The organism is Tardiphaga sp., assembly GCF_044340795.1.
Lineage (GTDB): Bacteria > Pseudomonadota > Alphaproteobacteria > Rhizobiales > Xanthobacteraceae > Tardiphaga.
Window position 1 is genome coordinate 1 of the sequence record NZ_JBIISY010000016.1, and the last position, 48259, is coordinate 48259.

The following is a 48259-nucleotide window of genomic DNA, read 5'->3' on the forward strand; positions in this document are numbered from 1 at the left end:
GCGACGAATATGCCAAGGTGGTCGCCGCGGCCGCCCGCAAGGCCGGTCTCCGCGTGGAGATCGACCTGCGCAACGAGAAGATCAACTACAAGGTCCGCGAGCACTCGCTGGCCAAGATCCCGGCATTGCTCGTGGTCGGCAAGAAGGAAGCCGAGAGCCATTCAGTCTCGGTCCGCCGCCTTGGCAGCGAAGGGCAGAAGGTGATGTCCACCGAGGAAGCGATCGCGGCGTTGGTGGACGAGGCGACCCCGCCCGACGTTAAACGCGCCAAAGCGAGCTGAGCCATGAGCGACGACGAAATCGAGATCGAGGCCTATCCGCTGCGGTCCTACCAGCTGATTCCGGACCCCAACCGTCCGGATGTTGTGGCGCTGGCGCTCGAGACAGAACTCGGCCACAGCCTCTATCTGGCCTCGCGTGCGGTGCTGGAAGATCTTGGCCGCGATCTGCTCGATCGCGCCGCCAAGATGCCGGAGCACAAGACCGCCAGCTGATACCCGGATGGCGATCACAATCCGTCTAAAAGACAAAGGCCCGCCTCAACGCGGGCCTTTGTGCGTGGTAAGCGATCCATCAACCGCCTCTCCAATTGCGAGACATTGCCCGTGACCGACACGATCGAATTTCTGAAGTCCCGCCGTTCCGTCAAGCCCCGCGAAATGTCGGGCAAGGGCCCCTCCTCCGCCGAACTTGAAACCATCCTGACCATCGGCGCACGAGTGCCGGATCATGGCAAGCTGGCGCCGTGGCGTTTCATCGTGTTCGAGGGCGACGGCCGCAAGCGCGCCGGCAATGTGATCGCCACTGTGTTCGCGCGCAAGAATCCCGATGCCCCGCATGAGACCATCGAGGCGGAGAAACAGCGCCTCACCGAAGCACCGCTGGTGATCGCCGTCGTGTCCTCGCTCAAGCAGCATCCGAAGGTGCCGGCCTGGGAGCAGGAACTGTCGGCAGGGGCGAGCTGCATGAATATCGTGGCTGCAGCCACGGCGCTCGGCTATGGCGCCAACTGGCTGACCGGCTGGTACGCCTTCGATCGCGACGTGCTGACGGGGCTCGGTCTCACCGCCGAGGAAAAGCTCGCCGGCTTCATCCATGTCGGCGGCAAGCCGGACCGCGTGATCGAGGATCGGCCGCGGCCGGAGCTGAAGGACCTGGTGACGCGATTCTAGGCCGCCCTCTTACGCGGCCTGCGTCGCGCAGCAGCCGAATTTCTGCAGCAGCGCGTCGAGCTCGCCCACCGGCTTCGCTGCGCTGAACAGATAGCCCTGCACCTCGTTGCAGCCTTCGGCGCGCAATCGCTCCAGCTGCTCCATCGTCTCGACGCCTTCGGCCGTGGTCGTGATATTCAGGCTGCGACCAAGACCCGAGATCGCCCGCACGATCGCCATGCAGTCCGGCCGCTCGACCAGATCCTTCACGAAGGACCGGTCGATCTTGATCTTGTCGAACGGGAAGCTGCGCAGATAGCTCAGCGAGGAATAGCCGGTGCCGAAATCGTCCATCGAGATGCGGACACCGAGCGCGCGCAGCTGATGCAGCGTGGCGATATTGGCTTCGGTCTCGGCGAGGAAGACGCTTTCGGTGATTTCGAGTTCGAGCCGATGCGGCGACAGGCCGGAATAGGCCAGCGCAGCGACCACGACCTGCACGAGATTGCGGCTACGGAACTGGACCGGTGACAGATTGACGGCGACCTTCACGTCATCCGGCCATTTCGCCGCTTCGGCGCAGGCGGTGCGCAGCACCCATTCGCCGAGTGCCACGATCAGTCCAATATCCTCGGCGACCGGGATGAAATCGCCCGGCGAGATCATCCCCTTCTCGGGATGCTTCCAGCGGAGCAATGCCTCGAAGCCGACGATGCGATCCGCGGCGATGTCGACCAGCGGCTGATAATGCAATTCGAACTCGCCGTCCGTATAGGCGCTGCGTAGATCGAGCTCCATGTCGCGGCGCTTCTGCGCCTGGCGGTCCATCTCGCGTTCGAAGAAATGATGCACGCCGCCGCCTTCGGCCTTGGCGCGATACAGCGCCATATCGGCATTGCGCATCAGCTCTTCGCTGGTGGTGCCGTCTCCCGGTGACAACGCAATGCCGACGCTGGCGCCGATGACGACTTCAAGATCATCGCCCATGTCATAGGGCGCGCTGACCACCTCGATCAGGCGCGCGGCAAATTCGTTGACGTCGTTCAGCGTGACGTCCGAGGTCAGCACGACGGCAAATTCGTCGCCACCCAGACGGGCCACAAGATTATTGCCACGGACCTCGCCGCGCATCCGTTCGGCGACCTGCTTGAGCAGACGATCGCCTGTGGGATGCCCGAATGAGTCATTGACGTTCTTGAACAGGTCGAGGTCGATACACAGCACCGCAACATGTCGGTCGGGATCGTTGTGATCGAGCGCCTGCGCGAGACGTTCCTGGTAGAAGACGCGGTTCGGCAGATCGGTGAGCGCGTCGTGATGCGCCATATGGGCGACGCGTGCTTCGGCCTTGCGGCGTTCCGTGATGTCGACGATGGCGACGAGAAAGCCGTCACAGCCATCGAAAGCCACGCGGCGGCCGTAGGTCAGGACCTGGATTTCGGTGCCGTCCGCCTTGATGTGGCGCCAGTTGCGATCGGATTGATAGCTGTCGCCGAGCTGGGTCAGCGCGCGCGTATGCGCCTCCCATTCATCACGCGGCCAGATGTTCCGGAGCTCCATGCGCTCGAAGGCCTCGCGCTCGTAGCCGTAATGCGCCACTGCAGCGTCGTTGACGCTGAGAAAGCGCATCGTCTCGGCCTCGAATACCCACATGGGCATCGGATTGCCGTCGAACAGCAGGCGGAACGAAGCATCGCGCCGCTTGATCTCGGTGATGTCGGAAACGGTCAGCGAGACGAGATCACCGAAAGCCGTTGCAGTCAGACGCAGATTGCGGTCATCGCTGTCGATCTCGAGGCGGCCGCTCGCCTGTGACCCGCTCGCCTTGTCGGCGATCATCGACATCAGCCAGCGTGTGACATCCGGCTGGCACAGCGCGTGTCCGCCTTCGCTCAGACGTCGCCATTGCAGATCGGGGACCGCGACTTTCAGAAGTCGGGCTGCGCCCTGATTGTGATGCACGATCTGGAAGTCGAAGGCACGGTTCGCCGCATCGCGGATCGCGGCAAGCGAGACGATCCCTTCATCGGTGGACGAGAAGATGGCGTCCACGAGATTGTAGCGTGGCCCCTGCTCGTTGATATAGGCGCCCACCAGCTTGACGCCCCAGCGCGATGCCGTCGGCAGTGCCAGGATGTCGTAGGTCTGCACCAGACCGTCGCGCACGCAATGCGCAGCGGCCAGATGCGGTCGTCCGGTCTGCAGCGCGCAATTGGCAGCCTCGGTCAGCGCCCTTGCGCAATCCGGCGGCACCACGTCGAGCGGAATGTCCCAGCGTTCGTCGCCAAGCCACTGCTGCACATAGCGCCCGCTGCGCGACACCTCGTAACTGTCCTCGCGGGATTTCAGCAGCACGATGTGATCGGCCATGCGCCCCAGACTGCCGAGCATCACCTCTTCATAACCGGGAAGGACCTGCCCCGGCCGCACCGCCGCCTGCCACTTGCGCTGAAGCGCAGGGATGTCGTCGAACACTTTGGCGTCCGCATGGGCGGAGAGTTTTTTGGCCGCGATCACGACGCATCCTTGCGAAAACTTGTACCGGTCTCCGCTATTCAGGCTGCGCCGCTTAATGCCGTGTAAATGTTTCGCGGCCAGGGCACGCTACGTCGTCATGCCACAACGCATTCGCGCGCGATGGTTAGTTGGCGATTCAGAACAATGACAAGGGCATGACATTTCATTCGCATTCGATGCGAATGTGCAGGTATCGTCGCAACTAACGCGCGACGACCTCGATTTCACCATCGACGCCGTTGACGACGTTGAATGCCTTCTCGAACACCTTGCCTTCGTTCTTGGCAATGGCGCGGTACTCGCCTTCGGCCAGCGTCACCTTCGGGAAGGCGCCGATGGATTCCTTGATGACGTCACCGGCCGGCGTGATTACCGACCACGCGGTGTTGGCAAGCGCCTCGCCGCCCTTGTCACCCACGAGCTTCATGGTGATGACGGCGGCACGATGCGTAATCGTCACGTCGGTGAGCTTGCTGGCCTGCACGCGAATGTCGGAGCGCACTACCGAATTGGCGTCGCCGTAGTTCGAGATGATGTAGTAGGTCCCTTCCTGCAGCATCACCACATCGCCGGCGGCCACGCTCGGCAGCAGCGGCGTCCGCTCGCCGCCGTCGAACTGGCTGCCCTTGTAGATGCCGAAGGAAATCTGATTGGGCGCAATCTTGCTGGTGCCGACACGCCCCTCGATCCGCAGACCGCCGGCCGGAAGCAGAAACGCCTCGCGATCGACGTCGGACTTGATGGTCACCGGCCTGACGGCGCTGACGAGACCGAGCGCGACATGCACTACATAGCTGCCGGGCGGCAGCGGGATGTTCGGCGTGGCCGTCCGGTCCTCGCGCAGCAGTTTGAAGGCCCCGGTTTCGTCCGGACGGTCGGAATAAACGCGCCACACCAGCCCGCCATTGATGGGCGGCAGATCCTTGCCGTAACGCGCGCTCAGGGCCAGCGCGCCCTGTGCGGGCGCGGCGGGGCTGGCCTGGACCTGCGGCGGCGTCTGCAGCGGCACATTGGCCACGGGCGGCTGCAGCAGCGGCGCTGGCAGCGCGGGTGCCGCGGCCGGCCCGGAGGGCGGCGCCAGACTGATGGCCGGGCCGGACGGGATGTCGGGGATATTGGCGGGGGGAACCGGCGCCGGTCGGTCGCTGAAGAACTGCGCCGCGGCGGGTTGCGGCAGCACAGCGGCGTGCGTCAGCGCGAGAGCCAGCGCCACGGCCAGCCGCCCGCTCCGGCCGGATGTTTGCAAATCAGGGCCCTGCGTCGTCATCGGCATGCTTTTCAACGAAAACGCGGCAAATTCAAGCCTTGACGGCGGTACCGCGACCTTCCGCGCCAGCCCGCCCACAGCCTCGTGAAAGGCTCCCGGTGAATAGTCTTTTGGGCGTCGATATGCAGTCATATTCGATGCCTAACTGTCGGATAGACCGTGTAAATGATGAATAATCGATCGTCTGGCATGATGGCGTTGCTGCGCCTAAGGTAGCCGGCAGCGTTGGGAGTTTCGTTTGCTGGAGTTATTGATGGGGCGCAGCCAGAACGGCGCAAACGGCCGCGACAAACCCGGCCTAGGCAGCGTTCGCCGTCCGGTCGTCGGCCTGGCGCTGGGCGGTGGTGCTGCGCGCGGATTCGCGCATATCGGCGTGCTGCGCACATTGTTGGCCAATGGCATCGTTCCCAATGTGGTGGTCGGCACCTCCATCGGCGCCGTGGTCGGCGGCTGCTATGCCACCGGCCATCTCGATACATTCGAGGAGTGGGCGCGCGGACTGCAACCACGCAACATTTTCGGCTATCTCGATATCCGCCTCAACGGTTCCGGCCTGATCGGTGGCAACAAGCTGGCGGCCCAGCTCGAAGCCTCCATTGGCGCGCAGCTGATCGAGGACCTGCCGGTCAAATTCGCCACCGTGGCCACCGAAGTCCGCACCGGTCATGAAATCTGGCTAACCCACGGCCGCGTCGTGGATGCCATGCGCGCGTCCTATGCCCTGCCCGGCATCTTCTCGCCAATTCTGGTCGGCGACCGCTGGCTGGTGGATGGCGCGCTGGTCAACCCGGTTCCAGTCTCTGCCGCCCGCGCGCTGGGCGCCGAGATCGTCATTGCCGTCAATCTCAGCAACGACGTCTTCGGCCATTCGATCACCATCTTCGATCACGGCAGCGGCCCGGCTCCCGTCGAGCCGCCCGTGGCAGCGGAAGAGCCGGCCAAGCCGAAGCGCGGCTTCACAAGCTTCTTCTCGGCCGAGCGCACCGTGAAGCGCGAATTCTTCGGCAGCAGCGAGCGGCCGGGAATCTCAACCGTGATGATCGACGCCTTCAACATCATGCAGGACCGCATCACCCGCGCCCGCCTCGCCGGCGACCCGCCGGACATGCACATCGCGCCGCGCGTCGGCCAGTTTGGTCTGTTCGACTTCCATCGCGCCGACGACATGATCAAGCACGGCTCGCGCGCCACCGAACGCGCCATCGAGGGCATTCAGGAAGCCATCGAGATGCTGGTGCCCGAAGCCGCCCGGTCGCCTGCACCTGCGGTGGAGCAGAAGAAGCCGGCCGCCTCGGAAGGTTGATCCGCGGTTTAGAATATCCCCAGCCGGCGCGCGCCGCCTGACGATCGCGAGAGCTGTCGCGCACCGGCCGCTGTGCCGATCGACGACATCCACACGCGCAAAATGCCGACGGATTCGCGCGTAAGGCCTCGCCCGCGAAAACAGAACGGCACGCTGAAGGTGTTGTTCGCCCCCGACATCTATCGTGATTTCGATATGCCCGCTCTTCCGAAACGCGGGCCTCGAGACCTATCAAATCAATTGCCGATGTGTTCCACAGCGCGCGGGGGGGGGAAACGTGTGCCATGCGCACGCAATCGGACATTCAACGACAATCTGGTTCGATGGCGAGCGCTTCAATGACGTTACACGTTTGGAGCTTTGAGAGTGAAGGAAGTTACTATCGGCTGGGCGAGCAAGGCTTTGCTCATCCTCCTGGGGTTGTTGTTTGTCGCCGCCAGCGCTGCGTTTATCTGGGGCGGCGTCGTTCTGATCGGACGCGGCGGTAGCTGGTACTATCTACTGGCAGGCTTGGCTCTGGGAGCCGTCGGTGCGGGCCTCGCTCTGGGCAGGCTTTTTGTGCTGCCTCTTTATGCAGCGCTCTTCGCGGCCACCGCCATCTGGGCCATCTGGGAAAGCGGCTTCGAATTCTGGCCGCTGTTCGCGCGCCTCTTCATCTTCCTCGCTGCTGCTTTCGCACTCGCTTTGGTGACGCCGCTGATCCGCGCCCGCGCCGGCCTGCCGCGCGCAACGGGCAAGAGCATGACCGCTGCCGGCGTTCTGCTGGTGCTGATGGTCGCGTCGATCGGCGGAATGTTTGTCGATCGCACCGAGACTTTCACCTCCGCAGGTACCGGTAAAGTCCCTGTCGCCGCCGATACCGAGCAGAAGAACTGGGACAACTGGGGCAACAATCCCGGCGGCGAACGTTTCGCTGCGCTCGACCAGATCAATCGCAGCAATGTCAACAAGCTGAAGGTCGCCTGGACGTTCCGCACCGGCGATATCGCGGACAATGATGCGGCTGGCCTCGGTTCGGAGGACCAGCAGACGCCGATGCAGATCGGCAGCACCGTCTATCTCTGCACGCCGCACAACAACATCATCGCTCTCGATGCCGATAGCGGCAAAGAGAAGTGGCGTACGGTCATCAATGCGCGTCACACCCGCTGGATGCGTTGCCGCGGTCTCGCTTACATCGACCTGAGCGGCAAGGATGCCAATCGCGGCCAGTCCGCCAGCCTCACCCAGGCTGCTGACGCATCCGGTACAGTCTGCACGCGACGCGTCTTCACCAATTCGGTGACGGGTCAGCTGATCGCCGTCGATGCCGATACCGGCGCGTTCTGCCCGGGCTTCGGCGACAACGGCAAGGTCAACCTGCTGGATGGTCTCGGCAAGGCGCCGACCGGCGTCTACAAGGTCACCTCGGCTCCGACGCTTGCGGGCGATGTGCTCGTGCTCGGCGGCTTCGTCACCGACAACTTCAATGTCGACGTCCCCTCGGGCGTCATTCGTGCGTATGACGTGGTGACTGGTAAGCAGCGCTGGGCATTCGACGCCGGCAATCCCGCGATCAAGGGCGCACCGACCGACGGTCAGAGCTATACCCGCGGCTCGCCGAATTCGTGGGCGCCGATGTCCTACGACCCGAAGCTCAATCTGGTGTTCGTGCCGATGGGCAATGCGTCGCCGGACCTGTGGGGCGGCAATCGCACGCCGGAGATGGAGAAATACGCCTCCTCCGTCGTCGCCCTCGATGCAGCCACGGGCGACGTGCGCTGGTCGTTCCAGAGCGTCCATCACGACCTCTGGGACTTCGACGTTCCGATGCAACCGACGCTGACGGACTTCCCCAATGCCGATGGCAGCAAGACGCCGGCCGTCGTGTTCGGCGTCAAGCATGGCCAGATCTTCGTGCTGGACCGTGCCACGGGCAAGCCGCTGACCAAGGTCGAGGAAGTGCCCGTCCCTGCAGGCAATCTGAAGGGCGAGCGTTACGCACCGACCCAGCCGCTCTCCACCGGCATGCCGGAAATCGGCCGCACGACGCTGACGGAAGCCGACATGTGGGGCGTCACGCCATTCGACCAGTTGCTGTGCCGTATCGAGTTCAAGGGCTACCGGCATATCGGCCTGTTCGATCCACCGGCCGCGGACCAGTGGCAGCTTCAGTATCCCGGCTCGCTGGGTGGCCTGAACTGGGGCAGCATCTCCGTCGATCCGACCAGCAACACGCTGTTCCTGAACGACATGCGGCTCGGCCTGTGGCAGCGCGCCTTCGAGCGCAAGGAAGGCGAGCAGATCCTGAAGGGTGCCGTGCCGATGACGGGTGCGCCCTACTGGATCATGAAGGACCGCTTCCTCTCGGTGCTGAAGGTGCCCTGCCAGAAGCCGCCTTTCGGCACCATGACGGCGGTGGATCTGAAGACACAGAAGATCGCATGGCAGAAGCCGATGGGCACGGTGCAGGACACCGGCCCGCTCGGCATGAAGATGGGACTTCCAGTGCCGATCGGCATGCCGACCATCGGCGGCTCGATGGCCACCCAGGGTGGCCTCGTCTTCTTCGCTGCCACCCTCGACTACTATCTGCGCGCCATCGACAGCGCGACCGGCAAGGAGCTCTGGAAGGGCCGCCTGCCGGTCGGCAGCCAGGCGACGCCGATCAGCTACAAGTCACCGGCGACGGGCAAGCAATATGTACTCATCACCGCTGGCGGTGCACGGCAATCGACCGATCGTGGTGACTATGTGGTCGCCTATACGCTCGGCGACTAAGCGCACGTCGTGAGAAGAGAAAGGCCGGGCATCATGCCCGGCCTTTTTTTCGTTGTGTCTTGCCGATCAGGCGGTCGCGATGTAATCGCGGAGCGCCTCCTGCTCGGTCTCATATTCGCTGACGCGCGACTTGACGACGTCACCGATCGAGATCAGGCCGACCACCCGGCCATTGTCGAGCACCGGCAGATGCCTGAATTTGCCATTGGTCATGCGTTCCATGATCCAGCCCACCGTATCGGACGGCGAGCAGGTCACGACCTTGCGCGTCATGACCGCGCCGACGTCTTCATCCAGCGCGGCTGCGCCGCGTTCGGCGATCACGCGCACGATGTCGCGCTCAGAAAAGATGCCGTCGATCTGCTGCTTGGTCATCACCAGCACGACGCCGATCTTGCGCTCCGCCAATAGTTTGACGACCGACGACACCTTGTCGCTCGGCGCGACGCTTTCCACGTGATGGCCCTTGCCGTCGAGAATTGCACTAACCAACATTTTGTCGCCTCCTCACTGACCAGGCTCCTGCGACGAGCGCGGTCGTTCCTTCTTGTTCCAAACAAGCGGATACGGAGGCGGCGCCCGATGGTCTTGAGGTAGGAGTGATCGAGCCCAACCACCGCTCATGCAGAACGGATTCGGCCTCGTAAGCCGAACCTGCCGGCGTGAGTCACCTGTCTGATTTGTAATGATGGGGGATGTGCGCTGCACCCGCAAGGTGTGGGCGCGCGCTCAGTGCAGGTCCGGCATGTCCGATGAGGATGGCTCGGAATGTGTGCGCTGCACGCGCGGGATGGGGTCGAACACCGAGAACAGCAACAAGCCGGCGAGAAAGCCGCCGATATGCGCCTGCCAGGCCACCGTTGCGCCTTCGCTGCCGACGGCGATCGAGCCCATGCCGAAGATGATGTTGACGCCGAACCAGACGGCGAGAAAACCGATCACCCGCGGATCGCGCAAGGCACGGAACAGGGGCTGCGCCGGCACCCGCGCGGCTGCATCGGCATCACCGCGATTGAAGGACAGGAAACTGCCGCGCACAAACGCAAAGCGGATCGCCGCTGCCATTGCGCCGGACACCGAGGCCGATGCGCCGATCATCGGCGCGAGCTCGTGCTCATGGGTGACCAGATGCGCAGCCGCGCCGGCAATCGCCGTGACCGCCATGAACAGGAAGAAGCGGACCGCGCCGAACCGCCGCGCCAGCGCGCTGCCGAATGGCAGCAGCCAGAGAATGTTGAAGCCGATATGGCTCAGATTGGCGTGCAGCAGCGAGTAAGTGACAAAAGTCCAGATCTCGGCGCCCGTTCCGCCCGGAAACGGCATCGACAGCAGTGTCTGGTCGTAGCGCTTGGGGATGAAGCCGAACAGCTCGATGGTCCAGTATTCCAGATCCACCGGCAGCAGGACGCGGACGACATGGATGACCGCGAGCAGCCCGATATAGGCCGTCAGCGCGCCCGGCAGGGTCAATAGCGGTTCGCGCGGGGGATTTTCCGATGGGTCCAAGGCGGCACGGTCTGTAACGGCTCTGGCGAGCGATGCGCCAGATAGGCGGGTTTTGTGCCGCGATGCAAGATGGGTATCAACATCCATCGCGGGATGGGCCAGAGGCGCGGTCACGCACCGCCGGCCCATCCTTGGCGTGCCAGCCGCCGACTAACCCGCGGACTTGCCTGCGCGCCAGTTGCCCGGCTTGACGACCTCCCCGGACGAAGGGTCGATGCGAATCTCGATTTCAGCACCATTGCGGTCGAAGCCTTCGACCTCCCAGCATCCCTTGCTGCGCTTGGCTTTCTTGACCGCATAGCCCAGCGCCTCGGCTTTCTCGATCGCCTTGTCGATCGACATGTCCTGCCCGGCCGTGCCGGAGGTGCAGGCAACATCATCGGCGCGTGCAGCCGTGGCCAGACAGAGCGAGGCAGCGATCAGGGCGATGGTCGGGTATTTCATGGCGGATCTCCTTTCAGATCGATCAATGAGGGAGTGATGCCATACGGGCGCCACCGCTTTCCTGACATCGGCTGTCAGGAAGCCGTCAGCGGGACATCGCTAGGTTCGGGCAAATTCCAACCGACGGAGTGCCCCATGTTGCCAGCCCTGTTCCTGTTGATCATCACATTGCCCGCGATGGCCGCCCTTGAACTGCGCGCCGATACTTTCGCTGTCTTGCTCCTCATTGTCTGCGTGGTCGCAGGCTTGACGGCACCCGCGGGCGGAGGCCACGCTACCGTCAACCGCCGCCGGCCCGCGGGTGAGCCGAGCAGCAAACCCGCTGGCGAGACCGATGACGAGCCGTTCGACAAATCAACGACGCGCATTGCGCAAGCCGCGCTGGCGAAATGAGCCGCGGCAAGTTTTCGTCCGGAGCCTATGATGAGATTCTCGATCCATGCGCTCACCCGCAAGATGGCTGTGATCGGCGCTGTGTTTGCAATGCTGATCGCCGCCGGTGCGACGATGCAGCCCGTTGCATGGGCAAAGGATGACAAGTCCAGTTGCAAACGCGAGCAGGACTGTGCGTTGCAAGCCCTCAAGAGCGGCGAGATCCGCCCGTTGAACGATGTGCTGGCGGTCGCCCGCGACAAACTGCCCGGCGAAGTCATCAAGGTAGAACTCGAGCGCGACGATGGAATCTGGGTCTATGAGATCAAGGTGCTCACGCCATCCGGGAAGCGGCGCGAGATCGAGATCAATGCGCAGACCCTCGCGGTCATCAAGATCGACTGAGACATGCGTATTCTTGTGGTAGAGGACGAACCGCGGATCGCCGCAGATATTCGCCGCGGACTGGAAGCCGCGAACTACGCCGTGGAAACCGTCGCCGATGGCAATGAGGCCTGGTTCAAGGGCGAAACGGAAGACTACGATGCCATCGTGCTCGATCTCGGCCTGCCCAGGCTCGATGGTCTCTCGGTGCTCCGGCGTCTTCGCGAGGCCGGCCTAGCGACGCCGGTGCTGGTGCTGACCGCGCGCGATGGCTGGCGCGACAAGGTGGAAGGCATCGATGCCGGCGCCGATGACTACCTGGCAAAACCCTTCCAGATGGAGGAACTGCTGGCCCGCCTGCGCGCCATTACGCGTCGCGCCGCCGGCCAGGCGTCTGCGCTGATCAAGGCCGGTCCGCTCGAGCTCGACACGCGTTCTCAGACGGCGACAATCGATGGCAGTTCGCTCGCGCTGACGGCCATGGAATATCGCCTGCTCGCTTATCTCTTGCTGCATCGCGGACGCACCATGTCGCAAGGCGAATTGCTCGAACACATCCATTCCGGCGATACGGACCGCGACATCAATGCCGTCGAGGCCATCGTGGCGCGATTGCGCAAGAAACTCGGTTTCCCGCTGATCGAGACGCATCGCGGCCGCGGCTATTGCATTCCGGCAGCGCCATCGTGAACACGCGCTCCCTCTCTTTCCGCCTCAGTTGTGCGGCGGCCATCGCCATCGCCATCGCGCTCGCCCTCGCGGCATTCGGCCTGCGCACGATCTTCAATCAGGAAATCGAGCGCCGGGCCGCAGCCGAACTCGGCCAGATCGTGGTGTCACTCGCAGCGCAGGTGAAGATCGACGCCAGCGGGATGCCTGCACTTGAGGCGCCGATGTCCGATCCACGTTTCGACAAGCCTTATGGCGGCCTCTATTGGCAGATCGCCAATGGGGAGAACCGCGCACGCTCGCGTTCCTTGTGGGACTTTTCGCTGACCATTCCGGAAGCGCAACACGGCGACGCACGCTGGACCACTGATCTCGCGGGTCCCGATCGCGCGAAGCTGCTGGCCGTGGTGCAGACCATTGCGGTAACCACACCGGCAGGAACGGATGCGCCCCTGCAGATCGTTGCTGCACTGGACAGATCCGATCTCGCAGCCTCCCAGCAATATCTGTTCAGACTGCTGGTGCTGTCGCTCGGCGCGCTCGGCCTCATTCTGATCATCGCGATGTCGATCTTCATCCGTCTCGCGCTGCGCCCGTTCGATGAATTGGGACGCGGGCTGCGGCGCATTCATGCCGGCAGCAGCCGGGTGCTCGACGGCCGCTTTCCTGACGAGGTGCAGCCGGTGGTGAGCGATCTCAATCGCCTGATCGCATTTCAGGATGCTGCACTGGAGCGCGCGAAGACACATGCTGCCGATCTCGCCCACGGCTTGAAGACGCCGCTGGCCATTCTCGGCGCGGTCGCCAGGCAGGCGCGGCACGATGACCGCAAGGACATTGCCGATCCCATCGATGAGCAGACACTGCTGATGAGCAAGCAGGTGGATCGCGTGCTGGCGCGGGCGCGTGCCGGGGTCTCGGCTGCTCTGAGCCGCGGCGCCAGTCCCGTCGCGCCGGTGGCTGACAAGATTGTCCGCGCGCTGCGCCGGCTGCCCGACGATCGCGGCCTGCAATGGGACTGCGATATCGCCGCCGGTGCCAGCTTCCCCGGCGATGACGGCGATCTCACCGAGATCCTGGCCAATCTGCTCGACAATGCCCGCAAATGGGCGGCGACGCGCGTGCGCCTCACCGTGACGCAAAGCGAAAACGAAACCGTATTACGTGTCGAGGACGACGGCCCTGGCCTGCAGAGCGAGCAGATGCAGGGCATCGGTCGTGGGCAGCGCTGGGACGAGACACTGCCCGGCACCGGCTTTGGTCTCGCCATCACCCGCGATCTGGCGGAAGCCTATCGGGGGCGGATCGAACTCCAGCGCTCCTCGCTCGGCGGGCTCAGCGTCGCCGTGATCGTGCCCAGACCGACCTGACGGCGCTGGCGCAAAGAAAAAGCCCTGAGAAAGGCTCTCCCTGGTCTGATCGATCTTCTCGCGCCGGGCGACATGTCATCGACCGCAAGGCCGACATCCCCACCCCTCCCGCGCGGTGACCGTCTTGTTTGACGACAACCCTGTATCGAAGCGCATGAAGCGAACTGCTGGAGACAGCCCGCTCCGCTCTGGAGTGCGAGCAGAATACCTGTTGTCCCCGGATCGGCAAGAAGATGGTGAAGATAACGTTAACGCCGGACCGACACTCCGACTCAGTGGAAAACGCGGTTTCGGCATGGACGCTGCAATGACCTCTCTGCACAACATATAGCGGCCGGACTTGGATGGATTCGGGACAGACTTGTCCCTGTTCGCCAGCTGGCCGGGTCAGGATCAGCGCGCATGAAACATCCATCGAGCCGGAAGTTCTTCGCCTATTGGGACGAAAAGCGCGGTTTTGCGCGTGCGCCCGATCGGAGCGAGATCGAGCCCGGCCCCATGCGCGAACTGCTCGGCGACATCTTCGTACTGGGCTACGACAAGTCCGCCAATTTCCCGTTCCGCGTCGCAGGCACCAGAGTTTGTGCCCTGCTCGGCCGTGACCTGAAGAACAAGCCGTTCCCCGAACTCTTCAGCCTCGCTGGCCGGAGCGAGATCGAGGAAATGGTCACCGTCGTCTCCGAGGAATTGCTGGTCGCCGTGGCCGGCATCACGGCGCACACCGAATTCGGTGACAAGGCGCATCTGGAACTTCTGCTCCTGCCTTTCGCCGCGCGCGCGCATACACCGATCAGCCTCACCGGTCTGCTGGCGCCGATGACGCCTTTCAACGGCCGGCTGGGGCCGATGCAGGTCACGTCCTATCGCTATCTCGCACATCAGCCGCAGCGCTTTGCACCGCGCGTGATGCGGAAACTGCAGGCTGCACGCGGCCTGATGGTATATGAAGGCGTGAGCTGACGACCTCCACGCGATCTCACCTCGGAGGCGCTCCGGATGGTTGTCGAAAAGCGGTATTTGTAACGCCGCATTAACCTTGCGGGCCTTACGGTCGATCCGAAATTCTCCGCAGGACCGGCCTGACACCGATGGCGCTCGCCCAGACCAAATCGATTCTTCCTTCCGCAGAAGAACGGCGACGCTTCCAGCGCGTAAAAGTGCACCTCCTCGGCCGCTACATGCTGCCGGATCGCCGCGAATTCCCCTGCCAGGTCATCAATATGTCCCCCGGCGGCCTCGCGCTGCTCGGCCCTGGCATCGGCCAGGTCGGCGACCGCGTCATCGCCTATCTCGACCATATCGGCCGTGTCGAAGGCAAAATCACGCGCATCATCGACAACGGCTTCGCGATGACTGTGGGTGCCACGCCGCGCAAGCGCGACAAGCTGGCGGCCCAGCTGACCTGGCTCGCCAATCGCGACATCCTCAATCTGCCGGAAGACCGCCGCCACGACCGTATCGTGCCGCGCAACCCGATCGTGGTCCTCACGCTCGAGGACGGCATCCAGATGAACGTCCGCATCATCGACCTGTCGCTGTCGGGCGCCGCCATCGCGGCAGAGAAGCGCCCGCCGCTGAACGCCCAGGTCATGCTCGGTCGCATCTCCTCGCGCGTCGTCCGTCACCTCGAAGATGGCTTCGCGCTGGAGTTCGCGCATGAGCAGTCTCCGGAGACGTTGGAAGACAGCGTCAACGCGCGGTAAACGCGACAGCGCACCAAATCCCGATTTTGCAGTGATGTGAGTGCGCTATCGGCATCAGCGGATACCGCGCACGGCGCGACATGTTAATCGCTGCGGTTAACGCAAGTGACGACGCGTCACGCGCTGTTCCTGTTTTTCCGGCATTTCGACGATTAACGCGCAAAGTTTGACGCAAACTCGATTGCATCAAATTTGAATCAAATTCGCCGCGTGTTTGAATTGTAGTCGTCTCAATTGCACTTCGCCGACTTAGCGGGGACGAAAATCCTTCCTGTCAATGATGGTCCCAACAAGAACGGGGGCCACAATGGCTGGTAACAAGGGGCGTATCACTGGATTTGTCGTTGCGGCAATCCTGTGTGGACTGACTGCTTCGGCACATGCTGCCGGTGAAAAACTTTACGCAAGCATCGGCGACACCACGCGTGCGCCGATCGGATGGGTCGAATTCTGCTCGGAGAATCCGGTTGAGTGTCGCGGTCGCGCGACGCAGGCACGCGACATCGTGATCACGCAGACCGCGTGGAAGGATCTGGTGCGCGTCAATCGTTGGGTCAACGAGACGATCAAGCCGATCACCGACATGGATCATTGGGGCGTGATCGAGAAGTGGTCGCTGCCCGACGACGGCTACGGCGATTGCGAAGACTATGTGCTGCTGAAGCGCAAGATGCTGATCGAGGCCGGCTGGCCGCGTGAAGCGCTGCTGATCACCGTGGTGCGCGACAAGAAGGGCGACGGCCATGCCGTGCTCACCGTGAAGACCGACAAGGGCGAATACGTGCTCGATAACCAGAACGAGAACGTCCTTGCCTGGACCGAGACCGGCTACCGCTTCGTCAAGCGTCAGTCGCAGAGCGATCCGAACCAGTGGGTCTCGCTCGGTGACAACCGCCCGGCCGTTGCGACCGCCAGCGCTCGCTGATCACGACGCGAATTGGAGACACGCGACCCGGTCACATCCCCACCCCTCCCCGTCCCAGACCGGATCGCGCGCGCCCGAGCTTCCCCCAAAGCTCGGGCGCAACTTTTTTGGGAGCAGCGGAACGTGCGCGCGAAGCGGACAATCACATTGCGCGGATCGCGGATGAGTTAGTTGCGGCGAAGTCTTTCGGGATCGAGCTTGCCGTCAGCCCGATAGCCGAAGCGCGCAAGCGCCGTCGTCGTGATGCGCTGACCGAACCGACGTTCCAGCTCGCAAAACATCCAGATGAAGGCCATGGCGAGCGCACAGACGGTCGCTACGAACAATAGAGTCAGGTGGGAAATATCGAGGATCATGATCATCTGCCCGGGCTTGCAAATCGAAACTCGCAATTGACGAACCAGCCGACCTGACGTCCCCCTCGCGCTTATCGGGCTGCGCTGAACCTTGGCAAAGCACGGCGCAAACTACCGCGCATCGCAGGTTACGACTTTAGTAGCATGCGCCGGACATGCATGTAAGCGCCCTGCGTGAAGCGCTCCCCTACGCCAAATGCATAGGGGAGACATCGATATGATCATTCACAGACTTCAACGCGGCGCGTGCGCCAGCCTTTGGCCGTGCGGACGCGCTGATTGGCCAGACGGCAGCCACCAAGATCTTCGTACCGATAGATCGATGGGTAGCCGTAATATGGGCCGTAACCGTAATAGCCCGGGTAGCCCAATCCAAACCCGAAGCCGGCACCACGGTAAAATCCATCACGATAGAACCCGCCATGATGAAATCCGCCGCCGCGGAAACCGCCGCCATGGAAACCACCACCGCCATGGCCACCGCGTGCGGATGCCGCCGTTGGCATCGCGAGCGCGAGTGCCGCGACTGCCATCACTCCAAACATCGCCTTGCGTAACATTGTCGCTCTCCATTCGGCGCGTACTGCGTCGACACTGGTAGCTATTTAACCTGTCACGCCCGCATTGCGGAACTCACTCTGCGTCAATTGTCCGCGACCCGCACGCATGGTTCATCAATGTTGAACCGCGCGTGGTGGAGCCCATCAGCAGCCTTTGCAGATGTTCTTCACCTTGCGATCGACCTCGCGATCCTGCTTGTCAACGAGATCGTTACCGGTGGTCGGCTTGCCGTCATAAGACTGACCCGTGCCGCTGGCGCCGGTGGTGACGCCGGCCGGCGCGCGACCACCGCTGGAATTGGCCGTGCCTGCGCTGTTGGTCCCGGCCGTGCCGCCGGTCGCGCCTCCGCCTGCCCCGCCACTCTGTGCGGACGCTGCAACCGAGGACAGCAGCAAAATCGCAGCTGCGCCGGCGATGAACTTCGATGCGTGAACCATCCGTGTTCTCCCTTTCGAGAGCAACGACAGTTGGACGCACCAGTTCCCGGCACCGGAACGATTCCATCACGCGAGGCTTGATCTCGCATCACGCGGATGACGCTCATGAAAAAGCTGATCGGCTTCGATGAAGACACTCAGGAGAAGCTCACTCAGCTTGGCCGTGATCGCATGGCGACACTCCAGGAACTGGCCGATGAGGCGTTTGCCGATCTGCTGAAAAAGCACGGCGTACCGACCGATTTGAAAGATGCGTTGCGCAAGAGCGTCAAAACCGCGGGCCAGGCGACGTCGCCGCGCCGGACTGCAACGCCACCGAAACATTCACCCGCAACAAGGAAGCGACCACATGCCAAACGAGCCGCAAAGAGATCCGTTCGTCGAAGGTGAAGGCGCCGCGCAGAAGAACATTCCTGCCGAAGGCAATCCCTATCAGGAGGGCACCGAAGATTACGCCCTGTGGAGTGCAGGCCATGAGCGCGTCGCCAGCGCCATGGAAGCGGAGGAATCGGAAGGCACGTGAGAAATTGGAGGGTGGGCAAAGGCGCGAAGCGCCGTGCCCACCTTCAAATGCACGAATGGTGAAGGTGGGCACGCTCCGCTTTGCCCACCCTACAGATTTGCATCAGCCGATCTTCTTCATGCCCTGCTTGAAGCGCGGACCGTTGGCTGCGTAGAAATGCGCGGCGCTGCCCATGGCCGACACCTGCTCGGGCGAGAGCGTGCGGATGACACGCGCGGGCGAGCCGATGATCAGCGAGTTTTCTGGAAACTCCTTGCCCTCGGTGATCACCGAGCCCGCACCGACAATGCTGTTCTTGCCGATGCGCGCACCATTCATCACGATCGATCCCATGCCGACCAGCGCGCCATCCTCGATGGTGCAACCGTGCAGGATCACGTTGTGGCCGACGGTGCAGTTCTTGCCGATGGTGAGGGGAAAACCCTTGTCGGTGTGGCAGGTGCAGTTGTCCTGCACATTCGAGCCCTCGCCGATCTCGATCCACTCATTGTCGCCGCGCAGCACGGCGCCAAACCAGACGCTGGCCTGCGATTTCAACCGGATCTTGCCGATGACATCGGCAGTGTCGGCGATGAAGTAATTTCCGTCAGCCGGAAGGTCCGGCCCCTGCCCGTCAAGTTCGTAAATTGCCATGAGTGCTTGGTCTCCCTATGGGCATCACACTGCCATGAAGCAGCGTGCGGAGACCAGTGCGCGCTCAGACGAAGCCCATGCTCAGGCGAGGATGCCGAGGGCCTGCAGCGTCAGCACGATGAAGGTGCCGGACATCAGGCTCCAGAAGCCAGCCAGCACCGTCGCCATCATCACGAACTGGAAGCGCTGCGGCTCCGGTGCGCCGGAGCGCAGCGTGTTGCGCATGATGATGAAGGGCGCGGTGAAGACCAGGAGCGGCACGGCCGCAAAGCCCTCCGGCGTCGGCCCCTGCTGCAGCAGAGCAAAGCTCGGCGGCCGGCTGACGAAAGCCTGATAGGCACTGGCAACGGCTCCGGCAATGGCAAAGCCGATCGCGAGCTGAAGGAAACAATTAAGAGCAAGCGGGGTCATAAGAAAATTTTCTAGGGCAATTGAATGTTCTCGCTTGCAATGCACCAAATTGCGGCCGTACGCCACATTATCCTTAAAAAATCGTTAACGCGCCGACGGTCGTTGCGCCGAACGCATGACGAGGCCAGTTCCGCTTGGCGAACAGCGAGGCGTTAACCATTCGCAGGCATGTTCGACCGGTTGATTCGCCCCGGAGACGCCGAGGGCGCTTGAGTGGTAACTGCTTACGCGCGCATGTCCCTGCTGTTCCCGACCCATCCAACGACGCGGCCACGTCGCAAGCGTCGACACAGTAATCTCGTACCGAGCCTGTTCGGTCTGGGTCTCGCGGCGCCTGCGGTGGCAGTGGTCGCCTATCTGCTATGGCCGACATGGCAGAGCCAGAAACCGGGTGATCCCGACCGGATTCCCGTGAGCGTCGGCTCCACGCTCTTCAACGTCCCCACGCACGCGTTTCGCCACAAGGTGCAGAAGCATTCGGGCCCGCAAGAACGCGTCGACCTCAGCTACGTCTATCCCTCGCTGGACGCCAGCGAAGTGCCGCGTCACGTGACGATGGAAAATTTCGACGAGCACGTGCAGCCGATCGACCGCATCTTCCTGTCGATCTCTGCACATCACAATGCGACGTCGCCGGATGCGCGGCTGCGCACGATCTATCCGCTCTATGCAGACCAGCCGTCGCGCAGCGCCGACGGGCTGACCATTCAGCCCTTCTACGACAACACGCCCTATGCGAAGGAAGACCTGTTTCTCGGCAGCGCGCCCACAATGATCGCGCGCTGCACGCGGGATGGCGCCACGCCCGGCATGTGCATGAGCGAACGCCGCATCGGCGGCGCCGATCTCATCTTCCGCTTTCCGCGCGCATGGCTCGACGACTGGCGCATGATCGGTGATGCCATGGACCGCTTGTCAGCGCAGCTGGGCGGACAGTAAATCAAGCTGATGGAATTCAAGAGTTCTGAATAAGCTTCGGCCTTGTCGCCACCGGGATGGTGCGACCAAGCTCCTGCGCCGCCTCTATCCAGCTCGCAATAGCGTCTTGGGCATTGCTAAAAGCTTCTTCGGGGGTTTCGCCATCAGAGACGCAGCCCGGCAAGTCCGGCACGCGCGCAATGTACCCTCCGCCCTCCTCCAGGGAGAGCGGCTGTACGCTCACAGCGTAGTCGTAAACCTTGGTCATAAGCTGTGACCTCTACCGTCGATCAACTGGATCAATAGCCGAATATATACTGGCTTAACCGGACGTTTGAAGGGGATCGTCAGTATCGTCGCGAAGCCCGGGCGGGAGACCCTTGTAGTGGCTGCCGCGTTTTGGTGCCGAACAGGCCAAATCATGCTCCGCGCAAACGCGTACAATGTCCTGCATGGTCCAGTCTCCGCGCGGATTACGACGCATCTGATCCAGCAGATCGCTCATGCATTCGTCCCAATCGGATGGCGCTATCCGACCATCTGCAGAAATTCGGTTTCGCCGACGATCCGCACAGACGAGCCTGCCGCGATCATCTCCTCGACCTTGCGGTGTTTCCGGCTCTTGCTGTTCCCGCGCGTCAGCCTGAGATCCTGATCACCGACGACCAGGACCGTGACCTTCCCGCTGACTGTATCGACAACATTGCAGCCAGCCTTCACTGCGAGGTGAGCCGCCTCTGTGCGATGCATCTGTAGAAAGCCGGTGAACACCACCGTTTCACCCATGAGCCGCCCACTACGTTCACCTGGCTGCGCATAGCGTGCAAAAGCCTCGCTTTTCGGTGGCACAACCACCTTCGGTGCGCCGCGCACAATCGGCCTGGGAGCATGCGCGACAAGATCGAGCCAATGCTGCAGATCGAGTCCAGAATCATCAAGCGCTTTGAGCATGATCAGCCCGCATGCCCGCGCATCCTCTTCCGCCCGGTGATGACGAAATTCGATCTGGAAGGCTCGGGTGAGATTGGCGAGACCAAAACCGCCGGCATCCGCGAGTTCGCGCCACGAGCGCCGCGCAACCGTGAGCGTGTCGAGCCAGAAACATTCGAGCTCTGCAACGCCATAGCGCGCCGCGGCGCTCGCGAGAGCTCGACGGTCGAATGAGCTGTGATGCGTGACGATTGTCCCGTTCAGCGCCTGCGCGAGAACCGGAAAGACCTGCGCCATCGTCGGCTTGCCGATCACATCGCCGGGACGAATGCCGTGAACGGCGATATTTCCGGGATCAAACGGTCCTTCCGGGTCGACCAATATCGATAGCGATTTGAAGATCTGGCCGGCACGGAAATGCACCAGGCCGACAGAGCAGATACTGCCCACATCCGCATTGGCGGTTTCGACGTCCAAGGCAATGAAATCGGTAACGCGTGTCATCCCCCACCCCTCGCCGTTACTCAACTTCGGGGTGACTGCAAGTATACCCACACGCGAATTCACTTATAGTTCTACAACTGCGTGGCCAGCATGAAGCCGGCCATCAGGCGTGAACCGCCCGCATCATGCGGACGGTCATTCGCTTTACTCGCTGTCAGCGAGGTCTTCTTCCAGGATCGCCATCTGGAATTGGAACGAGCGATCATCGTCCTCGTCATCGACGAACAGCACGCCGACGAACTCCTCGCCGATATAGACTTCGGCCGAGTCATCCTTCTTCGGGCGTGGCACGACGCGGATCTTCTGATTGCCGAATACGCGCTTGAGATAGGCGTCGAGTTTTCTGACTTCCTGAACGTCCACAGGCGTCTCCAATGCAGGTGATGTGGGATGAGTTGATGGCGAAGGTTTAATGCCAGATGACGCCGACGGCTAGGCCGTTTGTCGAAAATTCACGCCATCCACACTGCGCCCAGAAAATTCAGGCGCAACAATCTCATCTGTCATCACCCGCTTTCGCGGCTGACGACATATCGAGCCAATTATCGCTCCGGCTTAGAGACCGAGCGCGTTGAGCATCTGGTTCATGGTGCGCGACGGCTCCGAACAGCCGGCCTCACCCACGATTTTCGCTGGTACGCCCGCCACGGTGACGTTGTGCGGCACCGGTTTCACAACGACGGAGCCTGCCGCGATGCGGGCGCAGTGACCGACCTCGATATTGCCGAGGATCTTTGCGCCAGCGCCGATGAGAACGCCGCGACGGATCTTCGGATGGCGATCCTCGTTTTCCTTGCCGGTGCCGCCAAGGGTCACACCATGCAGGATCGAGACGTCGTCCTCGATGACAGCTGTTTCACCGACGACGAAACCCGTGGCGTGATCGAGGAAAATGCCGCGGCCGATCTTTGCAGCCGGGTTGATATCAGTCTGGAACGCCCCGGATGCGCGGCTCTGCATATACCACGCGAAGTCCTTGCGGCCCTTGTTGTAGAGCCAATGCGCAAGTCGATGCGCCTGGATCGCATGAAAGCCCTTGAAGTAGAGCAGCGGATCAATGAAGCGCGACGTCGCGGGATCGCGGTCGAACACGGCGACCAGATCGGAGCGGAAGGAATTGCCGATATCGGGGTCGTCGCGCAGCGCTTCATTATAGGTCTGGCGGATCAGATCACCAGACAGCGCTGCGTGATCGAGTCGCTCGGCAACGCGATGCACCACCGAATCCTCGAGACGATTATGGTGCAGCACGGTCGAGTAGATAAAGGACGCCAGTTCGGGCTCGCGATGGACGATATCCTCGGCCTCGCTGCGGATGCGATCCCAGATCGGATCCAGCGTTGCGAGTTTCGCGGTGGTAGGATTGGTGCTCTGCACGGCCATGGCGGACTCGCAAAATTCATCAATTGGGCAACGATTATAGCATGATGCCCGCGGCTGTCGTCACGGGCCTGACGCTATCGTGAATGCCGGACGCCCCGGTAGCCGCATGCTAATACATTGAATTAGCACGCGTTCCCGAATTGCTCCCGACACGCCCAAGGATCAAGCAAAAGCCGGGCGTGCGGAAGAAGTGGGCGGTGATGCGGTGAAAACAAGGCCCCGCATCTCGCATTGGCGAAGTTCCGATCAGCTTTGACGCGCCAGGAAATCGAGCACGCCTTCCTTGTAGACGCGATCGCCGACCGCGCGCATGTGATCGCGATTGGGAATATCGAGCACCTGCGAGCCCGGAATGACCTTCTCCAGATCATGCGCCGAACCAGCCACATCGTCCGTGGTTCCGACCGCAATCAGCACCGGGACCTTGATGGATGCAGCCTCGTCATTCGTCATCAGGCGGCGCGACCCACGCAGGCAGGCCGCAAGCGCGCGGCGATCCGACCGGGTCTGATCGGCAAAGGCGCGGAAGGTACGGCCCATGGGATCGGTGACGTCAACGAGCGAAGCGGCTTCCAGCGCGGTGGCGACGTTTTCGCCGGGACCGCCGCCCTTGATCAGGCCGATACCGATGCCGCCGAGGATCGCACAGCGCAGCAGTTCCGGATGGCTGTAGGCGATATAGGCCGTGATACGCCCGCCCATGGAGTAGCCCATCATGTCGGTGCGTTCGATGTTCAGATGCTTGAGCAGCGCGCGCACGTCGGCGGCCATGGTGCCGATACCGTAGTGTTCGGAATCATAGAGCTTCGTCGAATCGCCGTGGCCGCGGTTGTCCAGCGCGATGACGCGGCGACCGTGCTTCTTCAGTTCGGACACCCAGGTCGGATAAACCCAGTTGACGTTCTTGCTCGATGCGAAGCCGTGCACGAGCACGATGGGCTCGCCCTCGCCTTCATCGAGATAAGAAATTTCGACTGCGCCGTTGTTAAAGCTCGGCATCCAGGATTCCGTTGTAATTGAGACATGCGATGTGGGTGGGAAGCGGCGAATTTAGCCGTGTGCGAGCGCGGGCGCCAGTGTGGGAGGTGGCCCGATCGAGCGGGCAGCCATGTTCTGGAGTAATACGTCCTGCCGTGCAGCCAGTTCACGCTTGATGCGGCGTGCCTTCGCGCGCTGCAGGTAGGACCAGGTGATGCGCTCGGTTGTTGCCTTGATGGAGATGACAACGCCGATCAGCATCCATAGCGCCCAGAACAACCATAGGCCGAGCTGAAAAGCACCGGCAGCCAGAACCACGGCGCCGCGACCGAACAGTTTGATGATCGCGCGTGTCTGCCCGCCCTTGGCGACTGCAAGTTTCGATGCGCGCGCGACATCCTTCGGCCCCTGCGCGATGCGAAGCGTATCAAGCGCGCCGCGCGTCCCGGCCTTCTCGCCGACGCGCCCGACATCCTTGGCGAAGCGCACGATGTCGCCGGCTTTATCGGCGCGGAATGCGGTCTTCATGGCCGCCACGGTCTGACCCGGACGAAACACCGAGGCTTTCGTCATGGCTTCCTTCAGCGCCGGTCCATCCACCATGCCCCGCGCCGAACGCGCAGCCCAGGTGGTGAGCCCCTCGCCGATACGCCCGACCTTGCGCGCATCCTTCACGAGGGTCAGACCGGCCCGCACCGGCGCGACGCCGCCGGCGCTGGCATAGGTCGCTGCAGTCACGGCGAGACCGGCTGCTGCGAGGCCCAAAATCAGATGATCCGTCTCCTCGCCGAAAGCCAGATGTTTGCCTTCGCGGATGGCGTCGCGGATGTCGCCGAACACGAACAAGTCACCGGCCACCGTGCCCGACAGCGTGACCAGATCATCGGCATTGCCGGTGACGAAGCCGGTGGCGAAGCGCCTGGCGAAATTCGCAGCCGACGCATCGGCCGCCACCGCTTCGTTTACGCGCTGGGTAAGATCGTCCGGCAGCTTGACGTTGCGAGCTGCGGCGAGATCGACAAAGCTTTGGGCGAGATCGGCGTCCTTTGCGGCCAGCGCTTCCTCCGCCTGTTTGGCGAGCAGGTCGGGGTCGCGGCGCAGCACCGCGCTCACCTGCGCGTCGGCCAGTGCCACAGGATCATCCTGCGCCAGCAACACGGCCCCTGCGTCCCGCGCATACGGCCACAGCAACAGGCCCACAGTCGCGCAAACCGCTATCCCCGTCAGAGCTGTATCGAGCCGGAACCGCATTCCATTCCTTATTTCTGCACCTCCATTCAAGTGGTGCGTCACGGTTCGGACACAACCGCCCCGACGAAAGAAGGGCTATCCCGAAACGCCTAAACTGTGTCGAATTTGCAGGACTGAATGCCAGTTCCGCAGTCTAGGAATCAGCGTCCGGGGCCAGTATGGTGCGCCGCACTGAACGGTCACGGGACGCCCCGCGCGCGCGACTGTTGCAAGCAAAGGTAGATAAGATGTCCGACCACGTGGTTCCGCACTTTCACAATGACGCCGGCGTTCCGATCATCGAGATCGGCTCGAAGGAGTTCATGTGCGTAGGCGCCAACCCGCCGTTCGACCATCCGCATGTGTTTCTCGACCTCGGCAATGACAGCGAGATCATCTGCCCCTATTGCTCGACCCTGTATCGCTACGCCGCTGATCTCGGCGCCGGCCAAGCCCGCCCGCCCGAATGCGTGGTGAAGGACAAGGCCGCCTGATCTTTGCGCCATGACAGCGTCGCGCACCATCGTCATCGCTGGTGCGGGCATCGGCGGATTGACCGCTGCACTGGCGATCGCCGCCCGGGGTTTTCGCGTCACCATCCTTGAAAAGGCCGAGCGGCTCGAAGAAGTCGGCGCTGGCCTGCAGCTGTCGCCCAATGCCAGCCGCGTCCTTGTCGGCCTCGGTCTCGCGCCGCAGCTCGCCGCCCATGTGGTCACTCCCGAGACGGTCAGCATCATGACCGCCCGCAGCGGCGGAGAAGTGATGCGGCTATCGCTGGCTGGAAGCGCCCGGCCCGACGCCCCCTATTGGCTGGTGCACCGCGCTGATCTGCAGGGCGCCCTTCTCGCGGCCGTACAGAGCCATCCGGGTATCGATCTCCATCTCGCCTCCCCGGTCCAGGCCATGGAAGACGCCACTGATGCCGTCCGTGTCGGCGACCGCCATGCGGCCGCGCTGATCGGCGCCGATGGCGCCTGGTCGGCGGTACGCGGGATCGCCTTCCCGGCCATTCAGCCGCGCTTTTCCGGCCTGATCGCGTGGCGCGGTACCTGTGATGCCGCCAGCCTGCCACCCGAGCTGCGGCCCTCCGGCGTCCAACTCTGGATGGGGCCACGGGCGCATCTGGTGATCTATCCGATGTCCGCCGGGCAACGTATCAATCTGGTCGCCATCCTGCCCGGCGCGCCACTGGCGCCCGGCTGGAGCGAGCCCGGCGCTGCCGACGAAATCGGTCGCCATTTCGCGGCTGCGCATTGGCCCGGCAACACCCGGGCCATGATCGCGGCGGTCGGCAATTGGCGGCGCTGGCCGCTCTTCACGATGCCCGATGGCGGCGCCTGGCACAGCGGCCGTGTCGCCCTGCTCGGCGATGCCGCGCATGCGATGCTGCCCTTCGCCGCGCAAGGCGCCGGCATGGCGATCGAGGACGCCGCTGTGCTGGCGCAATGCCTTGGCGCTGCCGACGAGGACCGCGACATCCCCGCCGCGCTGGCACGCTATGCCGCGCTACGAGCGCCCCGCGCCACCCGCGTCCAGCGCACCGCCCGGCAGCAAGGACAGATCTATCATCTGCAGGGGCCTATCGCCTTCGCACGTGACACGGCCATGCGCCTGCTTGGCCCGATCAGGCTGCAGGCACGGCAGGACTGGATCTACAACTGGACGCCGTGAGAAACTGTCAGTGCCCGCGCGCGCGTTTGGCAGGCGCGACCGGCGCCGGTGCGGGCGGCGGTGCCGATGCCACGCACTTGTTCTTCTGCCACTGCTCCTCGGCCAGCTTGGCCTGGGCACGGGTCGAAATGTAATCGTTGCGATACGCGACTTCGCCAACGACGCTGCCGGCCGTGCCAGTCTGCGCCTTGTCGATCAGCCCCTGCAGCTCGGCCGTCCGCGTCGCCAGGCGCTTGCGCTCGGCCTCGAGCTGCGAACAGTCGCTGAGATCATAGATGGACGGATCGACGAATGCCCCCGACAGCATGCCATCGCCCATGCTGGCGCAGCCGCCGAGCTGGACAGCCAGCAGCAGCGCAGCCGCTGCAGTGACGCGGGATGGCAGGCGAGAGCGAGAGGGACGAACGGTCATCGGAACTTTCTAGGCAGGCAATCTTGACGTTGCGTAAAGCAGCGGCCGGTGGCCGGATTGAGGCCGCGAGGAAGCCATGCATATCCGATTTGGCGCGGGACGCATTTGCGGCTATGGAGACCCAGCCTGCCCCCTTGATGGAATTGGTAGACATACAAGACTTAAAATCTTGAGTCCTCTGGGCGTGCCGGTTCGAGTCCGGCAGGGGGCACCAGTGGTTCATGGACACTGCCTGGAGCTGCAATCATGATGACGCTTCGGCAGATCGAGGTGATCCGTGCCGTTATGGTGACCGGCACCATCGGCGGTGCCGCAAAGCTTCTGAATGTCTCGGCACCCGGCATCAGCCGGCTGGTCAAGTACACCGAGAAGTCGCTCGGCCTGCGCTTCTTCCAGCGTCAGAACGGGCGCTACTTCCCGACACCGGAAGCGCAGAACATCTTCGAGCAGATCAACGGCGTCTACAAGAAGGTCGACGATCTCAGCGAGACCATCTCGAATATCGGACGCGGTGCGCTGTCCGAATTGCGCATTGGATCTGTGCCATCAATCTCGCAGATCATGGTGCCGCGTGCCATCGAACAGGTGCGACGGCGCTATCCCGAGCTGCGCATCGACATCAATATTCTCAAGCTCGAGGAAGCCATCGACTATCTGCTGCTCGATCGTGGCGAGTGCGTTGCCATGAGCTACCGGCTCGAACATCCCGGCCTCGACTTCCTGCCGCTCGCCTCGGGCGAACTGTTCTGTGTCGTGCCCGATGGCCACGAACTCGCGGGCTGCAAGCAGGTGTCGGCAAAGCAGATCATCCAGTATCCCCTGATCGGCATCGATCCGAACGACCCGTATGGGCGGATCATGGCCGAGATCTTCGCGCGCAATAAGCTGAAATACGACATCACCATCCGCGCCCGCTTCGGCACCACGGTCTGCGCGCTGGTGAAGGCCGGGCTCGGTATCGCCGTGATCGACCAGTTCACCGTGGCTCATGGCGGCTATCCCGGCGTGGCGATCATCAAGATCGTGGAGCCTACCCGGTTCGACACCTATGTCGCGGTGAAGCGCGGCGCGCCGCTGTCGCTGCATGTCGAGAATTTCATCGCCTGCCTGCGCGCCGAAATGCAAGCCATCAACCCGACCCGCAACCCGCCCGCCAAGGCTCAGGGCCGCCCCCGCAAAACGTAACATCATGTTATGTTTGTGGCATAACGGGGTAATTGTGTTAGATCGCCGCCGCGCTATCCTCACGCTGGTTGATTGATCAACTGACACGCATTCAAGACGTTTCGCATGACCAGCATTCTGACACCCACGCCAATCGCCGGACGCCTCCTGACGGGGCTGCTCGGCGCGCCTATCGCCCACTCGGCATCGCCCGCGATGCATGAGCGCGCGGCTGATGCGCTGGGTGTGCGCTGCCACTATCACCTGATCGAAATCGCCGGCGCCGGGCGCGACGATCTGCGCGCGATCCTGGATGGCATCCGCCGTCTCGGCTTCGCCGGCATTAATGTCACCTTCCCCTACAAGGAAGCGGTGGTCGATCTGCTCGACGAACTCTCCCCCGGCGCGCGTGCCATCGGCGCCGTCAATACCGTGGTCGCGCGTGACGGCCGCCTCACCGGCCACAACACCGACACCACAGGTTTTGCCCGCGCCGCGAAGGAGCTGGTTGCACGATCGGATCGCGGCCCGGTCGCGGTAATTGGCACCGGCGGCGTCGGCAAGGCGATCGCCTTCGCGCTGGCCGATCTGGACGTCTCGGAGATCCGTGTCTTCGACACCGATATTGCAAAGGCCGATCAACTCGTCGCGCAGCTCCGGGATCGGCAGGCGATCCGCCGCGCCGCAACTGTCGAAGACGCGCTCGCCGGCGCCGCCGGGCTCGTCAACGGCACCCCCATCGGCATGCTGCCCGACCGCGGCACGCCGGTACCGGATGCCCTGCTCCATGCCGGGCTATGGGTTGCCGATGCCGTCTATTCGCCGCTCTGGACGCCGCTGCTGAATGCCGCAAAGTCCAGGGGGGCGCAGGTGATGACCGGCCGCGACCTCGCGATCTATCAGGCCGCCGACGCTTTCGAGCTGTTCACCGGCATGGCGCCGTCCGCTACGGAGATGGGAATTGCTTTCGACGACGTCATGAGGAAAAGGTATCCGCCTAACGCTGCCTGACCACACCAAGCGGTCGCTCACAAGGCCGCAACGACAATCGAAGAACAAACACACCGGAGGAAATCATGAAGCCCGCATTCTGGGCGAGCGTCCTGCTCGCCAGCGCCCTGTCCATCCCTGCATCCGCGCAGAGCATCAAGCTCGCCAATGTCGCCGAACTCTCGGGCGGCGGCGCGACCGTCGGCAACAACTGGAAGAACGGCATCGATCTCGCCATCGAGGAGATCAACAGCAAGGGCGGCGTTCTCGGCCGCAAGCTGGAAGTCACGCACGCCGACTCGCAGTCCAATCCCGGCGTCGCCCGCGCGCAGGTGCAGAAGGCACTCGACAACGAGCCTTATGTCCTGCTTGGCCCCGGCTATTCCGGTTCTGTGAAAGTCACCGCACCGCTCGCGGCGGAAGCCGGCATCGCCCAGATCATGGGCGGCGAAGCGGCCGAACTCACCACGGCCGGCAACAAGTTTCTGTTCCGTACGTCCTTCGGCCAGCAATCCTCGATGCCGAAGGTGGCAAAGTACATCAACGACGAGCTGAAGGCGAAGTCGGTCGCTATCGTCTGGGTCAACAACGATTTTGGCAAAGGCGGCCGCGATTCCATCACCAAGGAATTTGCCAAGTACAATATCAAGGTCGCGGCCGATCTCTCTACCGAAGCCGGGCAAGCTGACTTCGCCGCCGACGTGACCAAGATCAAGGCGGCAGCGCCTGACGCGGTCTTCGTCTATGTCAACGAGGAAGAAAGCGCGCGCATGCTCAAGGAGCTGAAGCGCCAGGGCATCACCGTGCCCCTCGTCGGCGAGACCACGCTGGTCGGCCAGAAGGTGGTCGAGCTCGCCGGCGATGCGGCCAACGGCGCCCGCGGCCATGTCGGCCTCACCACCGATGCACCGGTTGAACTGATCAAGGCGTTCCGCGAAAAGTTCGTGAAGAAATACAACTACGTCCCCGACCATAACGGCCTCAAGGGCTGGCTCGCGATCTACATGATCAAGGCCACCACCGAGAAGATGGGCAAGGTCGACAGCAAGGGCTTCGCCGACGCGCTGCACGGCTTCACCATCACCGCCGCCAAGGAGCCCGGCATCCTGATGGACGCCACCTTCGACGCCAATGGCGACATCGACCGTCAGGGCTTCCTGGTCGAGATCGTCGAGGGCAAGCAGGTGGTGAAGCAGGTGCTGCCGAAGCTGAACAACTGACGGCCGCTTCAACCGTCAGGGCGAAGCAATCCAGTTCTTTCTTCACTTGGCTTCTGGATTGCTTCGTCGCTTCGCTCCTCGCAATGACAACCGATAGCCTTTTCTGATCCACGCCACGCGTGGGAGAACCACCATGTCAAATCTCCTTGACCTCCTGATCGCAGGTCTCGCCACCGGCGCAATCTACGCCATCGTCGCGGTCGGCTTCACGCTGCTGTGGCAGACCTCGCAGACCATCAATTTCGCCCAGGGCGAATTCGTGATGCTGCCGGCCTTCCTGATGCTCGGCGTGCTGCATGTCGGCGCGCCGTTCTGGGTCGCCATCCTCGTCGGCATCGCATTGTCGATGCTGCTGCTCGGCCTCGGCTTCAAGCTATTGCTGGTCGATCCGATGCTCCGCCATGGCGTGCTGCCGCTTGCGATTGCCACCATGGCGCTGGCCATTGGCATCAAGGAATCCGCAAAACAGTTCTGGAGCGCGGAAGCCTCGCCCTTTCCCTCCATCGTCCCGGCTGGCGACGTTTTTATCCTCGGCCGCGCCGTCGCCTTGCAGAGCCTCGGCGTGCTCGCCGTCGCGGTCATCGCCGTCACGCTGCTGACCCTGCTGCTGAACCGCACCTCCATCGGCCACCAGATGCAGGCCGCTGCCCAAAACCCGACCGTGGCGCGCATCATCGGCGTGCCCGTCGAGCGCATGATCCTGCTGACCTTCCTGATCAACGCCTTCCTCGTGGCGCTGGCCTCGCTGCTGATCACGCCGATCTATCTCGCCAAATTCTCCAACGGCGAAGTGCTCGGCCAGGCCGCCTTCATCGCGGCCATTGTCGGCGGCTTCAACCAGATCCGCGGCGCCATTGCCGGTGGCCTCCTGATCGGCGTCGTCGACAATCTCGCCGCCGCCTACGTCTCGACGCAGTATCGCGCCGCCGTGCCGCTGGTGCTCTTGATCGCGATCATCCTGTTCCGCCCGCAGGGCCTGCTCGGCCGTCCCGAGGAGCGCACGGTATGAACGCCAAATATCTCAAGCTCGGTTTCGGCGTCGTCGTCATCGCGGCGCTGATCATCGTGCCGATGAACTTCAACCGCTACGGCCTGTTCATCCTCAGCCAGTGGGCTGTCATGACCATCGCCGCCATGGGCCTCAATCTCACCCTCGGCTATGCCGGCCAGGTCTCGCTGGCACAGGGCGCCTTCGTCGGCATCGGCGCCTATACCGCGGCGATCATGACATCGAGCGGCTTCCCGCTGATCGCTGCCCTCGCTGTCACCATCGTGTTGTGCTTCGCCATCGGCTGGATCCTGGGCTATCCCGCACTCCGCGTGCAGCATCACTATCTCGCGTTCGTCACTCTTGCCTTCTCCACGCTGGCCTTCCTTGTTTTCCGCAACGAGGAATGGCTCACCAAGGGCATCTACGGCATCAGCAACATCCCGCGCCCGGAAATCCTCGGCTATCCCACGCGGCGACCGCTGCCATTCTATTATTTCTGCCTGGGATCACTCGGCCTCGTCTCGCTCGCTGTGTGGTGGCTGATCCGCTCGCCCTGGGGCCGCGCCTTCGTGGCCCTGCGCGAAAACCCGATCCGCGCGCTGTCGCTCGGCATCGACACCCGCCATTACACGCTGATGGCCTTCGCCATCGGCTCGGCGCTCGGCGGCGTCGCCGGCGTGCTCTATGCGCCGCTGACGCAATATGTCGATCCCGTGCCGTTCCACCTGTCGCTGTCGCTCGACCTTTTGATGATGGTGATTGTCGGCGGCTCCGGCTTCTTCTTCGGTCCGTTCCTCGGCGCGATGATCGCCGTGCTACTGCCGGAGTGGCTGCGCTTCACGCAAGGCTATTACCTGATGCTCTACGCAGTCGCCGTCATCGGCCTGCTCATCTATTCGCCATCCGGCATTCTCGGCATCCTCGACCGCTTCATCGCCGAACGCCGCACCAAGGCCGCTTCGGCCGAGCGTGCCACCGCGACGGCGAAGCTTGATAAACAGAATCTGGAGGTGACGCCGTGAGCGCCGTCCTCGAAGTTTCCAATATCAGCAAGCGTTTTGGCGGCATCACCGCCGTCAACGGCGTGTCCTTCGATGTGCATGAGGGCGAGATCCTCGGCCTGATCGGCCCGAACGGCTGCGGCAAGTCGACATTGTTCAACTGCATCCTCGGCCAGCTCGCGCCGTCGGGCGGCGAGGTGAAGCTCGATGGCCAGACCGTCACCGGCCTGCGCCCCTCCGAACTGAACAAGCTCGGTGTCAGCCGCACCTTCCAGCTCCTGCAGGTGTTTCCAAAGCTGTCGGTACGAGAAAACCTGATCCTCGCCGGGCAGGAGCATCAGGGCAACATGCTGTCGCGTCTGATCGGCCCGTCCGATGCCGGCCTGACCGACGCCGCGAACCAGATGATCGGCTTCTTCAAGCTCGACCATCTCGCAGAAGAGCCCGCGGGCGGCCTCTCCTACGGCCAGCAGAAACTGCTCGATGCCGCCATGGCCTTCATGGGCGGCCCGCGTCTTGTGCTGCTCGACGAGCCCGCGGGCGGCGTCAATCTCACGATGCTCGCCGATCTCAAGGATCGCCTGCGCGCCATCAATCAGCAGAAGCGCGCCACCTTCGTCGTGATCGAGCACAATATGGAATTCGTGATGTCGCTCTGCACGCGCGTGATGGTGATGGCCGAAGGCAAGGTGCTGGCCATGGGCCGGCCGGATGAAGTCCGTGCCAATCCCGCCGTCATCGACGCCTATCTCGGACATTGAGGAGCAAGCCATGAGCGACGACATCCTCCAGGTCCAGAACCTCGTCGGCGGCTACGGCAAGATGACGATCCTCAACGGCACCACCTTCTCGGTGCCCGCGGGATCAATCACTACCGTCATCGGCCCAAACGGCGCCGGAAAATCCACCGTGTTCAAGGCGATCTTCGGCCTGCTCAAACTCCGCGACGGCAAGATCACCTTCAAGGGCCGCGACGTCACCGGCCTCAGCCAGCGCGCGCTGCTGTCCGCCGGCATCTGCTATGTGCCACAGGGCCGCAACATCTTCCCGGAACTGTCGGTGCGCCACAATATCGAACTCGGCGCTGTCGCCGCTGGCCGTGACATCACCGACCTGCCCGCGCGCATCGAATCCGCCCTCGACAAGTTTCCGGTGCTCCGTACCAAGGCGACCCAACAGGCCTCGACGCTCTCCGGCGGCGAACAGAAGCAGCTCGAGATCGCCCGCGGCCTGCTGCTCAATCCGCAGCTGGTGCTGATCGACGAGCCTTCCATCGGCCTGTCGCCGCTGATGGTGCAGCAGACCTTCAACATCCTGAAGGAGCTGCGCGACAAGGGCGTCTCCATTCTCATGATCGAGCAGAACGCCCGCTCGGCGCTGGAGATTTCCGATTTCGGCATCGTGCTCGAACTCGGCCAGACCCGCCTGATGGACCGCGCCGACAAGGTGCTGAACGATCCGCGCATCGGCCAGTTGTTCCTCGGCGGCGCCATGGAAGAGACGGCAGCTTAACTGGCATGGATGAGAGGGCAGCTTCGCTGCCATGGAGGAGACGACAGCATGAACACCCGCTCGATCGCGACCGTCTCGCTGTCCGGCACGCTGGACGAAAAGCTCCGTGCCGTCGCAGCCGCCGGCTTCGAGGAGGTCGAGATCTTCGAGGCGGACCTCCTCTCCTTCAACGGCTCGCCGCGCGATGTCAGCGACCTCTGCGGCGAACTCAATCTGAATATCTGCGCCTTCCAGCCGTTCCGCGATTTCGAGGGCATGCCCGAGCCGCAGCGCAGCCGCAACTTCGCGCGCGCCGAGCGCAAGTTCGCGCTTATGCACGAGCTGCGTACCGATCTCATGTTGATCTGCAGCAACATCTCGCCTGCCTCCATCGGCGGCATCGACCGCGCCGCCGCCGATTTCCGCGAGCTCGGTGATCTCGCCGCCAAGCACAATATCAAGGTCGGCTTCGAGGCCCTCGCCTGGGGCGCGCATGTGAACGACTATCGCGATGCCTGGGAGATCGTGCGCCGCGCCGATCACAACAATATCGGCGTCATCCTCGACAGTTTCCACGCCCTCGCGCCCGGCTTACCGACTGGCCCCGTCGCCTCGATCCCCGCCGACAAGATTTTCCTCCTCCAGCTCGCCGACGCGCCGAAACTCGGCCTCGACGTGCTGTCATGGAGCCGGCATTTCCGCTGCTTCCCCGGCCAGGGCGACCTGCCCGTGGTGAAATTCATGGAGGCCGTGCAGGCTGCCGGCTATCGCGGCCCATGGTCGCTCGAAATCTTCAACGACCAGTTCCGCGCCGGCTCCGCCGTGCGGACCGCTACCGATGGCCTGCGCTCGCTGATCCTGCTGCAGGATCAGCTGGCAACCGCGCCGCCAAGCCTGCAGCCGAAATCGCCCACGCTCGGTACCGGCTTTATCGAATTCGCCGTCAACGAGGCCAAGGCCGCCCATCTCTCACGCCTGCTGGCGCAGCTCGGCTTCCGCAAGACCGGCTCTCATCGCAGCAAGGATGTGGAACGCTGGTCGCAAGGCGCCATCGATCTCGTCGTTAACAGCGAGCCCGACGGATTCGCGCATTCGCATTACATCACCCACGGCGCCGGCGTCTGCGCCATCGCATTGGATGTCGGCAATGCGAAGCAGACCATGGCCCGAGCGGAAGCGCTTCAGGCGCGCACCTTTTATCAGCCGGTCGGACCGGGCGAACTGGAAATCCCTGCCATTCACGGGGTCGGCGGCAGCCTGCTCTATTTCCTCGACACTGCCGGCAACAATTGGGACACCGACTTCGAGCCGCTGCAAAGCGATGCCAGCGCCGATCATCTCACCGCCGTCGATCATATCTCGCAATCCATGCCCTATGACGAGATGCTGTCCTGGCTGCTCTTCTATACCGGCATTCTCGACCTGCAGCGGCTGCCGCAAATGGAGATCCCCGATCCGGTCGGCCTCGTGCAGAGCCAGGCCTTGATCGCGCCGAACGCGTCATTACGCATGGTGCTGAACGGCTCATCGGCCACACGCACACTGTCGAACCGTTTCATCTCGGAATTCTTCGGCTCCGGCGTGCAGCACATCGCCTTTGCCTGCGATGACATTTTAAGAACCGTCGCCGCCATGCGCGCACGCGGCGCGACATTTCTGCACATCCCCGACAACTACTATGACGATGTGGACGCCAAATACGGCCTCGATCCCGACCTGATGGCGGCGCTGCGCGACAACCAGATCCTGTATGACCGCGAGCGCGACGGCGAGTTTTTCCAGATCTACACCAATGTCTTCGACGACCGCTTCTTCTTCGAGATCACCGAGCGCCGGAGTTACACGGGTTTCGGCGCGGCCAATGCCGGCATCCGCCTGGCAGCCCAGACCCGCGATTCGCGCCCGGTCACGGTCCCTCGCATCTGACCGCAGGCCGCGATGGACGAAACATCGGCGCCGGTCTAAATCTCGCGCATGAAAAATCAGGCGCCCTGGCTGGACAAGGTCTTCGATGAGCCCCGGATCGGCTTCGTCGCCGAACATGGCTCGCAATTGCATCCGCTGGCGAAGCCGCCGGAGCCGGCCCCACCACCGCCTCCGCCCGGGCCCTCACCGCTCGACAAGATTATCGACGAGGAGCGGCTTGGCTTTGCCGGGATGCTGTGTCGGCGAACGTAGTTCGTAGGATGGGTATCGCTCCGACGCTACGCGCCTTCGCTCAACCCATCCTGCTATTCCTTACTTCTTCGCCGTCACCATCGGGCACACGCTTGCCGACAGCGGCGCGAAGGCTTCCTCGGCTTTCACGGTGGCGAGGATCTTCAGCACGTCATAGGGATCCTTGACCTCGTTCTGCTTCCTCACCTCGGCCAGATACATGTCATGGACCATGAGATTGTCCGGACGCAGCTTGCCGTTGCGCAGGAAGGCGTCGTCGAAGGTGCGGCCCTGCAGGTCCTTGACCACCGCCGCCGGATCCTTGGTATTCGCCGCTTCCACCGACTTGATGTAGTTCAGCGTCGACGAATAGACGCCGGCCTGCATCATGCTCGGCGGCTTGCCCATCTTGGCGGCGTAGCGCTTGGAGAATTCGCGGGTGCGATCGTCCATGTTCCAGTAGAATCCGGAGGTGACGAGCAGCCCCTGCGCGCTCTTGAGGCCGACGCTGCGGATATCGTTCACGTCCAGCAGCAGCGCGATCATTTTCTGGTCGCCGCCCATCAAGCCGAATTCTTCGGCCTGCTTGATGACGTTCTGCGTGTCGCTGCCGGCATTGGCCACGGCGATCACCTTGGCGCCCGACGATTTCGCCGTCAGCAGCTGCGAGGAAAAATCCGCGGTATTGATCGGATGCGGCGCGCGGCCGAGCGCCTTGCCGCCGCCCTTCACCGCCACCTCGGTGACATCCCGCTCCAGCGCATGGCCGAAGGCATAGTCCGCGACGATGAAGAAGAAGGTGTTGTCGCCGCGCTGGATCATCGCCTTGGCGGCGACATTGGCGAGCGCATAGGTGTTGTAGGTCCACTGGATGAAATTCGGTGAACAGAATTTGCCGCTCAGATCCGCCGAGCCGCCGGCGGAGGTGATGAACATCTTGTTGCGCTCTTTGGCGAAGGTCTGCACCGCGATACAGACCGACGACACCGGCACGTCAAGAATGACGTCGACGCCTTCCTGGTCGTACCACTGGCGCGCAATATTGCCGCCGACATCAGGCTTGTTGAGATGGTCTGCGGAGATCAGCTGGATCGGCTTGCCAAGCGCCTTCCCGCCGCATTCGTCGATGGCCAGCTGCGCGGCAGCCACCGAGCCGGCACCGCCATTGTCGGCGAACAAACCGGTCATGTCGGTGAGTACGCCGAATTTCAGCGGGGTATCGGCCGCTGCGCGGACGATGGCCGGCGATGCGATGAGCCCAAGACCGGTGGCACCCACGCCAGCCAAGAACGTACGACGCTTCATCTCTGTTTTCTCCCTGTTTTGATTTTGTCTTTGCGGGGAGATTGCGTGGTGATGCGCTGCGAAGCAAGGCACAGTGGCGTATTATTACGCCAAGGCGTACCCATTGGCGCATGTGAACACGATCGCTGCAACCTGAAGTCAACCAGTCATTCACATATGTGAACGAGCGCCGCAGGCGGCCCTACAGATCCAGCACAAGCCGATCGCTGGCCGAACCCGCAACGCAGACCAGCAGGCTGCGGGTGCGTTCTGCTGGAGATAACGCGCGGTCGCGATGCACCGGCTCGCCTTCCAGCCACCCCACCTTGCAGGCCCCGCAGATGCCCCCGCAACACGAGGTTGGCACATCGACATCAAGTGCGGTCAGCGCCTGCAGCATGCTCTCGCCTGGGCCGACGGCGATGTCCCGCCCCGATCGCGCCAGCACCAATGTATAGGGCCGCGCCTGCGGATCGACCGGCAGCGGCGGCGCGACAAAACGCTCCACATGGACATGCTCCGCAGACCAATCCTGCGCGGTCTGTTCGAAGTCACCGATCATCGATTCCGGGCCGCAGCAACCGATTCCTCCATCGGTCGCCGCGGGCCCGATCAAGGCCGCAATATCCGGCCGCCCGGCCACCGCGGTGTCGTGAATCACGACATGACCACTCTCGATCAACGGCGCCAGCAGGTCGGCCAGCGGCGGTGGCCCGCGGGTGATCATATGCAGCGTAAATGTATCGCGCCCCAAGCGCCTGAGCTGCGCCGCCGCCGACAGAAACGGCGTGACCCCGATGCCACCCGCGACGAACGTCAAGCGCGACAAATGCAACGGCAGCTGCATCCCGCCCCGCGGCAGCGACACCCCGATCACATCGCCTGGCCTGACATCGTCATGCAGATGGATGGAGCCGCCCCGCCCATCGGCCTCGCGCTTCACGGCAAACACATAACGCGTCTTGTCGGCGGGATCGTTGCACAGCGAATACGTGCGGATCATGCCATTGGCCAGATGCAGGTCGATATGCGCCCCGGGCTTGAACGGCGGCAGCTCCCAGCGATCGGGATCAACCAGCGTGAACAGCTTGATCCCCGCGCCGCCGTCCTCGATCCGGTCCACCACCGTCTTGACGGTGATGATGCGCACCGCCGTCATTACGCGCTCCGCACGCTGTCACCGACCCGCACAATTCCTCCCTGCAGGATCTTGCAGTTGAGGCCCGAGCGATTGATCAGCGGATCGAAGATCGACTTGCCGGTGATCTCCTCGATATGCCGGCATGGGATCGACAGCCGCGTGGCCTCCAGCAGCGTCTCGCCGAGCCAGAACTGCTTGCCGACGAGATGGGTAAGCGGCACGCCGACCGTGGTAACGTTGCGACGATGCTCCTCAACGCCGAGATCGATATCGTGGTCGCGCTTCAGCGCGATCAGGGTTTCATATTCGAACAGGGTGACCTGACGGCCTTCTTCAGGCTTCGGCGAGTAGAAGCCCTCCTCTCGGCCGATCATGTAGCGATCGCCTTCGATTCCCTTGCCGGCGACCAGCGTCAGCTGGTCCATCTCCCGCATCGGCAAAAAGGCGCGCGGCGTAATGTGGAGATGACGCACGACGCCGCTCCATGACAGTGCGTTGGTGTCGGATGTCGGCTTCACGATATCGAGCATGTTTGTGTTCCTTTCGCGCTCATACAGCACGGCAAGCGGGAGATGCGGAGCGGCATTGCGTGCCGCCCCGCATGGGATGGATCAAGTCAGTTCCTTGTTAGCCATCTCCGGCGCGAACCAGGTGGCGATCGCGGTGATACAGGCGCAGAAGATCAGGAATAGTGACACCGGCCAAGTAGCGCCGGCCCAGGTCATCAGCGACGCCGCGATCAGCGGGCTGAAGCCACCGCTGATGGCCGCACCGACCTGGAAGCCGAGCGAAGCGCCGCTGTAGCGCAGCTTGGCGGTGAACAGCTCCGAATACCAGGGTGCACCGATGCCAAACATCACCATCTGACCGAACGAGATCGCCACCACGATGGTCAGGATCACGATCGTCGGGTCACGCGTGTCGAGCAGCCAGAACATCGGGAAAGCAAACCCCGCGCAGAACAGGCAGCTCGCGTAGAACATGGTCTTGCGACCAACCTTGTCCGACAGCCAGCCGAAAAACGGGATCGAGAAGAGCGCCACAAAGGACGCGATGAAAGCGCCATTCAGCACGAGGCTGCGCGACAGGCCAAGCTTGGTGGTCGCATAGGACATGATGAACACGCCGGCGATGGACGCATAGGCGATTTCCGAGATCTTCAGGCCCACCGCGGTGAAGAACGGCTTGCGGTGATATTTGAAGATGTCGACGATCGGCATCTTCGCCACTTCGTTCTTGGCCTTGAGTGCGCGGAAGGCCGGCGTCTCCTCCATGCTCATGCGGATCCACAGGCCGACACCGACCAGCAGGATCGAGAGCAGGAACGGAATGCGCCAGCCATAGCTCATGAACTGTTCTTCCGGCAGCTGCGACACCAGCGCGAACATGCCGATGGCCGCGAGATTGCCGACGGGATTTCCGACCTGCACCATGCTGCCGAGAAAACCGCGCTTGTGCGTCGGGCAGTTCTCGACCACCATCAGCACCGCGCCGCCCCATTCGCCGCCGAGACCGATGCCCTGCATGAAACGCAGCACGATCAGAAGGATCGGCGCAGCGATGCCGATCTGCGCATAGGTCGGCAACAGGCCGATGGCAAATGTGCCGACACCCATCACCATGATCGTGATGGCGAGCATCGCCTTGCGGCCGACGCGGTCGCCATAATGGCCGAAGATCGCCGCCCCGAGCGGACGCGCGAGAAAGCCCACCGCATAAGTGCCGAAAGCAGCGATGACGGCCGACGCCGCGTCGCCGGTCGCAAAGAAGATCTTGTTGAAGACCAGCGCGGTCGCCGCGCCGTAGATCAGGAAGTCATACCACTCGACGGCGGTACCGATGACGCTCGACCAAACGATCTTGCGCAAGGCTGCGGCATCGTCCGGCCCTTTGGTTGTAGAAGCTGCGTGGAAATCTTCAGCGACGGTCATGATCACTCCTTCAAAAGACATGTTCAGTTTCAGGCGCGCAGTCTCTCGTTCCGCGTCGCGACATCTCGCGGCGCAGTCCGGTCGTCTCGTGAACTCTCCTAGTGGTGGCCGCGCCGTCGCAGGCGACGGCCTGTCTTCAGCCTCTCAGCAGTGTTGGGGAAGCGTCCCGCTTGACGGATGGCAATGTCCCGTCATTCCCTCATGCTCCGATCCCCTGTCAGAAAGCCAACATGTTTACTGTGGGAAATCAACGGCACGAAAATCGGCAGATGCCGATGAATGCGGCAGGGAGCGATTTTTGCCCTTGCTGAGCGCAGGATTCGACGGATTCCGGGCTCGTCTGCCTAAATTATCCTTGCCCTTGCCGGAAATATCTGCAGCTATGTTTTCCATTGGAAACACCTCGACACCGCGACGGCCGTGTCGTCACGGGCACGCGCGGCGGCGCTTTCTTTGTCGGCGAGTCTTTTTGAAAAGCACGTTCTTTCTGAAAAGACGGCGCTCAAGGGAGATCGAGGTTTGCTTGACGTCAGTAAGAATGCGGTCGGCTTCAATCTGAAGCAGTTGCGCACGGCCAAGGGCCTCACCCTCGACCAGCTCGCCAGTTCGAGCGAACTCACGCGCGGCTATATCTCGCTGGTCGAGCGTGGATTGAAGACGCCATCGGTGAATGCCCTGCTCCGCCTTGCCGCGGCGCTCGAGGTCAATGTCACCTATCTGTTCGATCCCAATCCGACACCGGCCCCGCGCTACACGCTGTTTCGCCAGAACGAGCAGCATGCGCCGATCCAGGAAGGCGGCTTCGATCTGGTTGCGCTCGCGGCCAGCCGGACGCGAAAGATGATGGAGCCGTTCCTGATCCGGCCGCCATTGAAGTCGGCCCCCCGCGCCTCCCACGCCGGCGAGGAATTCCTGTTCGTGATATCGGGCAAGATGGCGATCAAATTCGAGGACGAGGAGATCATCCTCGCCAAGGGCGACTGCCTGTATTTTGCCGGCGAGACCCCGCATTGGGTGCGTAGCATCGGCAAGACCAAAGCAGATGTCCTGCTGATCGTCTCGGCCACCTCGCCGCCGCGCTGAAGCCGTGTCTTAGCCCGCCACGACGACGCGCGCGCCGCTCGCCGCAAACATCACGCGCTGATTGTTCGCAGCGTCGCCATCGGTCACCAGCGTCCAGTGCGGCGGCAGCGGTGCCCAGGCGTCCTGTTCCGCGCGACCGAGCTTTCCCGCATCGGCCAGCACGATCACGTCCTTGGCCTGCTGCATCATCAGCGACTTCAAGGCCACCTGCTCCAGATCGGCTTCGCATAGCCCGCGTCCATCGACGACGCCGTCGGCGCTCATGATGGCGCGGTCGGCTGTCATCCTGCGCAGCGCTTCGGCCGCCAGCGGGCCCATGGTGCTCATGCTGGTGGCGCGGATCGTGCCACCGAGCACGATCAGTTCGATGCCGGGTGCTTTGGCGAGGAAAGGCAGCAGCGCGAGATTATTGGTGATGATGCGCAACTTGCGCTGCAGCAGCAACCGTCCGAAGGCCGCCACCGTCGAGCCGGCATCAAGGATCAGTGTCTCACCATCCCTGACGAGATCGGCCGCCGCCTGGGCGATCGCCTGCTTGGCCTTGCCCTGCACAGCGATGCGCTGGTCGAGCGTCGCCTCGGCGACATGGCCGGTGAGAATGGCGCCGCCATAGGTCCGGCGCACATGATTGTTCTTGGAAAGAAACTGCAGGTCGCGGCGGACGGTCGAAGCCGAGACGCCGAAGCGTCGCGCGAGATCATCGACATCGATCTCGCCGGCATTCAACGCGTCCAGCAGCCGCGCACGCCGCTCCTTGCTCCGCATCGACATAAAGGCGGCCCCCGTCACACTCATCGTTCCGGGGCGTCGGCGCGTCTTCGCGACGGCGAACCCGGAATCTTGTCATGGCTCAAAGCACAACGGGATTCCAGGGCCGCGCGCAAGAGCGCGCGCCCCGGAATGACGGTATTAGGCCGCCTTGGCACCCGGAGCCAGATCGACCGCCTGACGCAGCGCCTCGATGAGGCTGCGCTCGTCGGCAATGCCCTTGCCGGCGATGTCGAATGCCGTACCGTGGTCCACCGAGGTGCGGATCACCGGAAGACCGACCGTGATATTCACGCCGGATTCGAGGCCGAGCACCTTGATCGGCCCGTGACCCTGATCGTGATACATGGCGACCACCATGTCGTAGTCGCCGCGGCCGGCGAGGAAGAACAGCGTGTCGGCCGGCAGCGGTCCGCGCACGTCCCAGCCCTTGGCCTGGCACTTCTCGACGGCCGGCGTGATCTTCTCGGCTTCCTCGCCGTAACCGAACAGGCCGTTCTCGCCGGCATGCGGATTGATCGCGCAGACGCCGATCTTCGGGTTCTTGATGCCAGCCTTTACCAGCACCTCATGACCCCGGGTGATGACGCGCTCGACCAGACCCGGCTCGATCTTCTTGATGGCGTCGATCAGGCCGATATGCGTGGTCACGTGAATGACGCGCAGTTTTGGCGAGACCAGCATCATCGACACCTCTGGCGTGCCGGTCAGATGCGCGAGCAGTTCGGTATGGCCGGGATATTTGTGGCCGGCCGCATGCAGCGCTTCCTTCGACAGCGGCGCAGTGCAGATGCCCTGCGCCAGCCCGGCCTGGACCACCTGCACGGCCTTCTCGATGTAGCGATAGGCGGCCTCACCTGCGACCGGCGAGTTCTGGCCGAACGGCAGATCGGCCGGCACGTTCTTCAGATCGACGCACTGGACGTTCTTCGACGCGAAATTCGCATCCTTCGCATCAGCCAGCGAATCGACCTCCAGCGCGCTGCCGACGATCTTGCCGGCCTGACGCAGACGGCCGGCATCACCGATCACCAGCATGTTGCACAGCGCCTGCGCTTCAGGCTGGCCAAGCGCCTTCATGATCACTTCGGGGCCAATGCCGGCCGGATCGCCCATGGTGATCGCAATGGTCGGACGGGTCATGAGAAGCTTCCTTTGGTTCGGACGGCGCGAAGACGTTCGCTGATACGGATAAGGCTCATCTCGTCACCGAAAGCGCCAGCCTTGGTGGCGATGGGAACGGAGAGTTGGCCAAGCGTGAGGCCGAGCGACACGCCCGGCTCGATTTCGTCGGCAAGGCGGATGCCGTTCACGCCGAAGCGCGACAGCAGCGCGGCGGCGGTCTCGCCACCGGTGGCGGCGAAGGCGCCGATAGCCGGCGTGACGCTTTCAAGCGTGATTGCAAGACCATCGGCGAGCTTGGGGCCGAGCGCCATATTGAGCTCGCCTTCCATCATGATCTCGACCAGCGCGTCGCCGCCGGACGACAGATGTGCCGATACGTCGGCAGCGAGGGTTGCGCGCTCGGGTGCGTTGGAATCGAGCAGCGTCTCGGGCGACACCGGGAAATGCTTCACGGTGCCGGTCTCTTGCAACTTGCGCGCTGCAGAGCGTGAGGCACCGGCGACCGAACCGACCACGATGAGCGTACCCTTCTCGCTCAAGGGAATTTTCAAAGGCTCGACGGTGTTGCCGGCATCGAGGCCAGCCAGCGCATGCGCGAGACCGGCGCTACCGATGAAGAAAGTCGCCTTCGAGGCATGCAGGCTCGCTTCGGCGATCAGATGCAGGTCGTTGTCGGTCTCGGCATCGCAGGCCGCGACCACATCGCCTTCGGCTGCGAGTTTTGCAAAAACGGATCTGAGATCGCCGCCGCGAATGATGGCGAGCGTCACCTTCTCGCCACGGATGCCGGCCGTGGCCAGCACATCGACGAGATCGGCATTCGGATAAGTATGATCGCGCTGCCAGACTTCGGCGTCTTCGAGCGGGGCGCCCTTCACAAGGATGCAGCCATCGATCGTGGTGCGGCCGGTGGCCGGAAAGGCCGGTGCGAACACGCCAAAACCGGCGCCGACATTGGCCTTGAGATAGTCGAGCGCCGCTTTGGTCTCAGCTGCGGGTTGGCCCCGCAGCGTCGAGTCGATTTTCTTGAAAAGCGTGCGGCCGGGCTCGCCGAGGCGAGCCAGGATATCTGCATGCCGCTTTGCTGCGTCCGCGGCAGGCATGCCGCGGCTCGCTGCATCATAGGCCATGACTGGAAGCTGGTGATCCGACGCATCGGATACTTCGCCCCATGTCACCGCGGCTGCCTGTCCCCTTCGACCGAAGGCGATGGCGCAGTCCGCAGCACCGGTGAGATCGTCCGCGAGGATCAGCCAGCGATCAGCCATGTCAGCGTCCAGCTGCCGGAGCCGAGGATGCCGGCGCCTGGGCAGGCGTGGCGGCGGCTTCTTCCGCCGGCTCCACTTCGCGGCCAACGATCTTCGCGGTCCAGGCGGTTGCGATCGGCACCAGGATAGCGGTGACGACGACGCAGGCGGCAACGAGGATGGTCGCAGGTGCGGCGGCTTCTGCATAGGCCGGGTTGGCAGCGGCAACGATGGCCGGCACGGCGGCGGCGTTACCTGCGGTCGAGGCCGCAGCGACACCGGCGACGCCGTTGCCGCCGATCAGGCGGTCGGCGAAGAACAGCGGAATGCCCGTGAACACGACGACCGCAACGCCCATGCCGAGGCCGAGCAGACCAGCCTGCCAGACCTTGCTGAGATCAAGACCGGCACCGAGCGCGAAGGCGAAGAACGGGATCATCACCGGGATCGCCTTGCTGAGGAATTCGCGCATCTCGCGATCGAGATTGCCGATCAGCATGCCGACAGCCAGCGGCAGGATCGCGCCGACCAGCGTCTGCACCGGGAAGGCCGAGAGGCCGGCCACACCAAGCGTGATCATGGTGAGGAACGGGCCGCTTTCCAGCGACATGATGGTGTAGGCACCGACGTCACGCGGACGGCCATACTGGCCCATCAGCGCCATGTAGAGGCCGCCATTGGTGTCGTTCATCGAGGCGACGATGGCGAGGGTCGAGAGACCGGCGAACATGCCGGCGGTCACGGGGGCTTCGGCGAAGCCGAGGACGCGGCCGAAGATCAGGCCGAGGACCATGGCGGTGGCGACCTTCACGATCAGCAGCGTGCCGCCCTTCTTGACGATGTAGGGGGTCGCCTTGATGTCGATGCTGGCGCCCATGCAGACATAGAACACGGCCAGAATGGTCAAGGCGCCGGAGAACAAGGCGCCGGTGAAGGAGCCGAAATATTTCGGGGTGCCCGGGAAAAACGTCGCGATCAGCGCGCCGGCGAGCAGTGGAACAACCATCATGCCGCCGGGGACTTTTTCGATCGCGCGCTTAATTGGAATCTGCATTTTCTGATTTCCTCTGCCTATTCTGCGCATTTTGCCCGTACGGCCCCAGCGCGGGCGGCGGTTTATGCGCATGACACGCAAATGACAACCCCATTTTGCGCAATCTGCGCATCTTCTAACAATGCCTTAACGCGGCGAAGGTTCGGATATTGCCGCAAGGATGCCGCAAGAAACGATCGGGGCGCACCAAACGAGCGCTCCATAACGGTAATATGAGACCTCTCGCCACCAGGAAGCCTCAAGACGGCCCCTGCCCCGCCGCAGCGGCCTCTGCTTTGCCGCAAGAAAAAGCGCCGGCCTGAGGGTTCAGGCCGGCGCTTCGCTGGTGTTGCAATGTCAGCAGTGAGGCAGCAATGCCTCCGCTGCCAATCAGTCCTTCTTGTCGATGTTCCAGAACACCGGGGTCGCGGCGCCCGGCAACACACCGGTCAGCGAGGTCCGCCACACGCTCGGGATCTGATATTCGCCGAGCGGCAGATAGGCGACCTGCTCGAGCGCACGGGCCTGGACTTCGGCAGCGACCTTCTTCTGTTCCTCCGGCGTCGTGGCACGGGCATATTTGTCGCGCAGCTCTTCGATCTTCGCGTCTTCGAACCAGCCGAACCAGCCGCCCTTCGTGCCGCGGCCCGAGGTGGAGACGTTGGAAACCGGATTGAGAATGTCCGCACCGACCCAGTTGGTGAAGAACATGTTCCAGCCGCCTTCCTTCACCGGCTTCTGGCTCGCACGACGCGTCACGACGGTCTGCCAGTCGGTGGCCTGCACTTCGACCTTGAAGCCGGCATCACGCAGCAGCTGCGCGGCCACGATCGGCTGCGCCTTCAGCGACGACACGTCGGTCGGCGCCATGATCACGACGGGCGTGCCGTCATAACCGGATTCCGCGAGGGCCTTCTTGGCTTCAGCCATGCCGCTGCCCTTGACCAGCGTCTCGGCACCGACATCGCTCGCATTCGGCGTGTCGCAGCCGAACATGGCGGGGCAGATCTTCATGTACTTCGCATCGCCGACCAGCGCGTCGAGCACCGGCTTCTGGTTCATCGCCAGGAAAGCGGCGCGGCGCACCTTCACATTATCGAACGGCGGCAGCAGGAAGTTCATGCGGCCGAGAGTCTGATAGCCGAGCTTGTTGAGGATCTCGATCTTGAGCTCCTTGTCCTTGGCAAGGATCGGCAGCAAGTCGTAGGGACCATTTTCCATGAAGTCGATGTCGCCGGACTGCAGCGCGTTCACCGCGGTCTGCGCATCGGGCATGGTGATCCATTCGACGCGATCGACCTTCACCACCTTGCCACCCGACGCCCAATCCGGCGGCTCGGAGCGCGGCACGTAGTCCTTGTTCTTCTCGTAGACAGCCTTCACGCCCGGCTGGAATTCAGACTGCACGAATTTGAACGGGCCCGAACCGATCTGTTCGGGAATCGACTTGCCTGCCGGCGTCTCGGCCAGACGCTTCGGCATCATGAACGGCGTCAGCGACGACGGCTTTGCGATGGAGTCGAGCACGAGACCGTAGGGCTCTTTGAGCGTCAGCACGATGGTCTTGGCGTCGGGCGCTTCGATGCTCTTGGTGAAGTCCATGAGCTTCTGGCCCATGCCGTCATTGCGGCCCCAGCGCTGCAGCGAGGCGACGCAGTCTTCCGCCGTCACCGGCTTGCCGTCATGCCACTTCAAGCCATCGCGCAGCGTGAAAGTGTAGACGAGCTTGTCGTCCGACACCTTGAACTCGGCCATCTGCGGCTTGATCTCGAATTTCGAATTGATCGCCAGCAGCGTGTCATAAACCATGTAGCCGTGATCGCGCACGATATAGGCGGTGGTGATGCCGGGATCGAGCACGCGCAGATCCGAATGCATGACTGCGGTGATGGTCTTGCCGGCCGCATCGGCGGGCGAAGACATCATCGGCAGTGCAAGTGCCATCGCAAGCGCGATGCCCGGCAGCGTCGTTTTCGTAAAGGCTGCAGAGTGCCGCCAACGTGACATGATAGACATTTAGATCTCTCCTGACTGGAATCTGATCACAAGCCGATGATTGCTTATGCAACGCGATCTATTTTTGAGCGCTTCGCATAGTGTCTTTATCATTTAGACTTCAAAGACTTGCATCAAGCCGGGGGCACGTCAATCGCGATTTCGGTGGCGTGCATGAACGCGTCGCAGCGTGCGACGAAATGCACAGCGTGAGCGACGATAGCATCGAGGTTGCGTCTCACAAGATAGAGCAGCAGGATCGACAGCAAACCGCGTGACGTAGTTTTCTCCCTCCCCATTCGCTTCGCTCCGGGGAGGGA

Annotated in this window: 56 protein-coding genes and 1 tRNA gene; 28 read left to right on the top strand and 29 right to left on the bottom strand. The window is 62.9% G+C overall.

From position 1 onward, the window contains the following. From ACIQ17_RS04415 to ACIQ17_RS04425, 3 genes are all read left to right on the top strand, one after another. Positions 1–281 (top strand): His/Gly/Thr/Pro-type tRNA ligase C-terminal domain-containing protein (locus tag ACIQ17_RS04415; protein ID WP_398465798.1); only part of this gene is annotated, 281 nt, incomplete at its 5' end. Between the two features lie 3 nt (positions 282–284). Next, positions 285–494 carry a hypothetical protein gene (locus ACIQ17_RS04420; protein ID WP_398465799.1) on the top strand — a complete coding sequence of 70 codons (210 nt, stop codon included), beginning with the start codon at positions 285–287 and terminating at the stop codon, positions 492–494. Between the two features lie 111 nt (positions 495–605). After that, positions 606–1172 (top strand): nitroreductase, encoded by a 567-nt coding sequence (locus ACIQ17_RS04425; RefSeq protein WP_398465801.1) that lies wholly within the window; start codon positions 606–608, stop codon positions 1170–1172. A 9-nt stretch (positions 1173–1181) separates the two neighbouring features. Here ACIQ17_RS04425 and ACIQ17_RS04430 read toward each other — a convergent pair whose 3' ends face one another. Next, positions 1182–3668, bottom strand: a complete 2487-nt coding sequence (locus ACIQ17_RS04430) for a putative bifunctional diguanylate cyclase/phosphodiesterase (protein WP_398465803.1) — start codon at positions 3666–3668, stop codon at positions 1182–1184. Positions 3669–3870: 202 nt separating this feature from the next. Next, on the bottom strand, positions 3871–4935 hold the full coding sequence (locus tag ACIQ17_RS04435; RefSeq protein WP_398465805.1) for a hypothetical protein: 1065 nt from the start codon (positions 4933–4935) through the stop codon (positions 3871–3873). A 238-nt stretch (positions 4936–5173) separates the two neighbouring features. Between ACIQ17_RS04435 and ACIQ17_RS04440 the strand changes: the two genes are divergently transcribed. Together ACIQ17_RS04440 and ACIQ17_RS04445 are read left to right on the top strand one after the other, a co-directional pair. Further along, positions 5174–6238, top strand: a complete 1065-nt coding sequence (locus tag ACIQ17_RS04440; RefSeq protein WP_398465807.1) for a patatin-like phospholipase family protein — start codon at positions 5174–5176, stop codon at positions 6236–6238. 366 nt (positions 6239–6604) lie between these two features. Beyond that, positions 6605–8998, top strand: coding sequence for a membrane-bound PQQ-dependent dehydrogenase, glucose/quinate/shikimate family (locus ACIQ17_RS04445; RefSeq protein ID WP_398465809.1), 2394 nt, complete (start codon positions 6605–6607; stop codon positions 8996–8998). Positions 8999–9064: 66 nt separating this feature from the next. On the opposite strand, the gene ACIQ17_RS04450 is transcribed toward ACIQ17_RS04445, so the two are convergent. The 3 genes from ACIQ17_RS04450 to ACIQ17_RS04460 all read right to left on the bottom strand — a co-directional run bounded on the left by ACIQ17_RS04450 (position 9065) and on the right by ACIQ17_RS04460 (position 10948). After that, entirely contained in the window at positions 9065–9493 is a 429-nt protein-coding gene (locus tag ACIQ17_RS04450) for a CBS domain-containing protein (RefSeq protein ID WP_398465811.1), read from the bottom strand. A gap of 234 nt (positions 9494–9727) precedes the next feature. Then, entirely contained in the window at positions 9728–10468 is a 741-nt protein-coding gene (locus ACIQ17_RS04455; protein WP_398465813.1) for a rhomboid family intramembrane serine protease, read from the bottom strand. A 186-nt stretch (positions 10469–10654) separates the two neighbouring features. Next, positions 10655–10948, bottom strand: coding sequence for a PepSY domain-containing protein (locus tag ACIQ17_RS04460; RefSeq protein WP_398465816.1), 294 nt, complete (start codon positions 10946–10948; stop codon positions 10655–10657). A 135-nt stretch (positions 10949–11083) separates the two neighbouring features. On the opposite strand from ACIQ17_RS04460, the gene ACIQ17_RS04465 reads away from it, so the two are divergent. The 7 genes from ACIQ17_RS04465 to ACIQ17_RS04495 all read left to right on the top strand — a co-directional run bounded on the left by ACIQ17_RS04465 (position 11084) and on the right by ACIQ17_RS04495 (position 16371). After that, positions 11084–11341 carry a hypothetical protein gene (locus tag ACIQ17_RS04465; protein WP_398465818.1) on the top strand — a complete coding sequence of 86 codons (258 nt, stop codon included), beginning with the start codon at positions 11084–11086 and terminating at the stop codon, positions 11339–11341. A 30-nt stretch (positions 11342–11371) separates the two neighbouring features. Further along, complete coding sequence (locus ACIQ17_RS04470) at positions 11372–11725, top strand: PepSY domain-containing protein (RefSeq protein ID WP_398465820.1); 354 nt, start codon at positions 11372–11374, stop codon at positions 11723–11725. Between the two features lie 3 nt (positions 11726–11728). Beyond that, positions 11729–12394: a response regulator transcription factor gene (locus tag ACIQ17_RS04475; protein ID WP_398465822.1), complete on the top strand. Its 666-nt coding sequence runs from the start codon at positions 11729–11731 to the stop codon at positions 12392–12394. Next, positions 12391–13743: an ATP-binding protein gene (locus tag ACIQ17_RS04480; RefSeq protein ID WP_398465824.1), complete on the top strand. Its 1353-nt coding sequence runs from the start codon at positions 12391–12393 to the stop codon at positions 13741–13743. Before ACIQ17_RS04475 ends, ACIQ17_RS04480 begins: the two co-directional genes overlap by 4 nt. A 402-nt stretch (positions 13744–14145) precedes the next feature. Then, the gene (locus tag ACIQ17_RS04485; protein WP_398465826.1) at positions 14146–14703 is read left to right on the top strand and encodes a PAS domain-containing protein; all 558 of its coding nucleotides are present in this window, start codon (positions 14146–14148) and stop codon (positions 14701–14703) included. 128 nt (positions 14704–14831) lie between these two features. Continuing rightward, positions 14832–15446 carry a PilZ domain-containing protein gene (locus tag ACIQ17_RS04490; protein ID WP_398465828.1) on the top strand — a complete coding sequence of 205 codons (615 nt, stop codon included), beginning with the start codon at positions 14832–14834 and terminating at the stop codon, positions 15444–15446. A gap of 307 nt (positions 15447–15753) precedes the next feature. Next, positions 15754–16371, top strand: coding sequence for a transglutaminase-like cysteine peptidase (locus tag ACIQ17_RS04495; RefSeq protein WP_398465830.1), 618 nt, complete (start codon positions 15754–15756; stop codon positions 16369–16371). A gap of 167 nt (positions 16372–16538) precedes the next feature. On the opposite strand, the gene ACIQ17_RS04500 is transcribed toward ACIQ17_RS04495, so the two are convergent. The 3 genes from ACIQ17_RS04500 to ACIQ17_RS04510 all read right to left on the bottom strand — a co-directional run bounded on the left by ACIQ17_RS04500 (position 16539) and on the right by ACIQ17_RS04510 (position 17725). Continuing rightward, a complete protein-coding gene (locus ACIQ17_RS04500; RefSeq protein ID WP_398465832.1) occupies positions 16539–16727 on the bottom strand; it encodes a hypothetical protein in 189 nt (62 codons plus the stop codon). Between the two features lie 221 nt (positions 16728–16948). Further along, positions 16949–17287, bottom strand: a complete 339-nt coding sequence (locus tag ACIQ17_RS04505) for a hypothetical protein (protein WP_398465834.1) — start codon at positions 17285–17287, stop codon at positions 16949–16951. A gap of 144 nt (positions 17288–17431) precedes the next feature. Further along, entirely contained in the window at positions 17432–17725 is a 294-nt protein-coding gene (locus tag ACIQ17_RS04510; protein WP_398465836.1) for a hypothetical protein, read from the bottom strand. A 105-nt stretch (positions 17726–17830) separates the two neighbouring features. Between ACIQ17_RS04510 and ACIQ17_RS04515 the strand changes: the two genes are divergently transcribed. Then, positions 17831–18115: a hypothetical protein gene (locus tag ACIQ17_RS04515; protein ID WP_398465838.1), complete on the top strand. Its 285-nt coding sequence runs from the start codon at positions 17831–17833 to the stop codon at positions 18113–18115. After that, positions 18075–18248: a hypothetical protein gene (locus tag ACIQ17_RS04520; RefSeq protein ID WP_398465840.1), complete on the top strand. Its 174-nt coding sequence runs from the start codon at positions 18075–18077 to the stop codon at positions 18246–18248. The genes ACIQ17_RS04515 and ACIQ17_RS04520 overlap by 41 nt, the downstream gene beginning before the upstream one ends. A 102-nt stretch (positions 18249–18350) precedes the next feature. On the opposite strand, the gene ACIQ17_RS04525 is transcribed toward ACIQ17_RS04520, so the two are convergent. Together ACIQ17_RS04525 and ACIQ17_RS04530 are read right to left on the bottom strand one after the other, a co-directional pair. Next, on the bottom strand, positions 18351–18881 hold the full coding sequence (locus ACIQ17_RS04525; protein ID WP_398465842.1) for a gamma carbonic anhydrase family protein: 531 nt from the start codon (positions 18879–18881) through the stop codon (positions 18351–18353). 81 nt (positions 18882–18962) lie between these two features. Then, entirely contained in the window at positions 18963–19292 is a 330-nt protein-coding gene (locus tag ACIQ17_RS04530; protein ID WP_398465844.1) for a DUF6949 family protein, read from the bottom strand. Between the two features lie 234 nt (positions 19293–19526). Here ACIQ17_RS04530 and ACIQ17_RS04535 point away from each other — a divergent pair, with 234 nt between their 5' ends. Beyond that, positions 19527–20231, top strand: coding sequence for a hypothetical protein (locus ACIQ17_RS04535; protein WP_398465907.1), 705 nt, complete (start codon positions 19527–19529; stop codon positions 20229–20231). A 16-nt stretch (positions 20232–20247) separates the two neighbouring features. Here ACIQ17_RS04535 and ACIQ17_RS04540 read toward each other — a convergent pair whose 3' ends face one another. From ACIQ17_RS04540 to ACIQ17_RS04570, 7 genes are all read right to left on the bottom strand, one after another. Continuing rightward, positions 20248–20478, bottom strand: coding sequence for a type II toxin-antitoxin system HicB family antitoxin (locus ACIQ17_RS04540; protein ID WP_398465846.1), 231 nt, complete (start codon positions 20476–20478; stop codon positions 20248–20250). 54 nt (positions 20479–20532) lie between these two features. Then, positions 20533–20715, bottom strand: a complete 183-nt coding sequence (locus tag ACIQ17_RS04545; protein WP_398465848.1) for a hypothetical protein — start codon at positions 20713–20715, stop codon at positions 20533–20535. Positions 20716–20738: 23 nt separating this feature from the next. Next, complete coding sequence (locus tag ACIQ17_RS04550; protein WP_398465850.1) at positions 20739–21707, bottom strand: exonuclease domain-containing protein; 969 nt, start codon at positions 21705–21707, stop codon at positions 20739–20741. 81 nt (positions 21708–21788) lie between these two features. Next, positions 21789–22007 (bottom strand): DUF3126 family protein, encoded by a 219-nt coding sequence (locus tag ACIQ17_RS04555; protein ID WP_211909241.1) that lies wholly within the window; start codon positions 22005–22007, stop codon positions 21789–21791. 192 nt (positions 22008–22199) lie between these two features. Further along, the gene (cysE, locus tag ACIQ17_RS04560; RefSeq protein ID WP_398465853.1) at positions 22200–23027 is read right to left on the bottom strand and encodes a serine O-acetyltransferase; all 828 of its coding nucleotides are present in this window, start codon (positions 23025–23027) and stop codon (positions 22200–22202) included. Positions 23028–23273: 246 nt separating this feature from the next. Continuing rightward, entirely contained in the window at positions 23274–24026 is a 753-nt protein-coding gene (locus tag ACIQ17_RS04565; RefSeq protein WP_398465855.1) for an alpha/beta fold hydrolase, read from the bottom strand. Positions 24027–24077: 51 nt separating this feature from the next. Continuing rightward, a complete protein-coding gene (locus ACIQ17_RS04570) occupies positions 24078–25256 on the bottom strand; it encodes a hypothetical protein (protein WP_398465857.1) in 1179 nt (392 codons plus the stop codon). A 227-nt stretch (positions 25257–25483) separates the two neighbouring features. On the opposite strand from ACIQ17_RS04570, the gene ACIQ17_RS04575 reads away from it, so the two are divergent. Both ACIQ17_RS04575 and ACIQ17_RS04580 read left to right on the top strand, forming a co-directional pair. Beyond that, positions 25484–25729 carry a zinc-finger domain-containing protein gene (locus tag ACIQ17_RS04575; RefSeq protein ID WP_398465859.1) on the top strand — a complete coding sequence of 82 codons (246 nt, stop codon included), beginning with the start codon at positions 25484–25486 and terminating at the stop codon, positions 25727–25729. Between the two features lie 10 nt (positions 25730–25739). Beyond that, on the top strand, positions 25740–26906 hold the full coding sequence (locus ACIQ17_RS04580; protein WP_398465861.1) for an FAD-dependent monooxygenase: 1167 nt from the start codon (positions 25740–25742) through the stop codon (positions 26904–26906). A 7-nt stretch (positions 26907–26913) separates the two neighbouring features. Here ACIQ17_RS04580 and ACIQ17_RS04585 read toward each other — a convergent pair whose 3' ends face one another. Continuing rightward, positions 26914–27318, bottom strand: a complete 405-nt coding sequence (locus ACIQ17_RS04585; protein WP_398465863.1) for a twin-arginine translocation pathway signal — start codon at positions 27316–27318, stop codon at positions 26914–26916. 128 nt (positions 27319–27446) lie between these two features. On the opposite strand from ACIQ17_RS04585, the gene ACIQ17_RS04590 reads away from it, so the two are divergent. The 10 genes from ACIQ17_RS04590 to ACIQ17_RS04635 all read left to right on the top strand — a co-directional run bounded on the left by ACIQ17_RS04590 (position 27447) and on the right by ACIQ17_RS04635 (position 36353). Further along, positions 27447–27532: transfer RNA gene (locus tag ACIQ17_RS04590), tRNA-Leu, on the top strand. A gap of 32 nt (positions 27533–27564) precedes the next feature. Beyond that, entirely contained in the window at positions 27565–28503 is a 939-nt protein-coding gene (locus tag ACIQ17_RS04595; RefSeq protein ID WP_398465865.1) for a LysR family transcriptional regulator, read from the top strand. 105 nt (positions 28504–28608) lie between these two features. Continuing rightward, positions 28609–29493, top strand: a complete 885-nt coding sequence (locus tag ACIQ17_RS04600; protein ID WP_398465867.1) for a shikimate dehydrogenase — start codon at positions 28609–28611, stop codon at positions 29491–29493. 65 nt (positions 29494–29558) lie between these two features. Beyond that, a complete protein-coding gene (locus ACIQ17_RS04605; protein WP_398465869.1) occupies positions 29559–30692 on the top strand; it encodes an ABC transporter substrate-binding protein in 1134 nt (377 codons plus the stop codon). 133 nt (positions 30693–30825) lie between these two features. Then, entirely contained in the window at positions 30826–31701 is an 876-nt protein-coding gene (locus tag ACIQ17_RS04610; protein ID WP_398465871.1) for a branched-chain amino acid ABC transporter permease, read from the top strand. Further along, on the top strand, positions 31698–32705 hold the full coding sequence (locus tag ACIQ17_RS04615; protein ID WP_398465873.1) for a branched-chain amino acid ABC transporter permease: 1008 nt from the start codon (positions 31698–31700) through the stop codon (positions 32703–32705). Before ACIQ17_RS04610 ends, ACIQ17_RS04615 begins: the two co-directional genes overlap by 4 nt. Next, complete coding sequence (locus tag ACIQ17_RS04620) at positions 32702–33445, top strand: ABC transporter ATP-binding protein (protein WP_398465875.1); 744 nt, start codon at positions 32702–32704, stop codon at positions 33443–33445. The genes ACIQ17_RS04615 and ACIQ17_RS04620 overlap by 4 nt, the downstream gene beginning before the upstream one ends. 10 nt (positions 33446–33455) lie before the next feature. Beyond that, a complete protein-coding gene (locus ACIQ17_RS04625) occupies positions 33456–34196 on the top strand; it encodes an ABC transporter ATP-binding protein (protein WP_398465877.1) in 741 nt (246 codons plus the stop codon). 48 nt (positions 34197–34244) lie between these two features. Continuing rightward, positions 34245–36101 carry a bifunctional sugar phosphate isomerase/epimerase/4-hydroxyphenylpyruvate dioxygenase family protein gene (locus tag ACIQ17_RS04630; protein ID WP_398465879.1) on the top strand — a complete coding sequence of 619 codons (1857 nt, stop codon included), beginning with the start codon at positions 34245–34247 and terminating at the stop codon, positions 36099–36101. Between the two features lie 48 nt (positions 36102–36149). Further along, positions 36150–36353 carry a hypothetical protein gene (locus tag ACIQ17_RS04635; RefSeq protein ID WP_398465881.1) on the top strand — a complete coding sequence of 68 codons (204 nt, stop codon included), beginning with the start codon at positions 36150–36152 and terminating at the stop codon, positions 36351–36353. Between the two features lie 60 nt (positions 36354–36413). Here ACIQ17_RS04635 and ACIQ17_RS04640 read toward each other — a convergent pair whose 3' ends face one another. The 5 genes from ACIQ17_RS04640 to ACIQ17_RS04660 form a co-directional block, all read right to left on the bottom strand. After that, on the bottom strand, positions 36414–37637 hold the full coding sequence (locus tag ACIQ17_RS04640; protein ID WP_398465883.1) for an ABC transporter substrate-binding protein: 1224 nt from the start codon (positions 37635–37637) through the stop codon (positions 36414–36416). A gap of 181 nt (positions 37638–37818) precedes the next feature. Next, positions 37819–38775, bottom strand: a complete 957-nt coding sequence (locus tag ACIQ17_RS04645; RefSeq protein ID WP_398465885.1) for a PDR/VanB family oxidoreductase — start codon at positions 38773–38775, stop codon at positions 37819–37821. Beyond that, positions 38775–39287 (bottom strand): MOSC domain-containing protein, encoded by a 513-nt coding sequence (locus ACIQ17_RS04650; RefSeq protein ID WP_398465887.1) that lies wholly within the window; start codon positions 39285–39287, stop codon positions 38775–38777. Before ACIQ17_RS04650 ends, ACIQ17_RS04645 begins: the two co-directional genes overlap by 1 nt. A gap of 81 nt (positions 39288–39368) precedes the next feature. Next, on the bottom strand, positions 39369–40688 hold the full coding sequence (locus tag ACIQ17_RS04655; protein WP_398465889.1) for an MFS transporter: 1320 nt from the start codon (positions 40686–40688) through the stop codon (positions 39369–39371). Positions 40689–40922: 234 nt separating this feature from the next. After that, entirely contained in the window at positions 40923–41081 is a 159-nt protein-coding gene (locus ACIQ17_RS04660; protein WP_398465891.1) for a hypothetical protein, read from the bottom strand. A 126-nt stretch (positions 41082–41207) separates the two neighbouring features. Between ACIQ17_RS04660 and ACIQ17_RS04665 the strand changes: the two genes are divergently transcribed. Next, a complete protein-coding gene (locus ACIQ17_RS04665; protein ID WP_398465893.1) occupies positions 41208–41771 on the top strand; it encodes a helix-turn-helix domain-containing protein in 564 nt (187 codons plus the stop codon). A 9-nt stretch (positions 41772–41780) separates the two neighbouring features. Here the strand turns inward: ACIQ17_RS04665 and ACIQ17_RS04670 are convergent, their stop codons facing one another. From ACIQ17_RS04670 to ACIQ17_RS04695, 6 genes are all read right to left on the bottom strand, one after another. Further along, a complete protein-coding gene (locus ACIQ17_RS04670; RefSeq protein WP_398465895.1) occupies positions 41781–42542 on the bottom strand; it encodes a DeoR/GlpR family DNA-binding transcription regulator in 762 nt (253 codons plus the stop codon). A 138-nt stretch (positions 42543–42680) separates the two neighbouring features. Continuing rightward, the gene (gene pdxA / locus ACIQ17_RS04675; protein WP_398465897.1) at positions 42681–43682 is read right to left on the bottom strand and encodes a 4-hydroxythreonine-4-phosphate dehydrogenase PdxA; all 1002 of its coding nucleotides are present in this window, start codon (positions 43680–43682) and stop codon (positions 42681–42683) included. Then, positions 43679–44932, bottom strand: coding sequence for a four-carbon acid sugar kinase family protein (locus ACIQ17_RS04680; RefSeq protein ID WP_398465899.1), 1254 nt, complete (start codon positions 44930–44932; stop codon positions 43679–43681). The genes pdxA and ACIQ17_RS04680 overlap by 4 nt, the downstream gene beginning before the upstream one ends. Before the next feature lies 1 nt (position 44933). Next, entirely contained in the window at positions 44934–45965 is a 1032-nt protein-coding gene (locus ACIQ17_RS04685) for a 2-keto-3-deoxygluconate permease (RefSeq protein WP_398465901.1), read from the bottom strand. A gap of 369 nt (positions 45966–46334) precedes the next feature. Continuing rightward, a complete protein-coding gene (locus ACIQ17_RS04690; RefSeq protein ID WP_398465903.1) occupies positions 46335–47960 on the bottom strand; it encodes an ABC transporter substrate-binding protein in 1626 nt (541 codons plus the stop codon). A 113-nt stretch (positions 47961–48073) separates the two neighbouring features. Next, positions 48074–48259: hypothetical protein (locus ACIQ17_RS04695; protein ID WP_398465905.1), on the bottom strand; the 186-nt coding region annotated here is incomplete at its 5' end.

What these genes read in the sequence shown, in the direction of transcription:
- ACIQ17_RS04545 (WP_398465848.1), bottom strand. Translation starts at nt 20,715, where the DNA reads ATGAGCGATCTGCTGGATCAGATGCGTCGTAATCCGCGCGGAGACTGG.
- ACIQ17_RS04580 (WP_398465861.1), top strand. Translation starts at nt 25,740, where the DNA reads ATGACAGCGTCGCGCACCATCGTCATCGCTGGTGCGGGCATCGGCGGA.
- ACIQ17_RS04650 (WP_398465887.1), bottom strand. Translation starts at nt 39,287, where the DNA reads ATGCTCGATATCGTGAAGCCGACATCCGACACCAACGCACTGTCATGG.
- ACIQ17_RS04505 (WP_398465834.1), bottom strand. Translation starts at nt 17,287, where the DNA reads ATGTTACGCAAGGCGATGTTTGGAGTGATGGCAGTCGCGGCACTCGCG.
- ACIQ17_RS04520 (WP_398465840.1), top strand. Translation starts at nt 18,075, where the DNA reads ATGCCAAACGAGCCGCAAAGAGATCCGTTCGTCGAAGGTGAAGGCGCC.
- pdxA (WP_398465897.1), bottom strand. Translation starts at nt 43,682, where the DNA reads ATGACCCGTCCGACCATTGCGATCACCATGGGCGATCCGGCCGGCATT.
- ACIQ17_RS04670 (WP_398465895.1), bottom strand. Translation starts at nt 42,542, where the DNA reads ATGTCGATGCGGAGCAAGGAGCGGCGTGCGCGGCTGCTGGACGCGTTG.
- ACIQ17_RS04435 (WP_398465805.1), bottom strand. Translation starts at nt 4,935, where the DNA reads ATGACGACGCAGGGCCCTGATTTGCAAACATCCGGCCGGAGCGGGCGG.
- ACIQ17_RS04470 (WP_398465820.1), top strand. Translation starts at nt 11,372, where the DNA reads ATGAGATTCTCGATCCATGCGCTCACCCGCAAGATGGCTGTGATCGGC.
- ACIQ17_RS04645 (WP_398465885.1), bottom strand. Translation starts at nt 38,775, where the DNA reads ATGACGGCGGTGCGCATCATCACCGTCAAGACGGTGGTGGACCGGATC.
- ACIQ17_RS04530 (WP_398465844.1), bottom strand. Translation starts at nt 19,292, where the DNA reads ATGACCCCGCTTGCTCTTAATTGTTTCCTTCAGCTCGCGATCGGCTTT.
- ACIQ17_RS04635 (WP_398465881.1), top strand. Translation starts at nt 36,150, where the DNA reads ATGAAAAATCAGGCGCCCTGGCTGGACAAGGTCTTCGATGAGCCCCGG.
- ACIQ17_RS04575 (WP_398465859.1), top strand. Translation starts at nt 25,484, where the DNA reads ATGTCCGACCACGTGGTTCCGCACTTTCACAATGACGCCGGCGTTCCG.
- ACIQ17_RS04420 (WP_398465799.1), top strand. Translation starts at nt 285, where the DNA reads ATGAGCGACGACGAAATCGAGATCGAGGCCTATCCGCTGCGGTCCTAC.
- ACIQ17_RS04490 (WP_398465828.1), top strand. Translation starts at nt 14,832, where the DNA reads ATGGCGCTCGCCCAGACCAAATCGATTCTTCCTTCCGCAGAAGAACGG.
- ACIQ17_RS04565 (WP_398465855.1), bottom strand. Translation starts at nt 24,026, where the DNA reads ATGCCGAGCTTTAACAACGGCGCAGTCGAAATTTCTTATCTCGATGAA.
- ACIQ17_RS04495 (WP_398465830.1), top strand. Translation starts at nt 15,754, where the DNA reads ATGGCTGGTAACAAGGGGCGTATCACTGGATTTGTCGTTGCGGCAATC.
- ACIQ17_RS04540 (WP_398465846.1), bottom strand. Translation starts at nt 20,478, where the DNA reads ATGACCAAGGTTTACGACTACGCTGTGAGCGTACAGCCGCTCTCCCTG.
- ACIQ17_RS04475 (WP_398465822.1), top strand. Translation starts at nt 11,729, where the DNA reads ATGCGTATTCTTGTGGTAGAGGACGAACCGCGGATCGCCGCAGATATT.
- ACIQ17_RS04515 (WP_398465838.1), top strand. Translation starts at nt 17,831, where the DNA reads ATGAAAAAGCTGATCGGCTTCGATGAAGACACTCAGGAGAAGCTCACT.
- ACIQ17_RS04585 (WP_398465863.1), bottom strand. Translation starts at nt 27,318, where the DNA reads ATGACCGTTCGTCCCTCTCGCTCTCGCCTGCCATCCCGCGTCACTGCA.
- ACIQ17_RS04610 (WP_398465871.1), top strand. Translation starts at nt 30,826, where the DNA reads ATGTCAAATCTCCTTGACCTCCTGATCGCAGGTCTCGCCACCGGCGCA.
- ACIQ17_RS04570 (WP_398465857.1), bottom strand. Translation starts at nt 25,256, where the DNA reads ATGCGGTTCCGGCTCGATACAGCTCTGACGGGGATAGCGGTTTGCGCG.
- ACIQ17_RS04510 (WP_398465836.1), bottom strand. Translation starts at nt 17,725, where the DNA reads ATGGTTCACGCATCGAAGTTCATCGCCGGCGCAGCTGCGATTTTGCTG.
- ACIQ17_RS04450 (WP_398465811.1), bottom strand. Translation starts at nt 9,493, where the DNA reads ATGTTGGTTAGTGCAATTCTCGACGGCAAGGGCCATCACGTGGAAAGC.
- ACIQ17_RS04640 (WP_398465883.1), bottom strand. Translation starts at nt 37,637, where the DNA reads ATGAAGCGTCGTACGTTCTTGGCTGGCGTGGGTGCCACCGGTCTTGGG.
- ACIQ17_RS04500 (WP_398465832.1), bottom strand. Translation starts at nt 16,727, where the DNA reads ATGATCCTCGATATTTCCCACCTGACTCTATTGTTCGTAGCGACCGTC.
- ACIQ17_RS04525 (WP_398465842.1), bottom strand. Translation starts at nt 18,881, where the DNA reads ATGGCAATTTACGAACTTGACGGGCAGGGGCCGGACCTTCCGGCTGAC.
- ACIQ17_RS04595 (WP_398465865.1), top strand. Translation starts at nt 27,565, where the DNA reads ATGATGACGCTTCGGCAGATCGAGGTGATCCGTGCCGTTATGGTGACC.
- ACIQ17_RS04685 (WP_398465901.1), bottom strand. Translation starts at nt 45,965, where the DNA reads ATGCAGATTCCAATTAAGCGCGCGATCGAAAAAGTCCCCGGCGGCATG.
- ACIQ17_RS04680 (WP_398465899.1), bottom strand. Translation starts at nt 44,932, where the DNA reads ATGGCTGATCGCTGGCTGATCCTCGCGGACGATCTCACCGGTGCTGCG.
- ACIQ17_RS04605 (WP_398465869.1), top strand. Translation starts at nt 29,559, where the DNA reads ATGAAGCCCGCATTCTGGGCGAGCGTCCTGCTCGCCAGCGCCCTGTCC.
- ACIQ17_RS04600 (WP_398465867.1), top strand. Translation starts at nt 28,609, where the DNA reads ATGACCAGCATTCTGACACCCACGCCAATCGCCGGACGCCTCCTGACG.
- ACIQ17_RS04465 (WP_398465818.1), top strand. Translation starts at nt 11,084, where the DNA reads ATGTTGCCAGCCCTGTTCCTGTTGATCATCACATTGCCCGCGATGGCC.
- ACIQ17_RS04485 (WP_398465826.1), top strand. Translation starts at nt 14,146, where the DNA reads ATGAAACATCCATCGAGCCGGAAGTTCTTCGCCTATTGGGACGAAAAG.
- ACIQ17_RS04630 (WP_398465879.1), top strand. Translation starts at nt 34,245, where the DNA reads ATGAACACCCGCTCGATCGCGACCGTCTCGCTGTCCGGCACGCTGGAC.
- ACIQ17_RS04460 (WP_398465816.1), bottom strand. Translation starts at nt 10,948, where the DNA reads ATGAAATACCCGACCATCGCCCTGATCGCTGCCTCGCTCTGTCTGGCC.
- ACIQ17_RS04660 (WP_398465891.1), bottom strand. Translation starts at nt 41,081, where the DNA reads ATGGAAAACATAGCTGCAGATATTTCCGGCAAGGGCAAGGATAATTTA.
- ACIQ17_RS04615 (WP_398465873.1), top strand. Translation starts at nt 31,698, where the DNA reads ATGAACGCCAAATATCTCAAGCTCGGTTTCGGCGTCGTCGTCATCGCG.
- ACIQ17_RS04690 (WP_398465903.1), bottom strand. Translation starts at nt 47,960, where the DNA reads ATGTCTATCATGTCACGTTGGCGGCACTCTGCAGCCTTTACGAAAACG.
- ACIQ17_RS04535 (WP_398465907.1), top strand. Translation starts at nt 19,527, where the DNA reads ATGTCCCTGCTGTTCCCGACCCATCCAACGACGCGGCCACGTCGCAAG.
- cysE (WP_398465853.1), bottom strand. Translation starts at nt 23,027, where the DNA reads ATGGCCGTGCAGAGCACCAATCCTACCACCGCGAAACTCGCAACGCTG.
- ACIQ17_RS04625 (WP_398465877.1), top strand. Translation starts at nt 33,456, where the DNA reads ATGAGCGACGACATCCTCCAGGTCCAGAACCTCGTCGGCGGCTACGGC.
- ACIQ17_RS04655 (WP_398465889.1), bottom strand. Translation starts at nt 40,688, where the DNA reads ATGACCGTCGCTGAAGATTTCCACGCAGCTTCTACAACCAAAGGGCCG.